Annotated in this window: 51 protein-coding genes and 3 pseudogenes (1 of these 54 running past the window's edge); 27 read left to right on the top strand and 27 right to left on the bottom strand. The window is 71.5% G+C overall.

Annotated features, from left to right (window positions below):
- Positions 1-203: 203 nt before the first annotated feature.
- The gene (locus ACZ4XD_RS14650) at positions 204-653 is read right to left on the bottom strand and encodes a guanyl-specific ribonuclease (RefSeq protein ID WP_468042013.1); all 450 of its coding nucleotides are present in this window, start codon (positions 651-653) and stop codon (positions 204-206) included.
- Between the two features lie 296 nt (positions 654-949).
- On the opposite strand from ACZ4XD_RS14650, the gene ACZ4XD_RS14655 reads away from it, so the two are divergent.
- From ACZ4XD_RS14655 to ACZ4XD_RS14670, 4 genes and pseudogenes are all read left to right on the top strand, one after another.
- Positions 950-1576: a helix-turn-helix domain-containing protein gene (locus ACZ4XD_RS14655; RefSeq protein WP_468042016.1), complete on the top strand. Its 627-nt coding sequence runs from the start codon at positions 950-952 to the stop codon at positions 1574-1576.
- Between the two features lie 37 nt (positions 1577-1613).
- Positions 1614-1802: a DUF6126 family protein gene (locus ACZ4XD_RS14660; RefSeq protein WP_468042018.1), complete on the top strand. Its 189-nt coding sequence runs from the start codon at positions 1614-1616 to the stop codon at positions 1800-1802.
- Positions 1803-1947: 145 nt separating this feature from the next.
- Positions 1948-4634 (top strand): annotated as a pseudogene (locus tag ACZ4XD_RS14665) (beta-N-acetylglucosaminidase domain-containing protein).
- A gap of 206 nt (positions 4635-4840) precedes the next feature.
- Positions 4841-5521, top strand: coding sequence for a thiaminase II/PqqC family protein (locus ACZ4XD_RS14670; protein ID WP_468042020.1), 681 nt, complete (start codon positions 4841-4843; stop codon positions 5519-5521).
- A gap of 26 nt (positions 5522-5547) precedes the next feature.
- Here the strand turns inward: ACZ4XD_RS14670 and ACZ4XD_RS14675 are convergent.
- The 4 genes and pseudogenes from ACZ4XD_RS14675 to ACZ4XD_RS14690 all read right to left on the bottom strand — a co-directional run.
- Positions 5548-6129 (bottom strand): annotated as a pseudogene (locus tag ACZ4XD_RS14675) (allantoicase); the annotation flags it as partial.
- Between the two features lie 11 nt (positions 6130-6140).
- Complete coding sequence (gene allB, locus ACZ4XD_RS14680; protein WP_468042023.1) at positions 6141-7484, bottom strand: allantoinase AllB; 1344 nt, start codon at positions 7482-7484, stop codon at positions 6141-6143.
- 158 nt (positions 7485-7642) lie between these two features.
- Positions 7643-9190, bottom strand: a complete 1548-nt coding sequence (locus ACZ4XD_RS14685) for an NCS1 family nucleobase:cation symporter-1 (protein WP_468042026.1) — start codon at positions 9188-9190, stop codon at positions 7643-7645.
- Between the two features lie 43 nt (positions 9191-9233).
- Entirely contained in the window at positions 9234-10022 is a 789-nt protein-coding gene (locus ACZ4XD_RS14690; RefSeq protein ID WP_468042028.1) for an aspartate/glutamate racemase family protein, read from the bottom strand.
- 267 nt (positions 10023-10289) lie between these two features.
- Here ACZ4XD_RS14690 and ACZ4XD_RS14695 point away from each other — a divergent pair, with 267 nt between their 5' ends.
- On the top strand, positions 10290-11090 hold the full coding sequence (locus ACZ4XD_RS14695; RefSeq protein ID WP_388188774.1) for an IclR family transcriptional regulator: 801 nt from the start codon (positions 10290-10292) through the stop codon (positions 11088-11090).
- 151 nt (positions 11091-11241) lie between these two features.
- Here the strand turns inward: ACZ4XD_RS14695 and ACZ4XD_RS14700 are convergent, their stop codons facing one another.
- Positions 11242-11532, bottom strand: coding sequence for a DUF5955 family protein (locus ACZ4XD_RS14700; RefSeq protein ID WP_467157624.1), 291 nt, complete (start codon positions 11530-11532; stop codon positions 11242-11244).
- Positions 11533-11863: 331 nt separating this feature from the next.
- Positions 11864-13735: a serine/threonine protein kinase gene (locus tag ACZ4XD_RS14705; protein ID WP_468042031.1), complete on the bottom strand. Its 1872-nt coding sequence runs from the start codon at positions 13733-13735 to the stop codon at positions 11864-11866.
- A 367-nt stretch (positions 13736-14102) separates the two neighbouring features.
- Between ACZ4XD_RS14705 and ACZ4XD_RS14710 the strand changes: the two genes are divergently transcribed.
- The 11 genes from ACZ4XD_RS14710 (at position 14103) to ACZ4XD_RS14760 (ending at position 26327) form a co-directional block, all read left to right on the top strand.
- Positions 14103-14327 carry a hypothetical protein gene (locus ACZ4XD_RS14710; protein ID WP_042159130.1) on the top strand — a complete coding sequence of 75 codons (225 nt, stop codon included), beginning with the start codon at positions 14103-14105 and terminating at the stop codon, positions 14325-14327.
- Positions 14328-14485: 158 nt separating this feature from the next.
- Positions 14486-15064, top strand: a complete 579-nt coding sequence (locus ACZ4XD_RS14715; protein ID WP_468042034.1) for a nucleotidyltransferase family protein — start codon at positions 14486-14488, stop codon at positions 15062-15064.
- A gap of 277 nt (positions 15065-15341) precedes the next feature.
- Complete coding sequence (gene aceB / locus ACZ4XD_RS14720; protein WP_468042036.1) at positions 15342-16970, top strand: malate synthase A; 1629 nt, start codon at positions 15342-15344, stop codon at positions 16968-16970.
- 142 nt (positions 16971-17112) lie between these two features.
- Positions 17113-18033 (top strand): MurR/RpiR family transcriptional regulator, encoded by a 921-nt coding sequence (locus tag ACZ4XD_RS14725; RefSeq protein ID WP_468042038.1) that lies wholly within the window; start codon positions 17113-17115, stop codon positions 18031-18033.
- A gap of 116 nt (positions 18034-18149) precedes the next feature.
- Positions 18150-19598, top strand: a complete 1449-nt coding sequence (locus tag ACZ4XD_RS14730; protein WP_468042040.1) for an APC family permease — start codon at positions 18150-18152, stop codon at positions 19596-19598.
- Positions 19595-20992 (top strand): glutamine synthetase family protein, encoded by a 1398-nt coding sequence (locus ACZ4XD_RS14735; RefSeq protein ID WP_468042043.1) that lies wholly within the window; start codon positions 19595-19597, stop codon positions 20990-20992. Before ACZ4XD_RS14730 ends, ACZ4XD_RS14735 begins: the two co-directional genes overlap by 4 nt.
- Positions 20982-22130 carry an amidohydrolase family protein gene (locus tag ACZ4XD_RS14740; protein WP_468042046.1) on the top strand — a complete coding sequence of 383 codons (1149 nt, stop codon included), beginning with the start codon at positions 20982-20984 and terminating at the stop codon, positions 22128-22130. The genes ACZ4XD_RS14735 and ACZ4XD_RS14740 overlap by 11 nt, the downstream gene beginning before the upstream one ends.
- Complete coding sequence (locus ACZ4XD_RS14745) at positions 22127-23302, top strand: M20 metallopeptidase family protein (protein WP_468042048.1); 1176 nt, start codon at positions 22127-22129, stop codon at positions 23300-23302. The genes ACZ4XD_RS14740 and ACZ4XD_RS14745 overlap by 4 nt, the downstream gene beginning before the upstream one ends.
- An 84-nt stretch (positions 23303-23386) precedes the next feature.
- A complete protein-coding gene (rocD, locus tag ACZ4XD_RS14750) occupies positions 23387-24652 on the top strand; it encodes an ornithine--oxo-acid transaminase (RefSeq protein ID WP_468042051.1) in 1266 nt (421 codons plus the stop codon).
- Between the two features lie 216 nt (positions 24653-24868).
- Entirely contained in the window at positions 24869-25423 is a 555-nt protein-coding gene (locus ACZ4XD_RS14755; protein ID WP_468042053.1) for a TetR/AcrR family transcriptional regulator, read from the top strand.
- Between the two features lie 31 nt (positions 25424-25454).
- Entirely contained in the window at positions 25455-26327 is an 873-nt protein-coding gene (locus tag ACZ4XD_RS14760) for a chitosanase (RefSeq protein ID WP_468042055.1), read from the top strand.
- Positions 26328-26450: 123 nt separating this feature from the next.
- On the opposite strand, the gene ACZ4XD_RS14765 is transcribed toward ACZ4XD_RS14760, so the two are convergent.
- From ACZ4XD_RS14765 to ACZ4XD_RS14800, 8 genes and pseudogenes are all read right to left on the bottom strand, one after another.
- Positions 26451-27917 carry a nucleobase:cation symporter-2 family protein gene (locus ACZ4XD_RS14765; RefSeq protein ID WP_468042225.1) on the bottom strand — a complete coding sequence of 489 codons (1467 nt, stop codon included), beginning with the start codon at positions 27915-27917 and terminating at the stop codon, positions 26451-26453.
- 303 nt (positions 27918-28220) lie between these two features.
- Positions 28221-29624, bottom strand: coding sequence for an 8-oxoguanine deaminase (locus tag ACZ4XD_RS14770; RefSeq protein ID WP_468042058.1), 1404 nt, complete (start codon positions 29622-29624; stop codon positions 28221-28223).
- Between the two features lie 45 nt (positions 29625-29669).
- A pseudogene (locus ACZ4XD_RS14775) lies at positions 29670-30206 on the bottom strand (solute carrier family 23 protein); the annotation flags it as partial.
- A 282-nt stretch (positions 30207-30488) separates the two neighbouring features.
- On the bottom strand, positions 30489-31436 hold the full coding sequence (gene pucL, locus ACZ4XD_RS14780) for a factor-independent urate hydroxylase (protein ID WP_468042061.1): 948 nt from the start codon (positions 31434-31436) through the stop codon (positions 30489-30491).
- A 7-nt stretch (positions 31437-31443) separates the two neighbouring features.
- A complete protein-coding gene (uraH, locus tag ACZ4XD_RS14785; RefSeq protein WP_468042063.1) occupies positions 31444-31887 on the bottom strand; it encodes a hydroxyisourate hydrolase in 444 nt (147 codons plus the stop codon).
- A complete protein-coding gene (uraD, locus tag ACZ4XD_RS14790; protein WP_468042227.1) occupies positions 31884-32396 on the bottom strand; it encodes a 2-oxo-4-hydroxy-4-carboxy-5-ureidoimidazoline decarboxylase in 513 nt (170 codons plus the stop codon). Before uraD ends, uraH begins: the two co-directional genes overlap by 4 nt.
- 210 nt (positions 32397-32606) lie before the next feature.
- Positions 32607-32987: a helix-turn-helix domain-containing protein gene (locus tag ACZ4XD_RS14795; RefSeq protein WP_387248383.1), complete on the bottom strand. Its 381-nt coding sequence runs from the start codon at positions 32985-32987 to the stop codon at positions 32607-32609.
- A complete protein-coding gene (locus ACZ4XD_RS14800) occupies positions 32984-33253 on the bottom strand; it encodes a YkoF family thiamine-binding protein (RefSeq protein ID WP_468042067.1) in 270 nt (89 codons plus the stop codon). Before ACZ4XD_RS14800 ends, ACZ4XD_RS14795 begins: the two co-directional genes overlap by 4 nt.
- A 134-nt stretch (positions 33254-33387) precedes the next feature.
- On the opposite strand from ACZ4XD_RS14800, the gene ACZ4XD_RS14805 reads away from it, so the two are divergent.
- From ACZ4XD_RS14805 to ACZ4XD_RS14825, 5 genes are all read left to right on the top strand, one after another.
- The gene (locus ACZ4XD_RS14805; protein ID WP_468042069.1) at positions 33388-34230 is read left to right on the top strand and encodes a TIM barrel protein; all 843 of its coding nucleotides are present in this window, start codon (positions 33388-33390) and stop codon (positions 34228-34230) included.
- Positions 34231-34260: 30 nt separating this feature from the next.
- Positions 34261-35157 (top strand): 2-hydroxy-3-oxopropionate reductase, encoded by an 897-nt coding sequence (locus ACZ4XD_RS14810; RefSeq protein WP_468042072.1) that lies wholly within the window; start codon positions 34261-34263, stop codon positions 35155-35157.
- Positions 35158-35470: 313 nt separating this feature from the next.
- A complete protein-coding gene (locus ACZ4XD_RS14815) occupies positions 35471-36928 on the top strand; it encodes a catalase (RefSeq protein ID WP_468042229.1) in 1458 nt (485 codons plus the stop codon).
- A 475-nt stretch (positions 36929-37403) separates the two neighbouring features.
- Positions 37404-38171: a hypothetical protein gene (locus ACZ4XD_RS14820; protein ID WP_468042074.1), complete on the top strand. Its 768-nt coding sequence runs from the start codon at positions 37404-37406 to the stop codon at positions 38169-38171.
- Between the two features lie 105 nt (positions 38172-38276).
- Positions 38277-38813: a GNAT family N-acetyltransferase gene (locus ACZ4XD_RS14825; protein WP_468042076.1), complete on the top strand. Its 537-nt coding sequence runs from the start codon at positions 38277-38279 to the stop codon at positions 38811-38813.
- 9 nt (positions 38814-38822) lie between these two features.
- Here the strand turns inward: ACZ4XD_RS14825 and ACZ4XD_RS14830 are convergent, their stop codons facing one another.
- From ACZ4XD_RS14830 to ACZ4XD_RS14840, 3 genes are all read right to left on the bottom strand, one after another.
- Positions 38823-39161 (bottom strand): sulfurtransferase TusA family protein, encoded by a 339-nt coding sequence (locus ACZ4XD_RS14830; RefSeq protein ID WP_468042078.1) that lies wholly within the window; start codon positions 39159-39161, stop codon positions 38823-38825.
- Entirely contained in the window at positions 39158-40033 is an 876-nt protein-coding gene (gene nadC, locus ACZ4XD_RS14835) for a carboxylating nicotinate-nucleotide diphosphorylase (RefSeq protein WP_468042080.1), read from the bottom strand. The genes ACZ4XD_RS14830 and nadC overlap by 4 nt, the downstream gene beginning before the upstream one ends.
- 452 nt (positions 40034-40485) lie before the next feature.
- On the bottom strand, positions 40486-40695 hold the full coding sequence (locus ACZ4XD_RS14840) for a hypothetical protein (RefSeq protein ID WP_468042082.1): 210 nt from the start codon (positions 40693-40695) through the stop codon (positions 40486-40488).
- 330 nt (positions 40696-41025) lie between these two features.
- Between ACZ4XD_RS14840 and ACZ4XD_RS14845 the strand changes: the two genes are divergently transcribed.
- The 4 genes from ACZ4XD_RS14845 (at position 41026) to ACZ4XD_RS14860 (ending at position 43739) form a co-directional block, all read left to right on the top strand.
- On the top strand, positions 41026-42027 hold the full coding sequence (locus tag ACZ4XD_RS14845; RefSeq protein WP_468042084.1) for an XRE family transcriptional regulator: 1002 nt from the start codon (positions 41026-41028) through the stop codon (positions 42025-42027).
- 14 nt (positions 42028-42041) lie between these two features.
- Entirely contained in the window at positions 42042-42620 is a 579-nt protein-coding gene (locus ACZ4XD_RS14850; protein WP_468042086.1) for an HD domain-containing protein, read from the top strand.
- A 103-nt stretch (positions 42621-42723) separates the two neighbouring features.
- The gene (locus ACZ4XD_RS14855; RefSeq protein WP_468042089.1) at positions 42724-43104 is read left to right on the top strand and encodes an MmcQ/YjbR family DNA-binding protein; all 381 of its coding nucleotides are present in this window, start codon (positions 42724-42726) and stop codon (positions 43102-43104) included.
- 125 nt (positions 43105-43229) lie between these two features.
- Positions 43230-43739 (top strand): NUDIX hydrolase, encoded by a 510-nt coding sequence (locus ACZ4XD_RS14860; protein WP_468042091.1) that lies wholly within the window; start codon positions 43230-43232, stop codon positions 43737-43739.
- Positions 43740-43769: 30 nt separating this feature from the next.
- On the opposite strand, the gene ACZ4XD_RS14865 is transcribed toward ACZ4XD_RS14860, so the two are convergent.
- Complete coding sequence (locus ACZ4XD_RS14865; protein ID WP_468042094.1) at positions 43770-45410, bottom strand: AMP-binding protein; 1641 nt, start codon at positions 45408-45410, stop codon at positions 43770-43772.
- Positions 45407-47110: an AMP-binding protein gene (locus tag ACZ4XD_RS14870; protein ID WP_468042096.1), complete on the bottom strand. Its 1704-nt coding sequence runs from the start codon at positions 47108-47110 to the stop codon at positions 45407-45409. Before ACZ4XD_RS14870 ends, ACZ4XD_RS14865 begins: the two co-directional genes overlap by 4 nt.
- A 92-nt stretch (positions 47111-47202) precedes the next feature.
- Here ACZ4XD_RS14870 and ACZ4XD_RS14875 point away from each other — a divergent pair, with 92 nt between their 5' ends.
- The gene (locus tag ACZ4XD_RS14875) at positions 47203-48078 is read left to right on the top strand and encodes a LuxR C-terminal-related transcriptional regulator (protein WP_468042098.1); all 876 of its coding nucleotides are present in this window, start codon (positions 47203-47205) and stop codon (positions 48076-48078) included.
- Between the two features lie 72 nt (positions 48079-48150).
- On the opposite strand, the gene dmpI is transcribed toward ACZ4XD_RS14875, so the two are convergent.
- The gene (dmpI, locus tag ACZ4XD_RS14880) at positions 48151-48333 is read right to left on the bottom strand and encodes a 4-oxalocrotonate tautomerase DmpI (protein ID WP_468042101.1); all 183 of its coding nucleotides are present in this window, start codon (positions 48331-48333) and stop codon (positions 48151-48153) included.
- Positions 48334-48506: 173 nt separating this feature from the next.
- The gene (locus ACZ4XD_RS14885) at positions 48507-49436 is read right to left on the bottom strand and encodes a LysR family transcriptional regulator (RefSeq protein WP_468042103.1); all 930 of its coding nucleotides are present in this window, start codon (positions 49434-49436) and stop codon (positions 48507-48509) included.
- A gap of 118 nt (positions 49437-49554) precedes the next feature.
- Here ACZ4XD_RS14885 and ACZ4XD_RS14890 point away from each other — a divergent pair, with 118 nt between their 5' ends.
- Positions 49555-50151: a GNAT family N-acetyltransferase gene (locus ACZ4XD_RS14890; protein ID WP_468042105.1), complete on the top strand. Its 597-nt coding sequence runs from the start codon at positions 49555-49557 to the stop codon at positions 50149-50151.
- Here the strand turns inward: ACZ4XD_RS14890 and ACZ4XD_RS14895 are convergent.
- The 5 genes from ACZ4XD_RS14895 to ACZ4XD_RS14915 form a co-directional block, all read right to left on the bottom strand.
- Positions 50132-51394, bottom strand: coding sequence for a GNAT family N-acetyltransferase (locus ACZ4XD_RS14895; RefSeq protein ID WP_468042108.1), 1263 nt, complete (start codon positions 51392-51394; stop codon positions 50132-50134). The genes ACZ4XD_RS14890 and ACZ4XD_RS14895 overlap by 20 nt on opposite strands.
- Before the next feature lie 74 nt (positions 51395-51468).
- A complete protein-coding gene (locus tag ACZ4XD_RS14900) occupies positions 51469-52710 on the bottom strand; it encodes an XdhC family protein (protein ID WP_468042110.1) in 1242 nt (413 codons plus the stop codon).
- Positions 52711-52748: 38 nt separating this feature from the next.
- The gene (locus tag ACZ4XD_RS14905) at positions 52749-54206 is read right to left on the bottom strand and encodes an NCS2 family permease (RefSeq protein WP_468042112.1); all 1458 of its coding nucleotides are present in this window, start codon (positions 54204-54206) and stop codon (positions 52749-52751) included.
- Between the two features lie 249 nt (positions 54207-54455).
- Positions 54456-56837: a xanthine dehydrogenase family protein molybdopterin-binding subunit gene (locus ACZ4XD_RS14910; protein WP_468042114.1), complete on the bottom strand. Its 2382-nt coding sequence runs from the start codon at positions 56835-56837 to the stop codon at positions 54456-54458.
- 2 nt (positions 56838-56839) lie between these two features.
- Positions 56840-57037: the 3' end of a (2Fe-2S)-binding protein gene (locus ACZ4XD_RS14915; RefSeq protein ID WP_362612121.1), read on the bottom strand. Its footprint extends 399 nt past the window's final position; the window shows 198 of its 597 coding nt (coding positions 400-597); its start codon lies off the right edge, out of view; its stop codon occupies positions 56840-56842.

The following is a 57037-nucleotide window of genomic DNA, read 5'->3' on the forward strand; positions in this document are numbered from 1 at the left end:
GGGGGAGGAGAAGAGAACCCAAAGCAGAGGGCAAACCAAACAAAAAAGACCCCCCCCCCCCCCCCCCCCCCCCCCCCCCCCCCCCCCCCCCCCCCCCCCGCCGCGGGTTCCGGGTCACGGGCTCAGCCGGCCCGCCACCCCTGGTGTTCTGTTGCCCTGTCGTCGTGAGCCGGCCGGCCGCTCGGCCCGCCGGTCCGCCGGCCTCAGCAGCCGCGGTCGACGAGATCGAACGTCTTGTAGTGGTCGGCGGTGTAGTAGTCCTCGTTCTTCTTCTCGCCGGCCACGATGCGCCGCGCACCGCGGTCGGGCGAGCCCGGAGTGACGACGGTGAACTCGTGGTAGTAGCCGGTGCTCTGGGACGGCAGGATGCCCTCCCGGTTGTCGAAGACCGTGCCGTCCTGCGGATACGGGTATGGCCCACCCTTCTCGATCAGGTCGAGGGTGTCGTGGGCCTGCGAAGGCAGCTTGGAGTGGCAGACCTTGCCGACGTCCTGGATGTGCACGGACGCGCTGTGCGCCGTTGTGGCGTACGAGGTGGCCGCGTGCGTCGTGGCGACGGCGGGGGTGGCGGTGACCGCGGTCCCGCCAATGAGAAGGGCCGAAGCGAGGGCGCCGACGGCGCCGAACCTGGTGATCCGTGGGGGGATTCTCATGCCCTCCAGAATGACGCGCGTAGACATGATCCTGTCAATGCCAACAGGCGGAAGTTTTCCGGGAGTTCACAACCCCGCCCCACCAACTCCCGTAAATTTCCGCATATCCCGGGCCGCGAGTGATCAAGTCCGGGTGTGCGGTGCGCGGGTGGCGTCGTAGCGGCGACGGTTGCCCTTGATCTCCTGCCTGTGCGCTCGCACCCTCGTCGCTGAGCATGTCGAAAAGCACCGCTGGACTCTTTTGCCTGTCAGGCAAAACTTTTGCCCGAGAGGTGAAAGGTCGCTATACCGGGGATATGACCGAGCTCCCCGACGAGCCCGCCGGCGCTTCGCCGGATGAGCTGTCCACCGTTGCGCCGCGCCTGCGTGACCTGCGGCGACGCAGTGGTCTCACGCTGGAGACCGCGGCCCGGCTGGTGGGGCTCTCGCCTGCGCATCTGTCGCGGCTGGAGACCAATCAGCGCCAGCCTTCGCTGCCGATGCTGCTGGCGCTGGCCCGTACCTATGGCACCACGGTATCCGACCTGCTCGGCGAGACCGCTCCGGAGCGGGACCCCATCGTGCGGGCCGGGCGGGCGGAGCCGTCGGAGGCCGGCGGCTGGACGTACTGGACCGCGGGCGGTGCCGGGCGGGCGATGCAGGCGCTGCGGGTGCTGGTGCCGCAGCGGGCGCAGGGCGACCTGGTGCGGGTCCATCCGGGCGAGGAGTGGCTGTACGTCCTCAAGGGGCGGCTGCGGCTGACGCTCGGTGCGGCCGTGCATGTGCTGGATCCGGGGGACGCGGCGCACTTCGACTCGCTGACGCCGCACCAGATCTCCGCCGCCTCCCCGGGCGGGGCGGAGCTGCTGTTCGTCCACACGCTCCTCCAGAGCGGGGCCGCCGAGCTGTGCCTCGGCGACGACACCAGGCGCCGCGGGCTGTGAGCCCCAGGCACCGTTTTTGAGGGAAGGACCCACCGTGGTGCCCGATCAGACCGTTCCTGCCACTCCCCCGTCGTCGGAAGCGCTCGCCGAGGCCGGGCGCGACCGGAAGTACGTCGAGAACAAGCCACCGCGCGGGCTGTATGTGCGGGTGTTCATCTATGTCATCGCGACGCATGTGCTGTTGGCGATGATGAGCCTTGTGGTGATCGCCGCGCAAAACCGGTAGGGGGCGCTCCGCGGGCGGTGGCAACGTCCATCCCTTCTGTCCGAAAGTCCATTGCCCCGGTGGGGTGGCCAGGTGAAGCCTGCTGGCGCGAAGAGGTCGCACGACTCCCGTCCCTGAACCTCGCCGCACCGAGGAGGACCGAAGGATGCACCGTACGCGCACCGCGGCGGCCACCGCGCTGGCCATGGCCCTGGCCCTGATCCCCCTGACGGGCATGGCGGGGCCGCCGGGCTCCGGCGGGAAGGCGGGGCGGGCCGGCGCCGGGAACCACCCCGGAGCCGCCGTGTCCCGGACCATCTCGCCCACGCCCCGGTCCGTCCGGAGCCGGTCCGACCGGGTCGCCATCACCCCGTCCGTGACCGTCGTCGCCGGGCCGCGCACCGATGCGGCGGCACTGGCCGTCGTCGAGAAGTCGCTGAAGGACGCCGGTGCGCAGCAGGTCGTGCGGGCCGAACGGGCGCCCGGCGGACGTCAGTTGTCGGTGTATGTGGACGGTGCGGCCGCGGCGCGGGCGCTGGCGGAGCTGGGCGCGAAGGGCGCCGACGGGCTCCCCGCCGAGGGGTATGCGCTCGCCGTCGGCGCGGGGCGGATCGCGCTGGCGGGCAAGGACGGCGCCGGGACCTACTACGCGGCGCAGTCCCTGCGGCAACTGCTGCCGCACGCGGAGCGGCCAGGGGCCCGGGTGTCGGGCACCGTCGTACGGGACTGGCCGGCCACCCCGCTGCGCGGCGTCATCGAGGGCTTCTACGGCACCCCGTGGTCGCACCGGGCCCGGCTCGACCAGCTCGACTTCTACGGTGCGCACAAGATGAACCTCTATGTGTACTCGCCGAAGGACGATGCCTATCTGCGCGAGAAGTGGCGGGATCCGTACCCCGCGGACCAGTTGGCGCAGATCGAGGAGCTGGTGGACCGGGCGCGGGCGCGGCATGTGGAGTTCACCTATGCGCTCTCCCCTGGGCTGTCCGTCTGCTACAGCTCCAATGCCGATCTCCGGGCGCTGACCGCCAAGTTCGAGACGTTGTGGGACATCGGGGTGCGGACCTTCGCGGTGCCGCTGGACGACATCAGTTACACGGACTGGAACTGCGCGGCGGACAAGGACCGGTTCGGGACCGGCGGCGGGGCGGCCGGAGCCGCGCAGGCGCATCTGCTCAACCGCGTCAACCAGGAGTTCATCGCCCGGCATCCGGGCGCCGAGCCGCTCCAGATGGTGCCGACCGAGTACTACGACGTAAAGCCGTCGCCGTACAAGAAGGCGCTGGCCACCCAGCTGGACAAGGATGTGCTGGTCGAGTGGACGGGGTGGGGGTGATCGCGCCGACGATGACCGTCGCCCAGGCCCGGCAGGCCCGGGAGGTCTTCGGGCACCCGATCCTGACCTGGGACAACTACCCGGTCAACGACTATGTGACCAACCGGCTGCTGCTCGGGCCGTTCAACGGCCGGGAGAAGGGGCTGCCGGCGCAGCTGGCGGGGATCACCGCGAACCCGATGATCCAGCCCGCGGCGTCCAAGCTCGCGCTGTACACGGTGGCGGACTACGCGTGGAACGACACGGCGTATGACGCCCGGACGTCCTGGGGCGGGGCGATCGAGGAGCTGGCCGGCGGTGACGCCCGTACGGCACGGGCGCTGCGGGCCTTCGCGGACGCGCATTACGCCTCGTCGCTCAATCCGCGGCAGGCACCCGAACTGGCCGCCGCCATCGAGCAGTTCGGCAAGGACGGTGAGGCGCGGCGGCTCGATGCGGTGCTGCAAAACCTTCAGGAGGCGCCGGCGGTGCTGCGGGACCGGCTCGCCGACCGGGGCTTCGTACAGGACAGCGCACCGTGGCTGGACGCGACCCGGGCCTGGGGCGTCGCGGCCCGTACGGCGCTGCGGCTGATCGAGGCGACCAAGGCGGACGAGGGCGCGCGGGCCTGGCAACTACGGCAGCAGATCCCGGAGTTGGTGCGGACCGCCAGGTCGTTCGTGTACGTGGACATGGCCGGGCTGCGGATTCCGGTGCTGGTGGCGGACGGGGTGCTGGACACCTTCGTCGAGGACGCGGTGGCCGCCCACGACCGGGCGCTGGGCGTCACCGGCCGCCCCCAGGGCTCGACGGATCTCTCCGTCTACCAGGACAACGCGGTCTCCCGTATGACCGACGGCGATGACGCCACGTACTTCTGGAGCGGCGCGGGGCCCAAGGACGGTTCCTTCGTGGCGCTGGATCTGCACGCCGAGCGTCCACTGGGCACGGTCACCCTGGCGATGGGCAAGAGCGGCAGCCCGGACGACTATCTGCGGCACGGCGTCCTGGAGTACTCGTCGGACCGGAAGAACTGGCAGCGGCTGGCCGCGTTCGACGGGAAGGCCGAGGTGCGTGTCGAGCCGCCAGCCGGTGTCCGGGCCCGGTACGTCCGCGCCCGGGCCACCCAGGCGCAGGACAACTGGCTGGTGGTGCGGGAGTTCGCGGTGGCCGGGGCCGACGCGGGCACGGTGGCCGGTGGCCCGCCCGCGGCGGAGGGCAGCGCGCTGCGGTCGGCGGCGGACGGCGATCCGGCGACCACCTATCGCGCGGCGCGGGCGGCGCAGCCCGGCGAGAACCTGGAGTTCACGCCGGACGCGCCCCGTACGGCGCGGTCCGTGGTCGTGCTGCGGCCGCAGGGCGCGCCAACCGGGGCAGCGAGGGTCGAGGCCCGTACGGGCGGCGCCTGGCGCCCCCTCGGCACGCTGTCCGGCGCCTATACGCGGCTGACGGTCGGTGACGGCGCGGTCGAGGGTGTCCGGTTGGTGTGGCGGGATGGGACCGCGGCGCCCGAGGTCAATGAGGTGGTGGTGCACTGAGGGAGGACTGAGGGGTACGGGCCGCGTGGTGCGCCCCGTACCGCCCGGTGCACGGCGGACGCGGCACGCCCGACGGTGTGCCGCGTTCCCCTTCCGCGACCGCCGGCGGTTCGCCCGTCGGCGTCGCGTCATCTCCCCCGCGGCAGATGTCCCGCACCCTAATCTGAGGTGCTGGCCACCGCCCTCGCCCCGGAGGAGACCGACTCATGGCCCGAACCGCTCCCGATGCCCCTCGTCCGACCGCGGCCGTCGTGCTGGACGACGCGGTCCGCGCGCTCGCCCCGGACTCCGCCGCCAACCGGCTGGTCTCGCAGATCGAGGCGGGTGCGGCACCGCGCTCCGTGTTCGCCACCTTCGCCCTCGAACAGCACCAGGTGATCGCCGCTGACCGGCTCAGCTTCCAGCATCTGGCGCGGCGGGCGGACGGTGACCCGCCCGTCGCCGACTTCTTCGATCTGCTCGCCCAGGGCGAGGCGCGGGCGCTGAAGCAGCTGGCCGGGCTGGCGGACGCCTGTGGGCTGACCGAGCGGGAGATCGCGGACTACCAGCCGCGGCCCGGCTGCCAGGCCTATCCGTCCTACGCGGCACGGCTCGCGCTGGGCGGCGAACCGGCCGATGTGGCGATCGCACTGACCGCCAACTTCGCTGCCTGGGGCGGCTATTGCGCGATCGTGGCGGCGGCGATGCGGGACCACTACGGCTTCCCCGAGGCGGCCCGTGGCTTCTTCGGCCTCTTCGCCGAGCCGGCCCCGGCCGTCGAGGAGAAGGCGCGCGCAGCGGTCCAGCACGGCCTCGACACCGGCCAGGCACAGCCGGCCACCGCACATCGCTACGGCCGTCTCCTCCAGGCGTACGAGCTCATGTTCTGGCACTCCGTCGCGGAGTGAACCGACCGGGCCCCGGCCCGGTCCGGTCAGCCGCTCAGCTCGTCGTGGCGCGCGACCAGACGGCGCATGCCGTCCGCGGTGAGGGAGCCGTGCAGCCGCAGCCGGGCTATGCCTCCGTCGGGGAAGATGGCGATCCGGACGTGGGTGACGGGCGGGGTGCCGGGCGGCAGGAAGCGGTGCACGGTATCGGGTTGCAGGCGGGTGCGGGGCAGCAGTTCGACCCGGTCGCCGCTTTCGCCGTCGCGGCCGGACAGGGCCGCCCAGCCGGCCGAGTTGCCCTTGAGGAAGCCGGTGTCGATCTCCACCGCGCGGATCACGGACCGCTCGGTGAGCCGGTAGCGGACCCAGTCGTTGCCGGTGCCGCGGCGGCGCCGGGTCTCCCAGCCGTCGTCCATCTTGCGGGAGCGGCCCGGCTGGATGGTGTGGGTGGGTGAGGAGTAGAAGCGGTCCGAGGCGTCCTCGACCCGGCCGCCGTTCTCCAGCGCGGCGACATCGAAGGTGCCCAGTGCGGCGAGCCAGCCAGGGTCCGGAACGACCTCGCCGTGGACCCGGAGGCGGGCGACCCCGCCGTCGGGATGCTGGTTGAGGCGCAGATGGGTGAAACGGCGGCCGGTGCCGGTCATGGGCGATGCGGCCGTTCGAGCAGCTCGCCGGTGGGGTCGGCGAGCGTGGTGCCGTCGTTGATCCGGCGGCCGCGCAGCCAGGTGGACCGTACGACGCCGTACAGGGTCTTTCCGGCGTAGGCGGTGATCTTGTTGCGGTGCTGGAGGGCCTGCGGGTCGACGGTGAAGGTCTCCTCGGGGGCGAGGACCGTGAAGTCCGCGTCCCGGCCGGGCTCGATGGCGCCCTTCCGGTCGAGGCCGACCAGCGCCGCCGGTGCGGTGGCCATCCAGCGCACCACGTCGTCGAGGGTGTGGCCGCGCTCGCGGGCCTCGGTCCAGATGGCGGGCAGCCCGAGCTGGAGGGAGGAGATGCCGCCCCAGGCCGCGCCGAAATCGGCGGTCTTGAGGTCGGCGGTGGACGGTGAGTGGTCGGAGACGATGCAGTCGATGGTGCCGTCGGCCAGGCCCTCCCACAGGGCGTCCTGGTTGGCGGCCTCGCGGATCGGCGGGCAGCACTTGAACTCCGTTGCGCCGTCCGGGATTTCCTCGGCGGTCAGGGTCAGGAAGTGCGGGCAGGACTCGACGGTGATCCGGACGCCCTCGCGCTTGGCGGCGGCGATCAGCGGCAGCGCGTCGCTGGAGGACAGATGCAGGACATGGACCCGTGCGTCGAGCCGCTGGGCGAGCACGATCAGTCCGGCGATGGCGTCGTTCTCGGAGATCCGCGGGCGGGAGGCGAGGAAGTCGGCGTACTTGGGGCCGTGTGGTTCGGGGGCGGCGTCCAGGTGGCCCGGGTCCTCGGCGTGCACGATCAGCAGGCCGTCGAAGCCCGCGATCTCGCCGAGGGCGGCGGCCAGTTGCTGCTGGTCGACCTCGGGGAACTCGTCCACGCCGGAGGGCGACAGAAAGCATTTGAAGCCGAAGACCCCGGCGTCGTGCAGCGGGCGCAGGTCCTTGACGTTGCCGGGGATCGCGCCGCCCCAGAAGCCGACGTCGATATGCGCCTTGCTGCGGGCGACCGCGCGCTTGGTGTCGAGGTGGGCGGCCGTGGTGGTGGGCGGGAGGCTGTTGAGCGGCATGTCCACGAGGGTGGTGATACCGCCGGCCGCGGCCGCGCGGGTAGCGGTCCAGAAGCCCTCCCACTCGGTGCGGCCGGGGTCGTTGACGTGGACGTGGGTGTCGACGAGGCCGGGCAGCAGGACGTCGTCACCGAAGTCCTCGATCCGCGCCCCGGCCGGAGCCCGGTCGTCATACGGCAGCACCGCGTCGATCCTGCCGTCCTTGACGACGACGGACGCGGCGCGCGTGCCCTCTGGGGTGACGACGCGCCGGGAGCGCAGCACCAGCTCTGTTTCGGACACCCGGTCCCCTCCTCGTAGCTGTTCTCATCGTGGCGTGCGGGCGGGTGGGGTGCACGGCCGACGGAGTGGCCGTGCCCTCCGGAACGTGCTCTGCACGCCCGAATGCCCCACCGATTCAACAATCTGTTGAACGAGTCTTCACTCCGGACCCCGGCCCGTCAAGACCCCTCGGCCGGCACCGGCACGATGACCGGCCCGGCCCCCTCGGGCGTCGCCGACGCCCCCACCACAGCCGCGCTGACCTGCGACGGGATGATCTCGTCCGGGATCGGGCCGGCGCTCACGGCCGCCCGGTCACGGCCCGGGAGCAGGGCGTAGAGCCCACCGGCGAGCCCCATTCCGAAGACCCAGGAGAACGGCGCGACCACGTCGAAGGCCGGGACCAGGGCGAGCGCGGCGGAGACCGTGGCGGCCGGCAGGAAGGCCGCCACGGCCCTCGGGTTGTAGCCCCGGCGGTAGAAGTACGCCCCTCGGGCATCGGCCGAGAACAGTGCATCGACATCGATACGGCCCCGGCGCAGCAGGTAGTAGTCGACGAGCAGAATCGCCACCAACGGCCCGAGGAAGGCGCCCAGCGCCCCCAGGAAGTACTGGATCACCAGCGCCGAGGAGTACAGCTTCCAGGGCATGACGACGACGGCCAGCACCGCGGTGATCATGCCGCCGCGCCGGAAGTTCAGATACTTCGGCGCGAGATTGGCGAAGTCATAGGCGGGCGAGACGAAGTTGGCGACGACATTGATGCCGATGGTGGCGACGATGAAGGCCAGCGCGCCGATGACGGTGACCACCGGGCTGTCGATCTTCTGGATCACCTTCACCGGGTCGTAGATCGCCTCCCCGAAGACCGAGATCGTGCCCGCGGTGACCAGCACGGCGACCACCGCGAAGGCGGTGAAGTTCACCGGCAGCCCGATCAGATTGCCGCGCCGGTAGGAGCGGTGGTCGGGCGTGAAGCGGGCGAAGTCCGCGTAATTGAGGACCAGGGTCAGAAAGGTGGCGACGGTCAGACTGACCGCGATGAGGCTCTGTTCGAGCTGCGCGGAGCCACTGAGCCCGGTGAGGCTGCGGGTCAGCGAGATGTCCCCGCCGGCCTTGACGACCAGATACACCGCGAGCGCGAGCACCACGAGCCAGACCACCGGGCCGGTCGCGAAGTCCTGCACCTTGCGGATGAACTCCATCCCGCGGGTCAGCAGCACGGCCTGCAGCCCCCACATCACCATGAACGCGATCCAGCCCAGGGTGGACAGCCCCAGCACGGAGTTGTGGTGATAGACCTCCAGGCCCGGCGCGAGCTGAAGGGTCAGCAGGACCACGGCGGTCGAGGCCAGCCAGGTCTGGATGCCGTACCAGGCCACGGCCATGACCGCACGCAGCAGCGCGGGGATATTGGCGCCGTAGACGCCCCAGCTCGCCCGGGCGAGCACCGGATAGGGCACGCCGGTGCGGTGTCCGGCGTGGCCCATGCGGTTCATCAGCCAGTAGACGATCGAGATGCCGGCCAGCAGCGCGACGAACACCTCCCAGGCCGGCAGACCCAGCACGAACAGGCTGGCGGCGAAGGCGTAATTGCTGATCGCGTGGGTGTCGGACATCCACAGCGCGAAGATGCTGTACGTGCCCCATTTGCGCTCGGGGGCCGGGGCGAGGTCCTCGTTGAAGAGGCGCGGGTCCGGCTGCGGGGGCTTCGGGGGTGTGGTCACGTGTCCTCCCAGGCGGGTTGGGTGGAGCTTAGGGGGTCAGTTGTCAGATGCCTGATGTCTGTGCCGAAAATTCAGTGTGCCGTGGGGAGCCCTGAGCGCGCCCCGGGGTCAGATGGGCGCTCAGCGGCCAGGAGCCGATGACTTTCGGGCGGGGCGGCGCGAAACTGCGTCCCGTACTGGTGGCCAGCCCGAGCCCGACGACCGCCTCCGCGAACTTCACGGCCGCGGCGACGCCGTCCACCACCGGCACGCCCAGCGCCGCGGCGACCCTCTCCTGGAGCCCGGCCATCCCGCCGCAGCCCAGACAGATCACCTCGGCGCCGTCCCGGACGGCCTCCCGGGCGGTCTCGATGATCACCTCGACGGTGCGCTCCGCGTCCTCCTCCAGCTCCAGGACGCCGAGCCCGGTGCCCCGCACGGCGGCACAGCGCTGGAGCAGTCCCGCCGTCAGCAGCCGGTCCCGGATCTGCGGTACGGCACGGTCGAGGGTGGTGACGATGCCGTAGGCGTGGCCGAGCATCATCGCCATCTGGGCGGCGCTCTCGGTGATGTCCAGGACGGGTACGTCCAGCAGTTCCTGGGCGCCCTCCCGGCCCGGTTCGCCGAAACCGGCCATGACCAGCGCGTCGAAGGACAGGTCGAGGGTGGCGAGCCGGTCCAGGACGGCCGCGGCACTGAGATAGCCCTCGAAGTGGCCCTCGATGGACTCCGGCCCCCAGAGGGGTTCGGTGGCGATGATCTCGGTGCCCGGGGCGGCGGCTGTGGTGGCGGTGGCGCGGATCGAAGCGGTCATGGAAGCCGTGGTGTTCGGGTTCATGACGAGAATGCGCATGACGCTCCAGCGATTTGGAGGATTCCACAGAATGGACAGTATGTTTCGCGCAGCAGAACGTAGCTATGGCCACTGGCACCGTCAAGGGATCGGGGCTAGGTCTGTGGTCGCCGGTGGCCTCCGCAGGACAAAGCGGGCCTGACCGGCGGGAACGGGTGTGCGAGAGTCCATGTGTCAACGTAAGGGGACCGGTAGGCTGCTCCGGTCGGGCCCGGCGCCCGCACGCCCCAGCCGAGACCGGTCTGACCCGCCCGAAAGGAACGCTCCGTGCCGCCGTCCAGCGCCAGCCCCTCCGCCGCCGAAGCCAAGCCAGGCGCCAGCGGCGGCGTCCAGTCCCTCGAGCGCGCCTTCGACCTGCTGGAGCGGATGGCCGACGCCGGCGGCGAGGTCGGCCTGAGCGAGCTCTCCACCAGCAGCGGGCTGCCGCTCCCCACCATCCACCGCCTGATGCGCACGCTCGTCGCCTGCGGCTACGTCCGCCAGCAGCCCAACCGCCGCTACGCACTGGGCCCCCGGCTGATCCGGCTCGGCGAGAGCGCCTCACGGCTGCTGGGCACCTGGGCCCGGCCGTTCCTGGCCCGTCTGGTCGAGGAGACCGGCGAGACCGCGAATATGGCGCTGCTCGACGGCGACGAGATCGTCTATGTCGCCCAGGTGCCGTCCCGGCACGCGGTACGGATGTTCACCGAGGTCGGCCGCCGGGTACTGCCGCACTCCACCGGCGTCGGCAAGGCGCTGCTCGCCCACCACCCCGCGGAGGAGGTCCGCGCACTGCTCGCCCGTACGGGCATGCCCGCCGCGACCGACAAGACGATCACCGACCCGGACCGCTTCCTCGAAGCGCTCGCCGACGTCCGCCGCCTCGGCTACGCGGTCGACGACAACGAGCAGGAGATCGGCGTCCGCTGCCTGGCGGTGCCGGTACCCAACTCCCCCACCTCGGCGGCGATCTCCATCTCCGGTCCGACCGGCCGGGTGACCGAGGCGTCGACGGACAAGATCGTGCCGGTGCTTCAGGATGTCGCGGCACAACTGTCGGTGGCGCTCGCGAATCAGACGCCGGCGTAGCGGTACCCGGCACATCCCTCGCGGGCCGGCAGGGCCGGCAGGTGGCGTACGGCGCCGGTCCGCGCACGGCTGCCGCGGCGCGCACTCCCCGTCCGCAAGCCCGTGCAGCACGCCGGCGCGCCGGACCGCGGACCGGGCTGCGCGGTGGTGGTCACCGGGCGCGCGGCAGCTCGCCGAAGCGGTCGATGCCCTCGCGCACCTCTGCCAGCGCGGGCGACAGCGCACTCACGGACCCGACGGCCCCGGCGATCAGCAGCAGCGAACGGCGCAGCCGGGGCACCTCGGGCAACCCGTGACTCACCATCGCGTCCAAGGCGGCCAGCTCATCATCGGCGGCCACCCGATCCGGTAACTCCCCCGGAAGTACGGCCAGTTGGCGACGCAGCCGGGCCACTGCCCCGCGCAGTTCCTGGACCCGTGGGTCGCCCTCGACCCCGGTCACTCGTCGGTCCTTCTGAAGCTGTTCCACAACGACGGCGTCCTCCAAAGCCGTTGCCCGTTCCGCGATGCCGGACAGTTAACGCCACTCTGCGCTGATCGCGCCATACGGAGAGCGAAATCGACTGGATCACTGGGGAATCCGGTGGGTGGGGACTGGGGCGGGGGCAGGGGCTGACGGGGTCTTGGCCCGACCTTGGCGTGACGCGTCCGTATTTTTTCCCCGCCGCCCACCCCCCTTCGGGGGGTGGGCGGGTGTAGTGACGAGGGTGCCCACCCCTGACGGGGTGGGGGCGCGCCCCTCCCTCACCCCGCCCTCGGCCCCGCCCTCTCCCTCAGGAGTCCTGCTCGGGCTCCACCGCGTTGCGCCAGACGCGGACGTCGATGGTCATGTAGCTGCTGGGGTCCGACTTCGGGGCGTAGCCCTTGAAGGTGATCAGTGCGACATGGCCGTACTTGGTGGTGAGGCACATCTGGGCGCCCTTGGAGAGCCTCTTGGTCAGGATGCTGTCGGTGAACCGGGTCTCGTTACGGCAGGTGGCGAGGGTGCCCTCCTGGCCGGCGTTGAGCAGCACCAGCTTGCCGGTCTCGGTGTCGACCTCGTCGTCGGTGTAGGTGTTGTCCGTGTACGAGAAGTCGATGTCCGTGTCGTTGTCGGAGTCGCTCGGATGGACCGGCTCGTCGGCCAGTGAAATGTGGTAGTCGTCGGGCAGGTTGATGGTCTTGTAGTCGACCGGGGCCGGGTCCTGCGCCGGGGCGTCGTCCTCGCCGTCACCGGGGCCCGTGGTCGGGTCCTCGGCGGGCGTCGGCGAGGAGCCCTTGTTCGCCGTCTTGCTGTCGCCGGCGGCCTGGTTGCCCTTCTTCTGGCCGTCGGCCTTCATGACCGTGTAGACGGCGGCGCCGCCGGCGCCCGCGAACGCCAGCAGACAGACCACCACCAGGGCCGCGATCAGCCCCTTGCGCTTCTTCTTCGGCGGCTGGGCGGCCGGCACGGCGGCGGTCGGGACGGTCATCGCCGGGCCGGTGGCGGTGGGGCCGGTGGACGTCGGATTCATGGCCGTCGGACTCATGGCCGTCGGCGCATCGGCCCCGGCGGCGGTCGGTGCGTAGGCCGCCGGGCCGAACCCGGGCGGCGGGGTCTGCGGGTGGTTCAGGGCGGTCGGCACCGGCGCGACCGGCGCCGCGGGCCGGGTCGGCGGCTGGGCCGGCGGAACCGGCGACTGGGCGGGCGGGGCCGGCGGCTGGGCGGGCGGCTGGGCCGGGGCACCCGCGGTGGGCGCCTCCAGCGGGGGCGGCGGCGTCTGTGCGGGTGCGGGCGCGGCGGCACGGGTGGTGATGTCGGCGGCGACGGCGGTGGGCAGCCATTCCTCGGGGCGGCGCAGCTGCGTCTGCCCGGAGGCCGCGCCGCACAGCTCGATCACCTCGGCGACGGACGGCCGGTCCGATGCCTCCTTGGACAGACAGCGGGTCACCAACTCCCGCAGTTCGTCGGGGAGTCCGGCCAGATCCGGCTCTTCGTGGACGATGCGGTAGAGCACTCCGTGCGAGGTGCCCTCGCCGAACGCGGGGGTGCCGATGGCCGCGTAGGCGGCGACCTGGCCGAGCGCGAAGACATCGGTGGCGGGGCTGACGGTGCTGCCCGCGGCCTGCTCGGGCGCCATGAAGGTGGGGGTACCGACGGTGACGCCGCTGCTGGTCAGGGACGTGGCGTCGGCGGCGCGGGCGATACCGAAGTCGATGACGCGCGGCCCGTCGGCGGCCAGCAGCACATTGGACGGCTTCAGATCGCGGTGCACGATGCCCGCGCCGTGGATGACCTGAAGGGCCTCGGCGATCCCGGCGACCAGCAGCAGTACGGTCGGCACCGGCAGCTTGCCGTGCTCGGCGACCGCCGCGGCGAGCGAGGGGCCGGGGACGTACGCGGTGGCGAGCCAGGGGCTGCGGCCTCCGGCGTCGCTGTCGATGACCGGCGCGGTGTACAGGCCCTGGACGCGCTGCGCGGACTGCACCTCCTGCTTGAAGCGGCGGCGGAACTCCGCGTCCTCGCTGAACTCGGGGCGGATCACCTTGATGGCCACCGGCCGCCCGCCGGGCGTGTAGGAGAGATAGACCTTGCCCATACCGCCGGAGCCGAGCCGTGCCGAGAGGCGATAGCCCGCGATCGCTCGTGGATCGTCACCTTCCAGCGGCTGAAAGATTCCGGACACGCCTGAACTGTTCACCACTACTACCGTCCCCCGGCTCAGAAAAACGCCCGCCACTTCGGCACGACGACCACAACATTCGCAACGGGGAAGAACCCTATCCGGCCAGGCGCCGCATCCTCACATCGCCGGTCGGCGCACGGGCGCCTTGTCCGAAGGGCCGGTTTCGCGAAGGGTTTTGACGGCCGAGGCGACCCGGAAACGGCCCTGGCGCGCGTTGCCCGAAATTGGCCTGATGATGCGTCGGCACATACGTTCCCCAGGACCCCCTTTGGTGTGGGCACGCACCATCCGATGCGTATGGCGCGGCACGATGGAGCATTCTCCCTTTCAAGGAAATATCCGGCATATCACTGGATCGGAGATTGCCATGGAGCCCCACTCCGGCCCCGACACCGGCTCGAATCCCCGTCGTGTCAGCGTCGTCCAACTCATCTGCCGCGCGTACGGCCTGTCGGACGCCTCGGAAATCACGATGGAGCACATAGACCGCTATGTCGCCGAACGCCGGCAAGCGGAGGAACGGACGCACCATCTGCGCGACCGGCTCCGACCACACATCCCCCGGCCACGGGCCGCCGGTGACGCGGCCTGACCCGGTCGGCCGCACCCCAACGGGCCGCGGAGCGAGGTGCCATGGGGTAAGCAGTCCCCATGGCACCGACAGCACCGAAAGACCCGCGAGAGCAGCCGCACCGGACCCGGCCCCACGCCCCTGAGGGGACGCGGAGCGCCGGGCGGCCCGAGGGGAGGGTGGCCGGTTTGCTGCTCGCCGCGGGCGGCGGACGGCGGCTGGGGGGACGGCCCAAGGCGCTGCTCGACCACCGGGGACGGCCACTGGTCGAGCACGCCGCACGGGCCCTGCGGGACGGCGGCTGCCACCCGGTGCACATCGTGCTGGGGGCGGCCGCCGCTTCCGTGCGTGAACGGGCCGAGCTCGCGGCGTACGGCCTCTCGGAGAACCCGGACTGGGCCCGGGGGATGGGCACTTCGCTGCGGGTGGGACTGGCCGCGCTGGCGGAATCCGGGGCGGATGCGGTGGTGGTGTCCCTGGTGGACCAGCCGGGCATCGGCGCCGCGGCGGTGGCGCGGGTGGTGGCGGCGTACGGCGGGCGCGGCTCGCTCGTCTCCGCGGCGTACGGCGGCCGTCGGGGGCACCCGGTGCTCTTCGGCGCCGACCGCTGGGCGGACATCGCGGCGACCGCGGAGGGCGACCGCGGCGCGCGTGCCTATCTCCAGCGGCATGCGGACGCGCTCACCCTCGTCGAGTGCTCCGATATCGCGGAGCCGTACGACATCGACACGCCGGAGGATCTTCACCGTCTGGAGTGAGAGCGGGCGTCGGCGGGCACGCGGCGAGCCGAGGGCGGGAGTAATGGAGAGTGACCGGTGTGGCACCGAGAGCCATTCGATCACTACTTCTGTCGAGCCTGAGAATCTCGACATCAACAAACCATTGAAGTTCCGCGATAAGGAAACTAGTCTCCACTGGTCAGAAGCGCCCTGAACCCAGTCGGCGCCCGCGACCGTATCCGGGAGCCCGCGGCACCCCGTGCCGCCCGGCGTTCCGGCGGCCGCCGGGCACCGCCGCTGAATGGAGTGACAGCTCATGTCCGCACCAGCGCCGTCCCCGCTGGCCATCGTCGAAGTCGATCCCGCGCACACCCCCGAACGCCAGGGAGAGGTCCTCACCGAGGCCGCGCTCACCTTCGTCGCCGAGCTTCACCGCCGGTTCACCCCGCGCCGCGATGAGCTGCTGGCCCGCCGCGCCGAGCGCCGCGCCGAGATCGCCCGGACCAGCTCGCTGGACTTCCTCCCGGAGACCGCGGCCATCCGCGCCGACGACAGCTGGAAGGTCGCCGAGGCCCCGGCCGCGCTCAATGACCGCCGGGTGGAGATCACCGGCCCCACCGACCGCAAGATGACCATCAATGCGCTCAACTCGGGCGCCAAGGTCTGGCTCGCCGACTTCGAGGACGCCTCCGCGCCGACCTGGGAAAACGTCATCGGCGGCCAGGTCAACCTCATCGACGCCTACGAGCGCTGCATCGACTTCACCGACGCCGCGTCCGGCAAGTCGTACGCCCTCAAGCCCGCCGAGGAGCTCGCCACCGTCGTGATGCGGCCGCGCGGCTGGCACCTCGACGAGCGTCACCTCCAGTTCGAGGGGCGGCCGGTGCCCGGCGCCCTGGTGGACTTCGGGCTGTACTTCTTCCACAACGCCAAGCGGCTGCTGGACCTCGGCAAGGGCCCGTACTTCTACCTGCCGAAGACCGAGTCGTACCTGGAGGCCCGCCTCTGGAACGAGATCTTCGTCTTCGCCCAGGACTATGTCGGCATCCCCCAGGGCACGGTGCGCGCCACCGTCCTGATCGAGACCATCACGGCCGCGTACGAGATGGAGGAGATCCTCTACGAGCTGCGCGACCACGCCTCGGGCCTGAACGCGGGCCGCTGGGACTACCTCTTCTCCATCGTCAAGAACTTCCGTGACGGCGGCGCCAAGTTCGTCCTCCCGGACCGCAACGCGGTCACGATGACGGCGCCGTTCATGCGCGCCTACACCGAACTCCTCGTCCGCACCTGCCACAAGCGCGGGGCGCACGCCATCGGCGGTATGGCGGCCTTCATCCCCAACCGCCGCGACCCGGAGGCCAACGAGAAGGCCCTCGCCAAGGTCAGGAACGACAAGGACCGGGAGGCCGGCGACGGCTTCGACGGCTCCTGGGTCGCCCACCCCGACCTGGTCCCGGTCGCCCGTGCCTCCTTCGACGCGGTGCTCGGCGACCGGCCCAACCAGAAGGACCGCCTGCGTGAGGACGTCTCGGTCTCGGCCGCCGACCTCATCGCCATCGACTCCCTCGACGCCAAGCCCACCTACCAGGGCCTGATCGACGCCGTCCAGGTCGGCACCCGTTACATCGAGGCCTGGCTGCGCGGCCTGGGTGCCGTCGCCATCTTCGGCCTCATGGAGGACGCCGCGACCGCCGAGATCTCCCGCTCCCAGATCTGGCAGTGGGTCGACGCCGGGGTCGTCTTCGAGAACGGCGAGAAGGCCACGGCGGATCTGGTGCGCACGATCGCCGCGGAGCAACTGGCCGCCATCCGCGCCGAGGTCGGCGAGGAAGCCTTCACCTCGGGCAAGTGGCAGCAGGCCCATGACCTGCTGCTGAAGGTCGCGCTGGACGCGGACTACGCGGAGTTCCTGACGCTGCCCGCGTACGAGCTGCTGGTCTGAGCCGGCCCGGCGCGCGTCCCCGCTGTGCCGCGGTTCCCTTCCGGAACCGCGGCACAGCCGTGTTTCCGCCGCCGCCCCGCGGCGCCGCGGGTGGCCCGGCCCGGTGTGGTGTCATGTGATCACCAAGTGGAGAGGCAGTCGGATGGATGGTCGGCCAGGAGAGCACGGCGAGCCGTCGGCCGCGCGCGGGGACGCGGGCGCGGGCCAGGAGTTGGGGACGACGGTGGCCGAGCGGCTGCGGCGGGTCCAGGGCTCCCTGTCGCCCGCGGAGCTCAAGATCGCCCGGGCGCTGATGGCGCACTACCCCGCGGCGGGCCTGGAGTCGACGTCCGGGCTGGCCGGACGGGCGGGGGTGAGCCCGCCGACCGTCGTCCGCTTCGTCGCCCGGCTCGGCTTCGACGGCTACCGGCAGTTCCAGCAGTCGCTGCGGGACGAGGTGCAGGCGCGCCGTGCCTCACCGCTGACCCTGCGGCCGGTGGTCAGCGAGAGCTCGCCGACCTCGGACCTGATCGAGGCGGCGGAGGAGGTCGGCCGGGCGGCATTGAGCCACACCTTCGCCGCGCTGCCGGAGCAGGAGTTCGACCGGGCGGTCGAGCTGATCTGTGACCCGGCGAAGCGGATCGTGAGCTTCGGCGGGCGGTTCTCCCGTCTGCTGGCCGAGTACCTGGATCTGCATCTGCGCCTCCTGCGGCCGGGCACCCAGGTGCACATACCGGCCCCAGGCCAGGACGGCGGCTTCCGGGTGGATCTCGGGCGGCGGGAGGTGTGTGTGGTCTTCGACTTCCGGCGCTATCAGCGCGACACGGTGGAGCTCGCCCGCTTCGCGCACGAGCGCGGCGCGCGGGTGGTGCTGTTCACCGATCCGTGGCTGTCCCCCGTGGCCGAGTTCGCGGATGTGGTGCTGCCGGTGCGGGTCGAGGCGCCCAGTCCGTTCGACAGCATCGTGGCGCCGATGGCCGTGGTGGAGACGCTGGTGGCCGCGGTGCATGTACGCCTGGGGACGGCGGCGGAGGAGCGGATGAGGGCCGCGGAGGAGGCGTCGGGCGACCGGACCATGGAATGACAGCCATGAAATGAATATTTCAACGCTGCCCTATTGACGCGCTACGTGGAACGTATGTTTCATGACGGGACTCGGGCTGCTGCGGACGCAGCCCCGTCTCCTCCTCGGAGCGCCCTGTGTCGAATCCCCCTCGAACACGCAAGCTGCGCTTGTGGGAAGCGCTGACCCTCTCCGTCGGTCTCATGGGACCCACGCTCGCCATGGGCCTCAACGGGGCCGGAGTGGCTGCCACGGTCGGCAAGGCCGTTCCCCTCGTCTTCCTGCTCGGCCTGCTCGGTGTCGGCCTGGTCGCCTATGGCTTCTGGCGGCTGACCCAGCACTTCCACCAGGCCGGTTCCGTCTATGCCCTGGCCGGGGCCACCATCGGCCCGCGCGCCGGATTCTTCGGCGGCTTCGCCCTGCTGGGCACCTATCTCGCCTTCCTCGTCTGCACCCTCGCCGCGACCGGTGTCTTCGCCCAGGCATTCCTGCACGCGATGGGCATCCGCTCCGCCGGGCCCTGGGTGGCCGTCGCGCTCCTCGCGGCCGTCGGGGTCACCGCGCTCAACTCCCGGGACGGTCGCACCACCGCCCGCACCCTGCTGATCGTGGAGGGCGTCGGCATCCTCGCCATGCTGGTGCTCGCCGCCGTCATCATGGGGCGGGCCGCCACGGGCTCGGCGCCCCGGCACCAGAGCCTCGATCTCTCGGTGTTCACCGCCGGCGGCACCACGTACGGCGCGGTCATGACGGCCACCGTCTTCGCCTTCCTGTCCTGGGCCGGGTTCGAGGCGTGCGCGTCGCTGGGTGAGGAGACCGACGACCCCAAGCGCAACATCCCCCGCGCACTGGCCGGCAGTGTGCTGCTGACCGGCGGTCTCTACGTCCTGATGATGTTCGCCCAGACGATCGGCTTCGGCACCGACGCCCAGGGGGTGCGGGCGTTCGGCGCGGCGGAGTCGGCGCTGTCGTCGCTCTCCGGGCAGTACATCGGCACCTGGTTCGCGCTCGTCATCGCCTTCACCGCGGTCGCCTCCGCCTTCGCCGCGGCGCTGTCGTCCTCGGCGGCGGCCGCCCGTATGGTCCAGGCGCTGGCCCGGGACGGCTTCGGGCCGCGTGCCCTCGCCCGTACGCACCCCGTCACCGGCGCCCCGACCACCGCGTTGCGGGTGTGCGGCGCCGTCGCGGCGGCGCTGGCCGCCGTGATGTACGGGACCGGGGCCGGCGCCTTCGACACGTACTACTGGTTCGCCACCCTCGGTGTGCTGTGCGTCCTGGTGGTGTACGCGGTCGCCGGGGTCGGGGTGATCGTCTTCACGCTCTCCGGCCGGGGCCGCATCCCCCGCTGGGAGCTGGTGGTGCCGGTCGCCGGGCTGGGCTATCTGGGCTTCGTCTTCCTCCAGCAGTCGACCGGCCAGCGCGCGCCCTACACCTACTTCCCCTGGATCGCCGCAGCCTGGTGCCTGGCCGGTGTCGCGGTCGTCCTGTTCGCCCCCTCCCTCACCCGGCGCATCGGCGCCCGGCTGGCCGGTGCGCTGGTCGCCGACGCACAGCTGCCCGACCCGAACCGAAAGGTCCCCTCATGACGCTGGTGCACACGAAGGGGACGGGGCCGGGACTCCTCGGTCCCGGCACCGTCCCCGGCCCCTCCCCGACCCTCCGCGCCGCCCCCGAGGACCCCCCGATGACCGACGCCGCCACCGTCTTCGTCGCCACCTGCGATCTGGCCGGGCAGGTGCGGGGGCGTGCCGTGCCCGCCGCGGACCAGGCTTCCGCGCTGCGCTCCGGCACCGGTTGGGTCCCGGCCGATCTCGCGATCTCCTCATTCGGCCCGATCGCGCCGGACAACGTCTTCGGTTCGCGCGGCGACCTGCGGCTGATCCCGGACCCGGCCACCGGCGTCGACATCCCGGCGGACGGGGACGCTCCCGCGCTCCGGCTCTACCTCGCCGACCAGACCCTGCCCGACGGGGAACCCTGGCCCTGCTGTCCGCGCACCTTCCTCCGCGACGCGGTCGAGGAGTTGCGGGAGCGCACCGGGCTGGAGGTGGTCGCCGCGATCGAGCACGAATTCGTGCTCGGCGGACTGCCGACCAGCCCGCCGTTCTCGCTCCAGCGCTTCCGCCAGGCGGAGCCCTTCGGCTCGGATCTCGTACGGCTCCTGGAGCAGGCCGGGCTCCAGCCGGAGAACTGGCTCCCGGAGTACGGGGACGGGCAGTTCGAGATCACCCTGCGCCCCGGTACCGCGATGGCCGCCGCCGACCGCGCCGTCCTCCTCAAGGAGCTGGTGCGCGACCTCGCCCGCCGTCGTGGCCTGCCAGTGAGCTTCGCGCCCCTCCTCGCGCCCGACGGGGTGGGCAACGGGGTCCACCTCCATCTGAGTCTGCGGGACGCCGAGGGCAGTCCGGTCCTCTTCGACGCCGCGCGGCCGGGCCGCCTCTCGGCGCTCGGCGCCCGGTTCTCCGCCGGCATCCTGCGCCACACCCCGGCGCTGACCGCCTGGACCGCGCCCAGCCCGGTCTCCTTCCTCCGGCTCACCCCGCACCGCTGGAGCGCCGGCGGGATCTTCCTGGCCGAGCACAACCGTGAGTCGCTGCTGCGGATCTGTCCCACGACCCAGCTCGCCGGGTCCGATCCCGCCGCCCAGTTCAACCTGGAGTACCGCGCGGCCGACGCCACCGCCAACCCCTGGCTCGCCCTGGGGGTCCTGCTCCGCGCCGGGCTGGAAGGTCTGGTGCGCGACTACGACGAGCCCACGGTGTGGCCGGAGGACACCGACGCCGCGGTGCTCGACGGGGTCCCCGCCCTCCCCGCCACCCTCGAAGAGGCCCTGCACGCACTCGAATCGGACGAGGTCGTGCGGTCCTGGTTCGACCCGCGGCTGCTCGCCACCCATCTGTCGGTCAAGCGGTCCGAGCTCACGCAGCTGGCCGGGCTGGACGACGCCGCACGTATCCGGAAGGTTGCCGATGTCCACTGACGCCCTGGCGGCGGCGCTCGCGGAACTGCCCCTCGTGGACCACCATGTCCACGGCGCGCTCCGCGACGACGTCGACCGCGCCGGACTGGAGCTGATGCTCACCGAGTCCGACCGTCCGGTCCCGCCGTGGATGACCCAGTTCGACTCGCAGATCGGGTTCGCGGTGCGCCGCTGGTGCGCCCCGGTCCTCGGCCTCCCCGCGCACGCCACGCCGGAGACCTATCTCGCCCGGCGCCGCGAACTGGGCGCGGCCGAGGTCACCCGCAGACTGCTCGCGGCCTCGGGCATCGACCACTACCTGCTGGAGACCGGGTACGGCGGCGCGGAGATCCTCGGCACCGGCGAGATGGCCCGGGCCTCCGGACGCCCCGTCGACGAGATCGTACGGCTGGAGTCGGTGCTGGAGGACGTGGCCCGCAGCGGTGTGGACGCGGCCGGCCTGGCCGAGCGGTTCCGCGAGACCCTCGCCGCACGGACCGTGGACGCGGTCGGCCTCAAGAGCATCGTCGCCTACCGGTTCGGCTTCGACTTCGCCCCCGGGCGGCCGGGGGACGACGAGGTCACCGCCGCGGCCGGAAGATGGCTGGCCGAGTGCGAGCGCACCGGAACCGTACGGGTCAGCGACCCGGTGCTGCTGCGCTTCGTGCTGTGGTCCGGCGTCGACCGGGGGCTGCCCATCCAACTGCACGCCGGATACGGCGATCCGGACGTGGAGCTGCACCGCTGCGACCCGCTGCTGCTCACCCGGTTCATCAGGAGCGTGCAGCCGCACGGCGTCGACCTGTTGCTGCTGCACTGCTACCCCTTCCACCGCAACGCCGGCTATCTGGCGCAGGTCTTCCCGCACGTCTTCTTCGATGTCGGACTCGGGGTGAACTACACGGGGGTGCGCTCCGACGCCGTGGTCGCCGAATCCCTGGAGCTGGCTCCGTTCGCCAAGATCCTCTTCTCCAGCGATGCCTGGGGACCGCCCGAACTGCACCATCTGGGCGCGCTGTTGTGGCGGCGCGGCATGCTGCGGGCGATGGCGCCATGGGTCGGCAGCGGCGAATGGGACCTCGATGAGGCGGTCCGGGTGGCCCGCATGATCGGACACGACAACGCCCGCCGAGTCTACGGTCTGGAGGGCGGCGCATGAGCAGCGAGGCCACCCTCACCGCGCTCGCGGCGCAGCTCGAACGGGAGCTGGCCGGCGCCGTCGAGCTGCGCCATCAGCTCCATGCCCGGCCCGCGCTGTCCGGCGACGAGGCCGCCACCCGCGAGCTGGTGCTCGCCGCGCTGCCCGGCCGGCACTCCGCTACGGAAGTCGCCGGCACCGGAGCCGTGGTCCGGGTGGGCGGCGGCGGTCCGGCCATCGCCGTGCGCGGGGAACTCGACGCCCTGGCGGTGCACGAGGAGACCGGGGTGCCCTGGGCGTCCCGGCACCCGGGGGTGATGCATGCCTGCGGTCATGATGTGCACCTGGCCGCGCTGGTCGCCCTCGCGCGGGCGGTGGACCGGGCCGGCGGACCGGCCCCGCTGCTCGCCGTGTTGCAGCCCCGCGAGGAGACCTATCCGTCCGGCGCGCAGGACGTCACCGAGGACGGGATCCTCGACCGGGAGCAGTGCCGGGCGGCCGTCGGGGCGCATGTCCAGCCGCTGCTCGAAGCGGGCACCGTCGCCTGCACCCCGGGTGGCGTCAACGCCTCGGCGGACGAATTCACCGTGACCGTCCGGGGCCGCGGCGGCCACGCGGCCTACCCGCACCTCACCCGCGACCCGGTCGTCACCCTCGCCCATGTCGTGGTCGCGCTCCAGAGCCTGGTGAGCCGCGAAACCGACCCGATGTCCTCCGTGGTGCTGAGCGTCACCACGCTCGCCGCCGGAACCGCGGCGAATGTCGTCCCCGGCTCCGCGGAGGCGCGCGGCACCCTGCGCGCGATGCGGACGGCCGACCGCGAGTTCCTCCATCAACGGCTGGTGGAGACCGCCGAGTCGGTGGCCCAGGCGTACGGGTGCACCGCGGACGTCCGGATCACCCGGGGTGAGCCGGTGCTCGACAACGACGCGACCCTGACCGCCGCGACCCAGCCGCTGCTCGCCTCCCTCGGGCTGAAGGTCGCCACCGACCTGCGGTCCGCGGGCGCGGACGACTTCGCGTACTTCTCCGCGCGGATGCCCGCGCTGATGCTGTTCGTGGGAACGCACGGCGGCACCGAGCAGCTGCACTCCCCGACGTTCCTGCCGCCCGACGAGCGGGTGCGGGACGTCGCCCACGCCCTGCTCGCCGGCTATCTGGCCGCCGCGGAGCAGTTCGTCCCCCGGCTCTGACGCCCGCTACGCCCGTGGTGCCGCCCGCACCTTCCCCCTCCCGCACCCGCATCACCCGCGCCACCCAGGAACGAGGAACCACCCATGACCACCGCCGACACCACCGACACCACCGACACCACCGGCGGCTTCCCGCTCGCCCCCGAGGCCCGGCAGCACCTCCACCTCGCCGATACCGCCACCGCCCGCAACTACAGCCCGCTGCCGGTGGTCCTCACGTCCGGCCAGGGCGCGTGGGTGACCGACGTCGGCGGCCGCCGCTATCTGGACTGCCTGGCCGGCTATTCGGCGCTCAACTTCGGCCACGGCCACCCCCGGCTGCTGGCCGCGGCCCGGGACCAGCTCGAACGGCTCACCCTGACCAGCCGCGCCTTCCACAACGACCGGCTCGGCCCGTTCTGCCGGGATCTCGCCGAACTCGCCGGGATGGACCTGGTCCTGCCGATGAACACCGGCGCCGAGGCCGTCGAGACCGCGCTGAAGGTGGCCCGGAAGTGGGGCTACGAGGTCAAGGGCGTGCCCGCGGACCGGGCCAACATCATCGTCGCCGACGGCAACTTCCACGGGCGTACCACCACGATCGTGAGCTTCTCGTCGGACCCGGTCGCGCGGGACGGCTTCGGCCCGTTCACGCCCGGCTTCCGCTCCGTGCCCTACGGGGATGCCGCCGCGCTGGCGGCCGCGGTCGACGAGGACACCGTGGCGGTGCTGCTCGAACCGATCCAGGGCGAGGCGGGCGTGGTGATCCCGCCGCAGGGGTACCTGCCGGACGTGCGCGAGCTGTGCAGCCGGGAGAACGTGCTGTTCGTGGCCGACGAGATCCAGTCCGGTCTCGGCCGCACCGGCACCACCTTCGCCTGCGACGCGGAGGGCGTCACCCCTGACCTGTACATCCTGGGCAAGGCCCTCGGCGGCGGCATCGTGCCGCTCTCCGCCGTGGTCGGCCCCCGCTCGGTCCTCGACGTCATCCGGCCCGGCAGCCACGGTTCGACCTTCGGCGGCAATCCGCTGGCCGCCGCCGTCGGGCACGCCGTCGTCGAGCTGTTGCGGACCGGCGAGTACCAGGCGCGGGCCGCCCGGCTCGGCGAGCAGCACCGCAAGCGGCTCGAAGGGCTCATAGGCCAGGGCGTCCGCGCCGTCCGCAGCCGCGGGCTGTGGAGCGGAATCGACATCGACCCGGAGCTCATGTCGGGGCGCGAGGTCTGCGAACGGCTCCTGGCCAGGGGCATCCTCGCCAAGGACACCCATGGCTCCACGATCCGTCTCGCCCCGCCCCTGGTCGTCGCGGCCGACGAACTCGACTGGATGGCCGGACAGCTCGCCGAGGTGCTCGCCGCGCCGCGCGCCTGAGCGGGCCACAGTCCCAGGGCGGTGCCGGACGCGGGGAGGCGGCCGGCGCGTGCGAAGACCTCGGTCGGCCAGCAGCTCCTGCGGAGAGCGAGGGCGGTGGCGAGCCCGCCGGCGACCGCCGCGTTGCGCGGTGTCCGAGCCATGGCGGCACGGTACTATGTCCGTAGTAGATCCGCACTACAAACATAGTAAAGAGACACGGAGAAGGGCGCTCGGGTGGCACGACGACGGGATCAGGTGCTGGACGCGGCGGTCCAGGTACTGGGCAGCGAGGGAGCACGGCGGCTGACGTACCAGGCCGTCGATGCCGCGGCAGGCGTCCCGTCCGGCACCACCTCCAACTACTTCCGCAACCGGGCGGCACTGATCGACGGGATAGTCGACCACCTCCAGGCACTGGAGCGCCGCGACTGGGAGAACTTCGCCACGGCCGCCGGCCCGGCCGACGCCGGGGAACTCGCCGACGCCGTCGCCCGGTTCCTCCGGTACGCGACCGGACCCGAGCGGGCCAGGACCGGCGCCCGCTTCGCGCTCTACCTGGAGGCCACCGCCCGGCCCGAACTCCGCCCGACGCTCACCCGCGGCCGCGAGACCGTCATCGGGTGGGGAGCGGAGTGGCTCCAGCGCTTCGGCTCGCCGGACCCGCGCCGGCACTGCGAGATCCTCTTCGACTACATGGACGGCGTCGCCTTCCATCAACTCGCCTTCCCTGCCGAGGACTTCGACCCGGGGCCGGGCATCCGCGAGCTGCTGCGCGGGCTGCTGGGCTGACGCACCACCACCCGCTCCGACAGGAGATTCCATGCGCACCCGAGCGAACGGCCGGGCCGTGCCCGGAACCACCACCGGCCTCACCCTGGGCCTGGTGCTGCTCGCCGTGGCCACCGCCGGCGCCTGCACGGTCGCGCCGGGTGCCCCGCCCCGTACGGCCCCGGGCCACCACGCCCGGCACACGGCGCGCGCGGCGGCGGACCTGGACGACCCGGCGAAGAAGGAGATCGCCATGCAGCTGGTCTCCAGTGCGGAGAACTCCTCCCTGGACTGGCGGGCCCAGTACGGGTACATCGAGGACATCGGTGACGGCCGGGGATACACCGGCGGCATCATCGGCTTCACGTCCGGGACGCACGACATGCTCGAACTCGTCGAGCTCTACACCCGTCGCAAGCCCGGCAACGTCCTGGCCAAGTACCTCCCCGCGCTGCGCGAGGTGGACGGCGGCGACTCGCACGACGGCCTGGACCCCGGCTTCCCCGGGGCATGGAAGAAGGCCGCCCGGGATCCCGCGTTCCGGAAGGCCCAGAACGATGAGCGGGACCGGCTGTACTTCCGCCCGGCGGTCGAGCGGGGCAAGGCCGACGGCATCGGGGCGCTGGGCCAGTTCGCGTACTACGACGCACTCGTGATGCACGGCGACGGCGACGACCGGACCGGTTTCCCCGCGATCCGCCAGCGGGCCCTGGCCAAGGCCGAACCGCCCTCCCGGGGCGGCGATGAGAAGACCTACCTCAACGCCTTTCTCGACGCCCGGGTGTGGGCGATGCGGCAGGAGGAGGCGCACCGCGACACCAGCCGGATCGACACCGCGCAGCGGGTGTTCCTGAAGGACGGCAACCTCGCTCTGCACACCCCGCTGAACTGGAAGGTCTACGGGGAGCGTTACCACCTCGGCTGACCTCCCGGGCCGCGCCCGGACCGCCACCCGGAACACCACCGGGACCGCCGCCCGCACCGTGCCCGACGGCCCGTGGGGAAGCGCCGGATGCCGCTCCCCTACGGGCCGTCGGGCCGCCCGGTGTCAGTGGGCGGGCGCCGCCGCGGGCTCCCCGGCTCCGTCCGCGGGGACGGCGGCGGGCGGCGCTGCGGGCTCCGGACCGCCGTGCCCCGCCGCGGCCGGAGCGTCCGCCGGGTGCCCGTCCGCGGCGTCCCCGTCCGCCGTCTTCCCGCCGAAGTGGTTGAAGGCGAGGTTGAGGACGATGGCGACCAGACAGCCGGTGCTGATGCCGGAGTCCAGGACGACCAGCAGGTCCTTGGGGAGGTGGTGGTAGAAGTCCGGGGCGGCGATCGGGATCAGGCCGATGCCGACGGCCGCCGCGACGATCAGGGCGTTGTCCCCCTTCTCCATCGCGGCGGAGGCCAGCGTCTGGATGCCGCTGGCGGCCACCGAGCCGAAGAGCACGATGCCGGCGCCGCCGAGGACCGGCAGCGGGACCAGCGAGATGACCGAGGCGGCCACCGGGCACAGGCCGAGCACGATCAGGATCAGACCGCCGGTCGCGACGACGAAACGGCTGCGCACCTTGGTCATCGCGACCAAGCCGATGTTCTGCGCGAACGCGCTGTTGGCGAAGCCGTTGAACAGCGGGCTGAGCGCGGTGCCGAGGGTGTCGGCGCGCAGTCCGCCCTCGATGGTGCGCTCGTCCGCCGGGCGGCCGACGATCCGGCCGAGGGCGAGCATGTCGGCCGTCGACTCGGTCATACAGACCAGCATCACGATGCACATGCTGACGATCGCGGCGATGTCGAACTGCGGGGCGCCGAAGTGGAACGGCGTCGGGAAGCCGACCGGCGACGCCTCCGAGATCGCCGAGAAGTTGGTGATGCCCACGGGTATCGCGATCAGGGTGCCGGCGATCAGCCCGAGCAGGATGGCGATCTGCTGGAGGAAGCCGCGCAGCACCCGGCGCAGCACCAGCACGATCAGGAACGTCAGCGCGGCCATGCCGATGTTCGTCAGCGAACCGTAGTCCGGGGCCCGGTCGTTGCCGCCCTGGGACCAGTTGAACGCCACCGGCAGCAGCGAGACGCCGATCAGGGTGATGACGGTGCCGGTGACCACGGGCGGGAAGAACCGTACGAGCTTGGAGAAGTAGGGCGCGACGAGGAATCCCAGCACCCCGGCGACGATCACCGCGCCGAAGATGACCGGGAGGGCGTCGCCGGGTCCCTGGGCCTTGCCGATGGCGACCATCGGCGTGACACCGGCGAACGAGACACCGTTGACGAACGGGAGCCTGGCGCCGACCTTCCAGAAGCCCAGGGTCTGGAGGAGGGTGGCGATACCCGCGGTGAAGAGGCTGGCGCCCATCAGGAAGGCGGTCTCGGTGGCGCTCAGCCCGCAGGCCGGGCCCACGATCATCGGCGGGGCCACCACACCCGCGTACATCGCGGCCACATGCTGGAGGCCGCTGGTGAACATCTTGAAGGGCGGGAGGGTCTCATCGACCGGATGTTTCCGGTCCCCCTCCGACTGTTGCCCGGTCATTGCGGCCACTGCGGGCCTCCTTCGTTTTCTGCGTCGCCGGGGGCCGGCGAGGCGAGGCTGTCACGGAGGGCGTGCGATGTGGTGCGTACTGCGGGGAGTCGCCTGGTGAGCGTGGTGGGGCCGGGCGCGCTTGTGGCGCGTGGACGGGGGTGGCCGGGCCAACCGGCCCCGGAGATACGGGAGTTCCCATACCTCCGGGGTCCGGCGCTTGTGGACCCCGCTCGGATCCACAAGCCCGGCCGGGAGCCGTCCCTCCCGGCCGAGTCAGGGGGTTGCGCCGGTCGCGTGACCGCGCCGTGGGGGTCAGCCCTCGGCGGCGATACGGGCCAGACGCCGGGCCTCCGCCCGCGCGGTGCGGGCGATGGCGTCCTCATCGACGTTGCTGAGGTGGTTGTCCTCGACGACCGGCCGGCCGCCGACGAGGGAGAGGGTGACCGGCGCGGCGGCGCCGAAGACCAGCGCGGTGACCGGGTCGGCGATGGAGGAGTGCCCGAGGCCGTCCAGCTTCCACAGCACCAGGTCGGCGAGCTTGCCGGCCTCCAGCGAGCCGATCTCGGCGGTCCGGCCGAGGACCTGCGCACCGCCGTAGGTGCCCAGCCGCAGCGCCTTGCGGGCGTTGAGGGCGGCCTCCTTGTGGGCGCCGAGACGGTTGATGAGCAGCGCGTTGCGCAGCTCGGTGTGGAGTTCGCCGGACTCGTTGGAGGCGGTGCCGTCGACGCCGAGGCCGACCGGGACCCCGGCCGCGAGCAGGTCGGGGACGCGGGCGATACCGGCCGCGAGGCGGGCGTTGGAGGACGGGCAGTGCGCGACGCCGGTGCCGGTGCGGGCGAAGGCGGCGATGTCGGAGTCGTTCATGTGGACGCAGTGCGCCATCCACACATCGTCACCGAGCCAGCCGGTGGACTCGAAGTAGTCGGTCGGGCCCATGCCGAACAGCTCGTGGCAGAACTTCTCCTCCTCCACGGTCTCCGAGCCGTGGGTGTGCATCCGTACGCCCTTACGGCGGGCCAACTCGGCACCCTGCCGCATGAGTTCGGTGGAGACGGAGAACGGCGAACAGGGCGCGGCGGCGATCTGCACCATCGAGCCGAAGGAGGCGTCGTGGTGGGTGTCGATGGCCTCCTCGGTCGCCAGCAGGGCGCCCTCGGTGGTCTCCACGGCGAAGTCCGGGGGCAGCCCGCCGTCCTTCTCGCTGCGGTCCATGGAGCCGCGGGCCAGCGTGATCCGGGCGCCGATCTCCGCGGCGGCGGCGAGCTCCGCGCCGACCAGGTCGCCGGAGCCCCGGGGGAAGACGTAGTGGTGGTCGGAGGCGGTGGTGACGCCGCCCCTGACCATCATGCCGAGCGAGCCCTGGGTGGCCGCGGCGAGCATCGGGGCGTCGATCCGGGCCCAGGTCGGGTAGAGCGCGACCAGCCAGTTGAACAGGTTGTGGTCGGTGGCCAGGCCCCGGGTGAGCCACTGGTAGAAGTGGTGATGGGTGTTGATCAGGCCGGGGGTGACCAGATGTCCGGTGCCGTCGATCCGGCGGACCACGTTCGACAGCCCCTCGGGGGCCTTGCCCGCGCCCAGCGACTCGATGACCTGGTCCGCGACGACCACGTAGCCGGTGGCGTACTCGGTGTCGTGGGCGTCGACGGTCGCGATGGCGCAGTTCTCGATGACGAGGCGCTGCGTCACCGCGCTGTCAGGGGATGCCGGTGCAGCCATGGTGCGGTTCCTTCTTTCGGTACTGGCGGTGGGCACGGCATGGCCCTAGGGGATTTGAGTGCCGGAGCCGGACGAGGCGGCTGACAGGACCGCTGCCCGTGGGCTGCTCCGGGTGCCGAGATGGTGGAAGAACAGATTGAGCACGACCGCGGTCAGGGCTCCGGCGCTGATCCCGGAGCCGAGCACGGTCCGTGCCCAGGCGGGGAAGTCGGCGTAGAAGGCCGGCGCGGCGAGCGGGATGATGCCCGCGCCGAGTGAGACGGCCACCAGGATGATGGGGGAGCTGTCGTCGAGACCGGCCTCGGAGAGCGTACGGATACCGCTGACCGCGATCGATCCGAACAGGACGATACCCGCGCCGCCGAGCACCGGCATCGGCACCAGGGAGACCACCGCGCCCAGCACCGGGAACGCGCCCAGCACCAGCAGCGTGGCACCGGCCAGCGCGACGACATAGCGGCTGCGCACGCGGGGCAGCGAGACCACCCCGACGTTCTGGGCGAAGGCGCTGGTCGGGAAGCCGCCGAAGACGGGGCCGAGCAGGGTGGCGAGGCCGTCGGTGCGCAGTCCGCGGGTGAGGGTGGCGGCGGTCAGTCGGGTCCGGCCCGCGGTGTCCAGGCCGACGGCCTGGCCGATGATGAGCGGAGGGGTGACGACACCGGCGTACATGGCCGCGATGTGCTGGAGCGCGGCCGGGACGAGCCTTCTGCCCGCCGGCTTCTCGTCCACCGGATGGACCGGGGACGCGGGGTGGTGCGGGTCGTGCGGGTGCTGTGCCATGGGTCGTTCCCCTCAGGTTGTGCGTTCCCCTCCCCGCTGCGGGGTGGGGAGGGGAACGCACGGCACGGCGTTGCGTCGGAGCGCTCAGAGGTTCGTCAGATCCACCGGGATCCTGGGCTCGACACCGTCGCGCAGAACAGTGGCTTCGATCAGGCCGTACGGGCGGTCGGCCGCGTAGTAGACCTCGTTGTCGTTCTTGAGCCCGAACGGCTCCAGGTCCACCAGGAAGTGATGCTTGTTCGGGAGCGAGAAGCGGATCTCGTCGATCTCGGAGCGGTGATTGATGACGCGCGACCCCATTTGGTACAGGGTCTGCTGGAGCGAGAGGCTGTAGGTCTCCGCGAAGGCCTCCAGCATGTGCTTCTTGACCTGCTCGTACGAACGCTCCCAGTTCGGCATCCGCTGCTCGTCGTCGGTCCAGTTGAACCGCCAGCGGCCGGACACCTCGGTGGCGAGGATGCGGTCGTAGGCCTCCTTGAGGGTCGTGTACTTGTCCTTGATGTAGCCCCAGAACTCCGAGTTGGTGGAGTTCATCACCACGAGGTCCTTCAGCCCGGAGATGACCTGCCACTGCTCACCGTCGTAGGTGATCTCGGTCAGGCGGGTCTCCTGGCCCTTGCGGACGAAGGAGTGCCGGACCTCGTCGGCGCCGATGAAGCGGGAGTTGGCGTCGGAGGTGGCGATCCGCTCCCAGGCGTACTCCTCGATCCGGATGCGGGCCCGGTGGATCGGCTCCTGGCTGCTGACGAAGTGCCGGGCCAGGTGGATGCCGAACTGCTCGGCCGACTCGATCCCGTACTCCTTGGCGAAGGCGTACACGGTGTTCTTGGTCGTGTCCGTCGGCAGGCAGTGGGCGTTGGAGCCGGAGAGGTGGACCTCTTCCAGGTCGCCGGAGAGCGACACGGAGACGTTCAGGTCCTTGATGTGGTGCGTGTCGCCGTCGCGGGTGATCTTGACGACGCGGTTTTCCGCTTTGCCGTACTGGTTCTGGCCGAGCATCACCGGGCGGGCCGGGCGGGAATGGGCAGTCATGTCGGTGCTAGCTCCCTCGGTATACGGAGTAGCCGAACGGGTTGAGCAGCAGCGGTACGTGATAGTGCTCGCCCGGCTGGACGGCAAAGGTGATTGCCACCTCCGGGAAGAACGCTCCGCTGTCCCTTACGCGGGGGGCGTCCTGCTGTTCCTCGGCTTGCTGGTGTGCTGTGCGGTGTTCGCCGTGCTGGTGTGAACTGCCGTGCTTGCTTGAAACGAAGTACTCCTCGACGGCGAAGTCGAGGCGCACATGGGTGGTGCCGGCCGGCAGGTCCGGCAGGTCCTTGCAGCGTCCGTCCGCGTCGGTGGTGGACGCGCCGTGGGCGGTCCAGGCGCCGTCGCTGCCGGAGCGCACCGAGAGCGTGAGGGCGACGCCCTCCGCGGGGCGGCCCACGCTGGTGTCCAGGATGTGGGTGGACACCGACGTCGGTGCGGCCGTCTCGCTGCTCATGCTGCGTCTCCTTCTGCGTGCTCCGCGATACGGGTCAGACGAATGCGGTTGATCTTGCCGAGTTCCGCGCGGACGATCTCTCGTTCCTGGTCCGGCGTGTTGCCGATCCGGTGCCGGACCGCGTCCCGCATCTGCTCTCCGGTCCGGCCGGAGGCGCAGATCAGGAAGACATGCCCGAACTTCTCCTGGTAGGCCAGGTTGAGTTCGAGCAGCTCCGCCTTGAGCGCGTCGGAGGCGCCCGCCATACCGCTCTGCTCACGGTGCGAGGTCGGGTCGCCCGGCTTCGGCCGGCCGATGGGCGGATGCCCGGCCATCGCCTCGGCCAGATCCGCCGCGGTCAGGCCGGCCATGGCGGCGTCGTTCGCGGCGAACAGGGCGTCGGTGGTGGCGTAGGGACGCCGGGCGAGTATCCGCTCGCCCCATGTCCGGCTGGCGCACACCTCGTGCAGTGCGGCGCGTGCCGTGGCGTCGTCCGCGGTGTTGAACCGGGTGAGCCCCGCCGGGGGCACGGGGGTGTCCCCCGTCGAGCGTGATGAACTCGAAGACACGGGAAGCCTCCGTGGCCTGGTGGTGCTGGACAGCTCTGCTTGGCTGGAAACAGCTAAGACCCCCGGCAACAACACGTCAACACTTTGTTGAAAACTCGGCGGCACAAAAGCCGCCGTCCGGTGCTGCGGGACGGCGGCCGAGGCAGCCGGGTGGGGCCGCGACCGGCTGCCTCAGTCGGCACCCTTCGCGGCATTCTCCCTGTTCAGGTAGTTGTACACGGTGAAGCGACTCACCCCGAGCGCACTGGCGACCGTCTCCACGCCATGCCGGACCGAGAAGGCGCCGCGGGACTCCAGAATCCGCACGACCGACTGCTTGGTCTTACGGTCCAGCTCGGCCAGCGGCACCCCGTGCCGGCGCTGGAGCTCGGCGAGGATGTGGTCGAGCGAGTCCGACAGATGCGGGAGCCGTACGGCCACCCGGTCCTGGCCCTCCCAGGTCAGGACGACATCGTCACCTTCGGCCAGGTCCGGCGCGATCATCTGGCCACCCATCGCGTCGACCAGCGGCTTGACCGCCTGGACGAAGGGGTGGTCGGCGGGATCCGTCATGTCGCGTCCCCCTCGCCCGGCCCGGCCTCGCCGATGACATTGACCTGAAGCGAGACCCGGGTGGCACCCGCTTGCAGGGATTCGCGCAGCAGCGCGGCCACCGCACCGAGCACCTGGTCGGCGTCCCCTTCGGCCGTATTGCCGAACGGACCGACATCCACGGCGTCCAGCTCGGCGCCCGTGACGATGTCCCGCGCCACCACCGCATGCGCCGGCGCCTCGTCCAGGTCGAACGGCTCCGTTGTGAACTCCACTCTCAATCGCACGCCGCTCAACCTACGCGCGGTTCGGCCCGGCCACCAGAAATTGCCCCGGGGCCCCCTTGACAGCCTCCGAGCCCGCCAGGCACTGTTCCATTAAGCAGAAAAACAGTTCCACTATCCGGAAGGGCGCCGCCGTTATGGGTTTCCCGGACACGCGCTTCAACGTCAATCTGTCGATCCTGTTCACCGAGCTTCCGCTGCTGGAGCGGCCGGCCGCCGCACGGGCCGCGGGCTTCACCGCCGTGGAGCTGTGGTGGCCGTGGGTGGATGCCCCGGTGCCGGAGCAGGCGGAGCTGGACGCACTGCGCGACGCGCTCAACGACGCGGGGACCCGGCTGGTGGGGCTGAACTTCTACGCCGGGCAGCTGCCGGGCCCGGACCGTGGCGCGCTGTCCGTGCCCGGCGAGGAGTCGGCGAAGTTCCGGGCGAATGTGCCGGTGGCGGTGGAGTTCGCCCGCTCGCTGGGCTGCACGGCGTTCAACGCGCTGTACGGCAACCGGGTCGAGGGGGTGGACGCGGCCGAGCAGGACCGGCTGGCACTGGAGAACCTCACGTACGCCGCGCGGGCCGTGGCGGAGGTGAACGGGACGCTGCTGATCGAGGCGCTCAACGCACCCGAGTCGCCGAACTGCCCGATCGTCTCGGCACCGAAGGCGATCGAGGTCGTGGACGCGGTGAACGCGGCGACGGGCCTGGACAACGCCCGCTTCCTGATGGACCTCTACCACCTGTCGATGAACGGTGAGGACCTGGACGAGGTCATCGACCGCTACACCGGCCGGACCGCGCATGTGCAGATCGCCGACAACCCCGGCCGGGGCGCGCCCGGCACCGGTGACCTCGACCTCGCCGGCCTGCTCGACCGCCTCGTCAAGGCCGGTTACGACGGCTGGGTCGGCCTGGAGTACAAGCCCGGCGACGGCACCAGCGCCGCGGCCTTCGGCTGGCTCCCGGCCGACCGCCGCGCGGCGCACTCCTGACACCTCGTAAGCGCTTCGAAAGAGACACTCATGAGCAATCTTCCCAAGGTCGCGTGGATCGGTCTGGGCATCATGGGCTCACCCATGGCCGAGAACCTGATCAAGGCCGGCTACCCGGTGACCGGCTACACCCTGGAGGCCGACAAACTGGAGCGGCTGGCCAGGAACGGCGGGAGCGTGGCCGGCTCGATCGCCGAAGCGGTCGCCGACGCCGACGTCATCATCACCATGGTCCCCGCCTCCCCCCAGGTCGAGGCCATCGCCTACGGCCCCGACGGCATCCTGGCCCACGCCCGCCGCGGCGCCCTGCTGATCGACATGTCCTCGATCACCCCGCAGACCTCCATCGACCTGGCCCACGCCGCCGCCGACAAGGGCATCCGGGTCCTGGACGCCCCCGTCTCCGGCGGCGAAGCCGGCGCCATCGAAGCGGTCCTGTCCATCATGATCGGCGGCGACCAGGCCGACTTCGACGCCGCCCGCCCCCTGCTGGAAGCCCTCGGCAAGACCATCGTGCGCTGCGGCTCGCACGGCTCCGGCCAGACCGTCAAGGCCGCCAACCAGCTCATCGTCGCCGTCAACATCCAGGCCTGCGCCGAAGCCGTCGTCTTCCTGGAGAAGTCCGGCGTCGACCTCACCGCCGCCCTCGACGTCCTCGGCGGCGGACTGGCCGGCTCCACCGTCCTGGCCCGCAAGAAGGACAACTTCACCACCCGCGACTTCCGCCCCGGCTTCCGCATCGACCTCCATCACAAGGACATGGGCATCGTCACCGACGCCGCCCGCGCGGTCGGCGCCGCCCTCCCCGTCGGCAGCGTCGTCGCCCAACTCGTCGCCTCCCTGCGCGCCCAGGGCGACGGCGGCCTCGACCACTCCGCCCTCCTGCGCGGCGTCGAACGCCTCTCCGGACACCCCACCGAAGGCTGAGTCCACGGCGGCACAGCGGGCCCCGCCTCGGGGCCCCTGTCCGCCGCCCCATGAGGAAGCCGCCCCCACGCGGCGACCCGGCCCCTTTGGAGGCCCGGGTTCCGCTGACGCTTCCCCTCCGCTTCCGGGCGGCGGCCGCGCCGACACTTGTCCTGTCGCGCCCAGGCACGGCCGCCGCCCGGAACACCACCGGATACCTCTCAGCTTTGTTTCAACAAACTGTTGACGTTTGGTCGTAGCGCTTCTTACGCTCCGACACGCGGAAGCCAACTTCCGCGCTCTCGTACGGAAGGTCACCATGTCGAAGCCCTCGCTGACGGCGCGCTTTCTCACTACGGAGGCTGGCGCCCCCGTCGCCGACAACCAGAACTCCGCCACCGCCGGCGTCGGCGGCCCGCTCGTCCTCCAGGACCAGCACCTGCTGGAGAAGCTCGCGCGCTTCAACCGCGAGCGCATCCCGGAGCGTGTGGTGCACGCCCGTGGCTCCGGAGCGTACGGCTACTTCGAGGTGACCGACGACGTCACCGCCTTCACCCACGCCGGCTTCCTCGACACCGTGGGCAAACGGACCGAGACGTTCATCCGCTTCTCGACCGTCGCCGACAGCCTCGGCGGCCCGGACGCGGCCCGTGACCCGCGTGGCTTCGCCCTGAAGTTCTACACCGAGGAGGGCAACTACGACCTCGTCGGCAACAACACCCCGGTGTTCTTCATCAAGGACCCGATCAAGTTCCCCGACTTCATCCACTCGCAGAAGCGCGACCCCTTCACCGGCAAGCAGGAGCCGGACAACGTCTGGGACTTCTGGGCCCACTCCCCCGAGGCCACCCACCAGATCACCTGGCTGATGGGCGACCGCGGCATCCCGGCCTCCTACCGCCACATGAACGGCTACGGCTCGCACACCTACCAGTGGACGAACGCCGAGGGCGCGGCCTTCTTCGTCAAGTACCACTTCAAGACCAACCAGGGCATCCGCTGCCTGGACGCCGAGCAGGGCGCCGCGCTCTCCGGCTCGGACCCGAACAGCCACCAGACCGATCTGCTCCAGTCCATCGAGCGGGGCGTGTACCCCTCCTGGACGCTGTATGTGCAGATCATGCCGGCGGCCGAGGCGGCCGACTACCGCTTCAACCCGTTCGACCTGACGAAGGTGTGGCCGCACAGCGACTACCCGCTGCAGCGCGTGGGCCGCCTGGTGCTGGACCGCAACCCCGACAACGTCTTCGCCGAGGTCGAGCAGTCCGCGTTCTCCCCGAACAACTTCGTGCCGGGCATCGGCCCGTCCCCGGACAAGATGCTCCAGGGCCGGCTGTTCGCCTACGCGGACGCCCACCGCTACCGCCTGGGCGTCAACCACACCCAGCTGCCGGTGAACGCCCCCAAGGCGACCGAGGCCGCCAACTACGGCCGCGATGGCCTGATGGCGACCAACGGCTACGACCGGTACGCCAAGAACTACGAGCCCAACTCCTACAGCGGCCCGGTGCAGACCGGCCGGGCGCTCTCGGCGCCGCTCGCCGTCTCCGGCCACGTCGGCACCCATGAGGCGCCCGCGCACACCAAGGACGACGACTTCTTCCAGGCCGGTGAGCTCTACCGGCTGATGTCGGAGGACGAGAAGAAGCGTCTGGTGAACAACATCGCCGGCGGCCTCTCCCAGGTCAGCCGCGACGATGTGATCGAGAAGAACCTGGCCCACTTCCACGCCGCCGACCCGGACTACGGCAAGCGCGTCGAGGCCAGGGTCCGCGAGCTGCACGAGGACTGACGGGAGGTCAGTTCCTCGTGCGTCCGTACCGGCGGCCCGTTGAGGGGTGGCTGTCGGTACGGAGAAGGGGTGCGAGCTCCGCGGCATACGGGAGCACGCAGTGCGGTGGCAGCGCTCGCCCGACAGGAAGGGCGAGCCCGCTCCCCCGCCGCGGAGCCCGCCTCCTCCATCCCAGACTCCGTCCGGCGGTGCGATGTCCCGTCGCGCCCGATAGCCCGCGCTGCCGGACGGACACCACTACAGGGCCCGGCCTCCGTACGGTCACGGACGCCGGGCCCTGTCACGGGCGCCGGGCCCTGTCGCACCACGGCGAGGTGCGCACCGCGCTGCGCACCCTCCGTCCGCCCCGACTCCCCTGCGTTCTTCCTCACTCGCACTCACCGCCGCAATTCGGCCCCCGGCACCCGACTTTGGAGGGACCATGGGGGCAGCAGCAGATCCGACTGTCTGCCGCCCGACCTGCCAGGAGCCGACCATGGCCGACAGCGTGCCGGTGCGGTGCCCCACGTGCCGCCGCGAGAACGCCTTCACCCCGCCCACCTTCCCGTGCGCCTGCGGGGCCCCGCTCACCATGCCCGTACTGCGCGGCGGGGTCCCCGTCGAGATACTCCACCGCACCTGGCAGGCCTCCTGGGTGGAGGTGCGCTGCGAGGTCTGCGGCCGGCAGGACGAGTGGCCGGCCCCGGAGTCCGGCTGCGCCTGCGGCACCGTCGTCCGGGTCCCCGTCGCCCCGGCGCCCGCCCTGCCGCCCCCGGACTTCCCGTCCTCCGGCCCCACCGCGCCGAAGCCCGCGTCAAAGCCCGCACCGAGGCCCGCCCCACCACCGGCCGCCGACCCCGCGCGCGCCCTCCTGCGGCCCGCCTTCCGCCCGGTCACGATCCGTACGGCCCGCGACTGCGTCACGGCCGCCGCACAGTATCTGAAGTGGCTGGGCTACGCGGATGTCGCCCGCACCCAGGAGCGCACCGCCTCCGGCGTGGACCTGCGCGGCACGGGCGTGGTCGCCCAGGTCGACCCGACCACCCGCGCCACCGAGCTGCGCGAGATCGAATGCCTCTGGCTCAACGGCCTCAACGACTCCGCCATAGCCGTCTTCTTCTCCCTCGCCGGCTACGCCCGGGACGCCCGCACCCGCGCCGACGACCTCCACCTCCCCCTCTTCGTCATGGACCTCACCGGCACCCCACAACCGGTCAACGACCCGGCCGACGAACTGATCAGGTATGGGGCGGCGGAGCGGTGAGAGCCCGGCCGAGGGGGATACGCCGGCACCGGCCGGGCCGGTCGTAGCCCCCACCGGCCACAAAACCCGCTCGCCCGCCCCCTCGGAAGCGGCGACACTGGTCGCGTGATCATCCAGGTGCCCGCCCTCGACGAACTGCCCGCGCTGCGCGCCATCGAGCGAGCGGCCGGGGAGCCGTTCCGTGGACTCGGGATGGCGGCGGTCGCCGACGACGAGCCGCCGTCGATCGAGCAGTTGACGGAGTTCCAGCGGGCGGGGCGGGCGCTGGCCGCGTACGAGGAAGCGGGGCCGGGCGGCGGGCGCCGCCGCCCGGTCGGCTATCTGCTCTGGGAGCCGGTCGACGGCTGCACCCATATCGAGCAGGTCTCGGTCCACCCGGACCGGGCCCGCCGTGGCATCGGCCGGGCGCTCATCGACCGGGCCATGGGGGACGGCGGCCGGGTCGCGCTGACCCTGACCACTTTCACCGAGGTGCCGTGGAACGCGCCGTATTACGCCCGGATCGGATTCCGGGCGCTCCCCGAGGCCGAACTCACCCCGGGGCTACGGGCGATCCGCGCCCACGAGGCGGCGTTGGGGCTGGATCGCTGGCCGCGGGTGGCGATGCGCCGGGAGCCCGGCTGGACGCGTGGGGAGGGCTGAGACCGCTGGTCAGAGCTCCGTCTCCGCGCTCGGCCGGTCTGTGCGCCACGGTGCGTCGGAGCGCGTGCGGCGGGCGTCGGCGGAGAGGCGGAGGGCGTAGACCGTGCCGTCCGGCTCGTCGCTCGGTACCGGTCCGAGATAGTGATGGCCGGTCATATGGCACCAGGCCGGCAGATCGAGCGGAGCTGCCGGATCGGTCGCGATGACCTGCACGACCGTGCCCGGCTCGGCTTCGGCGATCTCGGCCCGCAGCCGCAGCAGGAGGGCCACGCAGAGCAGGCCGGTGCCGTCGACGGTGAGGTCCGCTGCCGGTACGGGGCCGGGGGACATCGGCCGCGTGGCCGTCATGCGCGGGGTGTCCCGGTCAGCAGCATGCTGAGGTCCAGCGCCGGGGCGCTGTGGGTCAGCGCGCCGATGGAGACCATGTCCACCCCGGCCTCGGCGATCGGCCGCAGTCGTTCCGGAGTGACTCCGCCGGAGGCTTCCAGGACGACGCCGGCGCCGGGGGCGATCTCCGCCCGGGCCCGTACGACCTGCCTGATCTCGTCGATCGTCATGTCGTCGAGCATGATCCAGGGCACCCGCGCACGCAGTGCTTCCTCCGCTTCCGCGACGGTCTCCACCTCGATGTCGATGAGCGTCTCCCGGCCCTCGGCCGCCATACCGGCGCGGACCGCGTCGATCGCCGCGGTGACACCGCCGGCAGCTGCCAGGTGGTTCTCCTTGAGCAGCACCATGGCCGAGAGGTCGAGCCGGTGGCTGGTGCCGCCCCCGGACGTCACGGCGTACTTGTCCAGGGCCCGCAGCCCGGGGGCCGTCTTGCGGGTGTCGAGGACCTTGACGTCCAGGTCGGCGACCAGGTCCGCGTACTGCTTCGTCAGCGTGGCGATACCGCACATGCGCTGGAGGAAATTCAGCGCGGTGCGTTCCCCGGTGATCAGGCTGCGTCCCTCGCCGGTGAGGCGGACCAGCGTCCGGCCCGATGAGACGAGCGTCCCCTCCGCCACCAGCACCTCCACCGTCACGTCGGGGTCGAGCTGGCGGAACACCTCGGAGACGGCGGGCAGCCCGCTGATCACTCCCGGCTGCTTCGCGATGATCTCGGCCTGCGCACGCAGCCCCGCGGGCACGCTCCAGCGGGTGGTGACATCGTCACGGCAGCCGTCCTCGGCAAGCGCGCGGGCGACGGCGTCGCGTACCGCTAACGCAGGGAAATCCATGGCTCCTCGTTTCTGTGTGGCGCAGACTCGGGTGCTCGTTACGGGAGTTGAGGGCATACCGCTGCTCGCCGTTCCCGTTCCGGACCACCGACTCTGCTTCGATTTCAGAAACAGTACTCCGCCTTCGGTGATTTGAGAATCGAAACGGAGGAGGGGTGCCGGGCGATGGGTAGGACAGACGGCCTGGTGTCATCCGCAGCCGCGCGCCGTGAGCTGGTCGACTTGGTCACCCGGCTCATCGCAGGTCACCGTCCGCGATCCGCTGATCCCGCGTCCGGGTCACCCGCAACTCGTGGAGATTCCGCACCGGCCACTCCCGGCACCCAGAAATCCGGAGATAGAGAACGCCTTCCTGATGTCGGTGACAACAGCACATCGATCGGGCGCGTACTCCATCTCATCGCCGACAGCCGGCACGCGACGCTCGGCCGGCCCGGGCCATGCGAAGTCATTCACCGGGCCGCCCCTTCCTGCGCGGCTTTCCGCTTCGCAATGGCCCGTTCCAGCTGGATGGCGTACAGCTCTACCTGCCCCGGGTCCATGACCAGGAGGGAAGGCTCTGTGTGACCTTCGCGGTGATGAATGGTCACGGGCAGCGCAGCCTGCTGGGCGCGCGGGTCGTAGGTAAGGTCCCGCCGATCGATCGTGATGTGTGAGATCACTGCATTCCTCCTCGTCAAAAGCCAAATGGAGAGTCCCGCTCACCCTGTCGGGTGAAGATTCATACGGAGCCCAGGGGCGCCTGTGCGGACTGGGGCCCGGCCGACAGATGGCAACTACCGGACATGGGCCGGGCCTTGAAGTTGCCCATCCCGAACGTAGAGTCGCGACCGGTGCGATAGGACTGACCGGGGGTACGTGTTAGGCAGTGGATCGCATTCGGGGGCTTCATGGCAGCCAGACAATCCGCGAGAAATCACGGGACCACGGGCCTGATCGCGGGATTTGTGCTGCGCTTGACCAGGGAATCCATCCCGCTCACACAAGCGGGAATGGCTGAAGCCCTCGGCGTAGACCTCGGAACCGTCCAGGGGAGGGAGTCCGGGCGCCGGCCCCTGGTCAACATGAAGGCGGGGGCGCTCCTTGATCTGCGCCGCCGGTTATTGGCCCTCGGCGCTGACCAGGCGGCTCTTGGCCTGCTGGATGCCGCCATGGATGCCGACCGAATCATCGGCGCGGCGCTTGATCCACCGGAACAGCCCGAACTCCACCCGCTCGCCGGATGGGTACACACCCGCGATACAGCCCACATGATCGCCTGGGCCGTGAACGGGACCCCGCCACCGGCACTGCAACGGCCTTCTCCCACCAGGCGCGGCCCAGTAGCCACGGCCCCCCTCATGGGCACACAGGAACGGAGTGCATTCTTCTCGCACTTGAGGAGCGCCGTCGAAAGGGCCGAGAAGGCAGGCGACGGCCGCGCGCTCCTCCACCGGCAGGCGCTCTATCTCACCAGCTACGACGGCAGTTCGGAGGCCAACTCCTGGACTGCGCACGCCCTCCACGCCCGGCGGGGCCTCATCACCGTACAGGGAGGGTCGCCGCGCTGGGCAGGAGCCCGCTCCACCGCTACCGCACTCGCCCGCCGTGGCGACCCCGTGCCGCTGCTGGACTTCATCGACCGGTCGATTGCCGACGACGACGCGGCAGAGACGGCGAACCTGAATTACTGGGCTTACTGGCTGGGGGTGCTCAGGGAGCCGCAGCCCAGCGACGCGTTCATGATCGACCGCGGTCTGACCGGCTGGGACCCAGTGACCCTTCTTCGGGGGCTGGCCCAGGGATTTCACGAATCACCAGGTTATGCCGACCTGTACGCCCACTCCCTTTGGGCCCTGCTGACGGCTCACAGGTGGTTACCGCAGGCATCGCCCGCGCTCACCCGCACCCTCGCCGGACGCGTCTCGCGGATACTCGAAACGGGCTCGATCTCCCTGCGCTCCCGGCGCGAACTGGGCGCCGTGCATTACGTTCTACGCGATCAGGAACCATGACACCGGAGGGCACCATGGCCGACGAGAACATCAGCGCACGGGGCACGGCGGGGTACCTCCTGGAGTTGGGGATGCTCAAGCGGGCCAAGCGGTCCGGCTGGTGGATCGCCGGAGTCAAAGACCCCGAGAGCATCGCCGAGCATTCCTTCCGTGTGGGCATCATCGGCGCGGTGCTGGCCATGATGGAAGGGGCCGACCCGGCGAAGGTCGCCCTGATGTGCCTGTTCCACGACACCCAGGAAACCCGCGTGGGCGACATCCCGCACATCGGTCGGCGCTACCTGGAAGCGGCTTCGAATGAGAAGGTCACCGCCGACCAGGTTTCCGCTGCGCACCCCGCCGTCGCCTCCGGAGTCCAGCGCGTCGTCGAAGAGTATGAGAACGGCGACTCGCTTGAGGTCGTTGTCGCCCATGATGCCGACAAACTCGAATGCCTCGTACAGGCCGTCGAATACCGCGAGCAGGGCTGCAGCATCGTTCAGAACTGGATCGACACCAGCTTGGCAAGTCTCAAGACCGCGTCGGCGCAGGCTCTCGCGGAGGCCGCGCTGAGCATGTCGTCGATCGAGTGGCAGCAGACGTACCTGCGCTGACGGGTGCTTCCGTCGTCCCGGCCCGCACCCAGGACGCGGCCGGGACAGAACACAGCGGTGCGGCCGACGAGGGAGCCGACCCCCGGCCGGGGAGAATGTGCGGATGATCGACGCGAATGCCCTGCGGGCCGTCTGCCTGGACTTCAACGGTGCGACCGAGGAATTCCCCTTCCCGCGGCACCCTGATGTGTCCACCTTCAAGGTCGGCGGCAAGATCTTCGCGCTGACGACGCTGACGGATACGCCGCTCACCGTGAGCCTCAAGTGCGAGCCCGAGCTGGCGGAGCGGCTGCGGGCGGCGCACCCCGAAGTGGTGCCGGGCTACCACCTCAACAAGCGGCACTGGAACACCGTTTCTCTGGACGGTGACCTTCCCGACCGGCTCGTACTGGACATGATCGAGGACTCGTACGACCTCGTGGTCGCCTCGCTGCCCAAGGCGCAGCGCCTGCTGCTGGACTGGCCGGGAGAGCGGCGGTCCTGAACACCGCCGCCGGTCCGGTCCCTGCGGCCCACCGAGGCATGTACCGGCCTGGCGGTCGGCGCGGCGTGTGCGACGGCGTGCCGGGCCCCAGCGGCCGCCACCGCCCGGCGGCGTAGGCTGGCGCGATGCGAACTCCCCGCCAGGCGGCCCGGGTTGCCGTGCTCGACCCCGACGGTGCGCTCTTCCTCTTCCGGTACGACAACGAAGAGGTGGGGGTGCACTGGGCGATGCCCGGCGGCGGGCTGGACCCCGGCGAGGCGCCGCGCGCGGGGGCTCGGCGCGAGCTGCGCGAGGAGACCGGCTGGACCGATCTGGAGCCGGGGCCGCTGCTGGGCACCTGGGAGCACGATTTCACCCGGGCCGGCGTCCCCGTACGCCAGCACGAGCATCTCTATCTGGCCCACGGGCCGCGCCGGGAGCCGGCCGAGGGGGTGGCGGCCGCCCATGTGGATGACAAGATCCTGGGCTGGCGCTGGTGGAGCCCGGCCGAGCTGGCCGCCTCCGCCGACCCGCTCTGGCCGCCCCGCCTGTCCGCGCTGCTCGCACCGTGGCGGGGCGCGGTCGGCCACGCCACAGCAGCACCCGGGCCGGTCGACCTGGGGTACGTCCCGCAGGAAGCGGCGCGGCCACGCTGAACACCCCGCGCCCGGCACCCCGGGCCGGGATCACCGCGGCACCCGCCCCACCTCCTTCGCCAGCCGCTCGCGCAGCTCGATCTTGCGGACCTTGCCGCTGACGGTCATCGGGAAGGCGTCGAGGATCTCCAGGTGGCGCGGCACCTTGTAGTGGGCGAGGTGGGCGCGGCAGTAGGCGGCCAACTCCTTGTGGGTGAGCGGGTCTTCGGGGTCGCGGAGGATGACGCAGGCGGCGATCTCCTCGCCGTACTTCTCGTCGGGGACGCCGACGACCTGGACATCGGCGATCTTGGGGTGGGAGTAGAGGAACTCCTCGATCTCGCGCGGGTAGACGTTCTCACCGCCCCTGATGATCATGTCCTTGATGCGGCCGACGATCCGGACGTAGCCGTCGTCGTTCATCACCGCGAGATCACCGGTGTGCATCCACCGGGCCGGGTCGATGACCTCGGCGGTGCGCTCGGGTTCCGCCCAGTAGCCGAGCATCACGCTGTAGCCGCGGGTGCGCAGTTCGCCGGGGGTGCCGCGGGGCACGGTCACCCCGCTCGCCGGATCGGCGACCTTCACCTCGATGTACGGCAGCACCCGGCCGACGGTCGCGGTGCGGTGGGCGAGGTCGTCGTCGCGGCGGGTCTGGGTGGAGACCGGTGAGGTCTCGGTCATGCCGTAGCAGATGGAGACCTCGGTCATGTGCATCTCGGCGACCACCCGCTTCATCACCTCCTCGGGGCACGGCGAGCCCGCCATGATGCCGGTGCGCAGCGAGGAGAGGTCGTAGGAGGCGAAGTCGGGGTGGTTGAGCTCAGCGATGAACATGGTGGGGACGCCGTAGAGGGAGGTGCAGCGTTCGTCCTGGACGGCCTGGAGGGTGGCGGCGGGTTCGAAGGCGGGGCCCGGGATGACGATGCAGGCGCCGTGCGAGGTGGCGCCGAGGTTGCCCATGACCATGCCGAAGCAGTGGTAGAAGGGCACCGGCAGACACACTCGGTCCTGTTCGGTGTAGGCGAGGGTCTCGCCGACCCAGTAGCCGTTGTTGAGGATGTTGTGGTGGGAGAGGGTGGCGCCCTTGGGGAAGCCGGTGGTGCCCGAGGTGTACTGGATGTTGACCGGGTCGTCGGCGGTCAGCTCCTGTTCGCAGGCGGGGAGTTGTTCCCGCGGGACGATGGCACCGGCGGCCAGCAGTGCGCTCCAGGTGTCGTCGCCGAGGTAGATCACCTCGCGCAGCGCCGGGCTCTCGGGGCGTACCTGCTCGATCATCCCGCGGTAGTCACTGGTCCTGTGGTGGGTCGCGGACACCAGGACGCTGATGCCGGCCTGCCGCAGGACGTACCCCAGCTCATGGGCGCGGTAGGCGGGGTTGACGTTGACGAGGATCGCCCCGATCCGGGCGGTGGCGTACTGGACGAGGACCCACTCGGCGCAGTTGGGCGCCCAGATGCCGACCCGGTCGCCCTTGACGACGCCCTTGGCGAGCAGGCCGAGGGCCACCTCGTCGACCGCGCGGCCCAGTGCGGCGTAGGTCCAGCGGCGGCCGCTCGCCACTTCGACCAGCGCCTCACGCTCGCCGAACCGTTCGATGGTGCGGGTCAGATCGGCGCCGATGGTGTGGCCGAGCAGCGGCCGCCCGGCGGTCCCGCAGGCGTACGACAGCTCCGGTTGCTGCTGGCTCATCGGTGGTTCTCCTCCCAGTACTCGGCACCGCCGTCGCCCTGCGCGGTGCGCTCGCGCAGCTCGATACGGCGGATCTTGCCGGAGACGGTCTTCGGCAGCTCGGCGAACTCCAGCCGCCGGATGCGCTTGTAGGGGGCCAGCACCTCACGGGAGTGCTCGAAGATCAGCCTCGCGGTCTCCGGGCCGGGCGACCACCCGGCCGCCAGCACCACATACGCCTTGGGGACGGCCAGCCGCAGCGGATCGGGGGCCGGCACCACGGCGGCCTCGGCGACCGCCTCGTGCTCCAGCAGGGCGCTCTCCAGCTCGAACGGGGAGATCTTGTAGTCGGACGCCTTGAAGACATCGTCGGCGCGTCCGATATAGGTGATCCAGCCGTCGCGGTCGCGGCTGCCGATGTCGCCGGTGCGGTAGTAGCCGTCGGCCATCGCCTCCGCGGTGCGTGCCGGATCCCCGTGGTAGCCGGTCATCAGGCCGACCGGCCGGGTGGAGAGGTCGAGGGCGATCTCCCCCTCGTCGCCCGGTGAGCCGCTGACCGGGTCGAGGAGGACGACGTCGAAGCCCGGGGTGGGACGGCCCATGGAGCCCGGCTTGACGGTCTGACCAGGGGTGTTGGCCACCTGGACGGCGGTCTCGGTCTGTCCGAAGCCGTCCCGGATGGTGACGCCCCAGGACTGCCGCACCTGCTCGATGATCTCCGGGTTGAGCGGTTCACCAGCCGCGACGATCTCCCGCGGCGGCCGGCGGAGCGCGGACAGATCGGCCTGGATGAGCATCCGCCAGACGGTCGGCGGGGCGCAGAAGCTGGTGACGTGGGCCCGGTCCATCTCCGCCATCAGCCGGGCCGCGTCGAAGCGGGTGTAGTTGTGGATGAAGACGGTGGCCTCGGCGTTCCAGGGCGCGAAGAGATTGGACCAGGCGTGCTTGGCCCATCCGGGCGAGGAGATGTTCAGATGCACATCGCCGGGCCGCAGACCGATCCAGTACATCGTCGCGAGATGCCCGATGGGGTACGAGGCGTGGGTGTGCTCGACGAGCTTGGGGCGGGCGGTGGTGCCGGAGGTGAAGTAGAGCATCAGGGCGTCGTCCGCCCGGGTGGGCCCGCCCGGCTCGAAGGTCTCGGGGCCGTCGTACGCGTCCTCGTACGCCAGCCAGCCGTCCGGCGCACCGCCGACCGCGATCCGGGTGTAGTCGCCCGCCACGCCGTCGAACTTTCCGGTGTCGGCGGCGCGCACGATGACGTGCCGGGCATGACCGCGGTCGATCCGGTCGGCGAGGTCGGCGCGGCCGAGCAGCGGGGTCGCGGGGATGACGACGGCCCGCAGCTTCATGGCGGCCAGTGCGGTCTCCCACAGCTCCGCCTGGTTGCCGAGCATCATCACGATGCGGTCCCCGGCGCGCACGCCCTGGGCGGACAGCCAGTTCGCGGCCTGGTCGGAGCGTCGGCGCATGGCGTCGAAGCTCAGCCGGGTCTCGCTGCCGTCCTCCTCGACGATGTGCAGCGCGGTGCGGTCATTGCCCCGGGCGAGGGTGTCGAACCAGTCCAGTGCCCAGTTGAAGTGCTCCGGGCGGGGCCACTGGAAGGCCGCGCGGGCCGCGGCATAGTCCTCCCGGTGCCGCAGCAGCAGATCCCGCGCCGCCCGGAACTCCTCGGTGGCGGCCGGTGCGCGACCCGTCGCACCGGATTCCGTGTCCGTCATATGTCCTCCTCATTGCCGCACCGCTGGCTGCCATCGTGTAATCAGTGGCCCAGGTCTCACCACCCCCGAATGGGGGGAAGCGGAGGTTCGGCGTGCGGCTCGACCCGGATGCCCACGAGACGGCGGACGTACGGGCGGCGCTGTCGCGGCTGCGGCGGGACAGCGGGCTGCCGGTGGCATTCGGCGGTCTGCGGGCCGGTGCGGGCCACTACCGCATCAACGAGCTGGCCGGTACGGAGACCGCGGTGCTGCGCGGCCTGGACATCGTGCGGGGCAACGGACTGGGCGGGAAGGCCGTGGCGCTGTCCCGCCCGCTCGCGGTCACCGACTACAGCGCCTCCTCGGTGATCAGCCATGAGTACGACGCGGCGGTGGCCGCCGAGGGGCTGCGCTCGGTGCTCGCCGTACCGGTGATCGTCCGGCGCCGGGTGCGCGGTGTGCTGTACGGGGCGCTGCGCCGCCCGGTACGGCTCGGTGACCGCCCGCTCTCGGCGGCCATGGAGGTGGCACGGGAACTGGAGCAGGCACTGCTGCTCCAGGACGAGGCGGCGCGGCTGCTATCGGTGCCACTCCCCCGGGCTCTTGATGAGCAGGGCGGACCTCCCTCCACCGCCGGCGACCCGGCCCGGTGGGAAGAGGTCCGCGAGGCACACGGCGAGCTGCGCGACCTGGCCCAGCGGGTCGGCGACCCCCTGCTGCGACAGCAGCTCCTGGCGGCGTGCGGACGCCTCGCGACGGCATCGTCCCGTCGCCCCGGCACGGACGGCGCGGCCCCCGCCCTCGCCCCACGCGAACTGGACGTGCTGTCCTGCGTCGCGTCCGGCGCCACCAACGCGGAGGTGGCGGAGCGCCTGGGCCTGCGCCCGGAAACCGTCAAGAGCTACCTCCGCTCCGCCATGCGGAAGCTGGGCGCCCACACCCGCCTCCAGGCAGTGACCGCGGCCCGCCGGGCGGGGGTGCTGCCGTAGGACGGGGGGGTTGCGTGGTGGGCGATCCGGCCCTCCCCCGTGAAGGCCGGACCGCCCGTCCCCGTCCGACGACTACTTGTCGGCAGTCAGAGTGCCCGCCGCGCCCCAGCTGTCGGTGGGGACTTCCTGGATCCAGACCGTCACGGTCTCGGCGGGGATGCGGTATGCGTCCACGAACGCATCGGTGATCTGCTTGGCCAGCTCCCGCTTCAGCTCGACGCTGCGCGGGCCCTGCTGAACGGTGACGGTGGGCATGGTGGAACTCCCTTGCGGAGAGGGGCCGTTGGGCCACCGGGAACGCGGAGGTTCCCGGGGTCACCCGGCCTGGGGATCCCGGGTTTTCCCCGGGTTTCCGGTGGTTGACCGGCGTGCCCTCAGTCCATCGCGAACCGCCCGTGCGACCAAGAAGCGGATCGTGCACACAGCGATCACCGATCGAGATCGAGCGCCTCGCTCCCGTCCGGTGCCGCACAGGCCCGCAGCAGCGGATCCACCCCGGCGGGCGGGTCGTTCCGGCGCACCGCGAGTGAGGTGGTCAGCTCCATGCCCGGGTCGCGGAACGGGAGGAAGGCGACCCGGGGAGTGCTCAGCCGGCGGGCGTGCGAGGCGTAGACGACGGTCCACAGTCCGTCCGCCGGGCCGCGGGCCCCGATCGCGGTCAGGGTGTCGTCCAACGAGCCATAGGCGGGGCCCGGTACGGGGACGAAGCCGGCGTCGTGGCAGGCGTGGACGACCAGGTCGACCAGGGCCCGGTTGTTGCGGCGCGCGGTCAGCACCAGCGGGACGGGCCCGAGGTCGGCGAGCGCGACCGGGCCAGGTGCGGCGGCCAGGAGGTGCCGGGCCGGGACGACCGCCACCAGCGGGTCCTGCCACAGCGGGACGAAGCGCAGCCCGTCCCGGCCGGCGTCATCCGGGTCGCCGCGGAGGAAGGCGGCGTCCAGCTCGCCGGACGCCACCCGGTCGAGCCGGTCCCGGGCCCGTACGGCCACCAGCTCCACCCGGGTCTCCGGGGCAAGACGGGCCAGTGTGTCGAGCACCCGGTCGAGGTGGGCGCCCAGGCCCGTGCTCGTGCCCAGGCGCAGGGTGGCACCCCGTCCGCCGGTCAGCTCGGCGACGGCGGCGCGGGCCCGTTCCTCGGCGGCGAGCAGCGCCCGCGCCTCCGGCAGGAACCGCTCGCCGACGGCCGTCAGCCGCACCTGGCGGGCCGAACGGTCGAACAGCTCGGTCTTCAACTCCCGCTCCAGCCGCCGGACCTGCTGGCTCACCGCCGACTGGACGATATGCAGCCTCTCGGCCGCCCGCCCGAAATGCAGCTCCTGCGCCACCGTGACGAAGTACCGCACCTGCCGCAGCTCCACGCCTCTCCCCTCCCGGCCGGCCCGCTCCCCCGTGCCCGGCCGCTCCCTCGCTCCGGGCGGCGCACCCCGGCCGGGCAATTGCCTTGCCGCGCTACCGCCGCCCGGACATCATCCCCCCATGATCGACGCCACCGCACTCGCCGAGAAGCCGGTGCTCACCGGCCCCCGGGTCCGTCTCGTCCCGCTGTCCCTACGGCATGCGGCCGCCTTCCACACCGCCTGCCAGGACCCGGAGACGCGCCGGCTGACCGGCACCCACCATGACTTCGCGCTGGAGGAGTTGCAGACGTGGTGCGCCGGGAGCGCCGACCGCGCGGACCGGCTGGACCTCGCCATCGAGGACCGGGAAACCGGTGGCTTCCTCGGCGAACTCGCCCTGAGCCGGATCGATCCGCCGAACGCCCACGGCAGCTTCCGGATCGCCCTCGTCCCGGACGCCACCGGCCGCGGCATCGGCAGCGAGGCGACCCGCCTGCTGCTCGACCACGCCTTCGACCGGGTGGGCCTGCACCGGGTACAGCTGGAGGTCTACGACTACAACCCGCGCGCCCGGCGGGCGTACGAGAAGTGCGGCTTCGAGGTGGAGGGCCGGCTGCGCGAGTCCCTCTTCTGGGACGGCACATGGCACGACGTGCTGGTGATGGCGGCGCTGCGGTCCCGGCGGGCGGGGGCGGGGGCGGGGAACAACGAAGAGCTCAGTAGTTCTCCCCGGTGAACGGCAGCCACTCGGTCGCCAGCGCGGCGTCCAGGCGGCGGGCCGCGCCCGGCGTGTGTTCGGTGACCAGTCCGGCGTGGACGAAGTGGCGCAGGGGGGTGGCGCCGAGGTAGCAGGATGCCAACTCCCGTACGTCCAGGGAGAGATCGGGGTCCTCGGTGGTCGGGTCCCAGGTGGCGCCGTCGGGGCCGGCGGTCAGGCGGAAGCGGCCCGCGTTGGCCGGGAGGGCGGGATCGCGCAGGTCGAGGACCACGTCGACGGGGGCCGCCCAGGAGCGGGTGGTCAGTGCGGCGCGGACGTCCACGAGCCGGAGCCACAGGGAGGGTTCCTGGCCGGTGACGCGCACCTGGTCGCGGTCGGCGACGAGATGCAGGAGCGGGTCGTCGGCGGGGCGGGCCGGGATCCGTACCGTCGAGGTGAGGTCGATCGAGGCGAGGTAGGACCAGAGGGCGGCGGCGACCGGGGCGGACTCCGCTTCCAGTTCGTCGACGAGCACCGCTCCCGGGCGGTCCTCGCCCGGGCCGCGGGTGCGGTAGACCGCATAGCCGGCGGGTATCTCGCCGGGGTCGCCCAGCGCCACCACCCGCGCCGCGCCGAAGCCGTCCCGGTCGTCGCCGCCGCGCGACCCGTCGAGGTCCAGCACATGCTCGCGCCACCAGGCCGCGTCGCGCAGGAAGCGGCCGGCCCGCTTCGGCAGGGTCGCGTCGTAGCGCGGGGCGAGCACGGTGGGCGCGTCGGCCGGGTCGATCAGCCGCAGCGGGCGGCGGTCGGGGGTAACGCGCAGCGCGAGCGGGCGGGAGGAGTCGATCTCGATGCGGTACGACTCGGTGGCGGCGCCGTAGCCGAAGCGGCCGTAGATGGCGCTCTCGGACGCCCAGAGGCAGGACACCGGCCGCTCCTCGGCGGCGCAGCGGCGCCAGAGTTCGTCCAGCATCGCGGTGAGGATTCCGCGGCGCCGGTGGGTGGGCGCTACGGAGACGAAGTCCAGTGCGGCGCAGGGGAGTTGACCACCCGGCACGGTGAGGGTGAGGCGGTGTGCGCCGGCCACCCCGCTCAGCCGTCCGTCGTCGTAGGCACCGATACGGGTGCAGGCGCGCAGCATCCTGCGGTGGTATGCGCGGGTCTTGTCGGCGGGCTTGAGGTGGAAGGCGAGGTGGACCAGGTCCAGGGCCTGGTCGAGGTCGGCCTCGGGGATGTCCCGGAGGGCCGTGGTCGCGCGCGCGTGGTCGTCGTCACTGGTCACCCCGGGACGCTAACCCGGCGCCCCGGGAGCTTCACCCTGTTTTTGCGGGGGGGGGACCCCACGGCCGGCCCCCCTCAAGCCACCGACCCGATCCGCCCCAGCGTCATGCCCGTGTCGTGATGGATCGGCGTATGCGCACCGGTCAGCGGGATGCCGGTGCCGCCGCGGCGGTTGGCGACGATCTCGGCGGCGATGGAGAGGGCGGTCTCCTCCGGCGTGCGGGCGCCGAGGTCGAGGCCGATGGGTGAGCGCAGCCGGTTCAGTTCGAGTTCGGTCAGGCCGACGTCCCGCAGCCGTTGCTGGCGGTCCAGATGGGTGCGGCGCGAGCCCATCGCGCCGACGTAGGCGACCGGGAGCTTGAGTGCCCGTTCCAGCAGCGGTACGTCGAACTTGGCGTCGTGGGTCAGCACGCACAGCACCGTGCGGGAGTCGAGCTGCTGGGAGTCCAGGTAGCGGTGCGGCCAGTCGACGACGATCTCGTCGGCGTCCGGGAAGCGGGCCCTGGTGGCGAAGACGGGGCGGGCGTCGCAGACCGTGACGTGGTAGTTGAGGAACTTGCCGACCCTGACCAGCGCGGCGGCGAAGTCGATGGCACCGAAGACGATCATGCGCGGCGGAGGGACGGCCGACTCGACCAGCAGGACGACGGGCTGGCCGCAACGCGATCCGCTGCGCTGCGCGCCCTCGTCGCTCTCCGCTTCCTCCCCGGGCGCGAAGCCCGTGCCGATCTCCAGGCTGGTGGTGCGCCCGGCGTCCAGCAGGGCGCGGGTCTCCTCGACCGCGGTGCGGTCGAGGGCGGGGTGGCCGCCGAGGGTGCCGGTGTGGCTGCCGTCGGCGCGCACCAGCAGGGCGCGGCCGAGGAGTCCGGCGGGGCCCTGGACGACCCGGGCGAGCGCCGCCGCCTCGCCGGACGCGGCGGCGGCCAGCCCGGCGGCGAGCGTGCCGGCGGTGCGGTCCGCCCGCTCCCCCGCGAAGCCGCCGTCGCCGGTGGTCGCGGGGGCGCTCGTCCGTATCGGCTGGACGAGGATGTCGATGATGCCGCCGCAGGTCAGGCCCACGGCGAAGGCGTCCTCGTCGCTGTAGCCGAAGCGCTCCAGAACCGGCTCACCGGTCTCCAGCGCCTGTTGGCACAGTTCGTACACCGCCCCCTCCACACATCCGCCGGAGACCGACCCGATCGCCGTGCCGTCACTGTCGACGGCCAGCGCGGCCCCGGGCTGGCGGGGCGCGCTGCCGTTGGTGTCCACCACGGTGGCCACCGCGAACGCACGGCCCTGCTCGACCCACCGGTGCAGCTCTTCGGCGATGTCCAGCATGTCGGTCTCCTAACGGACGGGGGGCAGAGGACGGGCGGTTACTTGACGCCCAGCCACTGCTCGATCGGATGGAGCGAGAAGTAGACGACGAAGACGGCGGTCAGCACCCACATGAAGCCGCCGACCTCCCGCCACTTGCCCTGTGCCGCCTTGATGGCGGCGTAGGCGATGACACCGGCGCCGACGCCCGCGGTGATGCTGTAGGTGAACGGCATCAGGGCCACGGTCAGGAAGACCGGGATGGACACCGAGCGGTCGCGCCAGTCCACCTGGCCGGCGGCGCTCATCATCATCGAGCCGATGACGACGAGGGCGGCCGAGGCCACCTGCGCCGGGACGAGCTGGGTGAGCGGCGTGAAGAACAGACAGGCCGCGAAGAACAAGCCGGTGATGACGGACGACAGTCCGGTCCGCGCCCCCTCGCCGACACCGCTCGCCGACTCGATGAACACGGTCTGACCGGACGAGCCGGTGATGCCGCCGATGGCACCGCCCGCGCCGTCCACGAACAGTGCCTTGGACAGGCCCGGCATCCGGCCCTTGTCGTCGGCGAGCTTGGCCTCGGTGCCGACGCCGATGATGGTGGCCATCGCGTCGAAGAAGCCGGCCAGCACCAGGGTGAAGACGATCATGCCGACGCTGAGTGCGCCGATGGAGCCCCAGCCGCCGAACTCCACATGACCGAAGAGCCCGAAGTCGGGCATCGCGACGGCGCTGCCGGTCAGCTCCGGGGGCGTGCCGCCCCAGTCCTTGGCCGTCAGTCCGCCGATCCTGGTGGCGGCGATGGACAGCACGCTGCCGACGACGATGCCGATGAGGATGGCGCCGGGCACCTTGCGGGCCTGGAGCATGAAGATCAGCAGCAGCGTCACACAGAAGAACAGGACGGGCCAGCCGGCCAGTTGCCCGGTGAGGCCGAGGGTGACCGGGCCGCCCTCACCCTTGCCCACGAAACCGGCCTTCACCAGCCCCAGCAGCGCGACGAACATCCCGATGCCCATGGTGATCGCGTGCTTGAGCGCGAGCGGGATGGCGTTCATGATCATCTCGCGCAGCCCGGTCACCACCAGCAGGCAGATGACCACGCCGTACACCACACACATCCCCATGGCCTGCGGCCAGGTCATGTTCGGCACGACCTGGGCGGTCAGCGCGGCGGAGACGTTCAGACCGGCCGCGAGCGCCAGCGGCACCTTGCCGATGAAGCCCATCAGCAGCGTGGAGACCGCCGCGGCGAGCGCGGTCGCGGTGACCACGCCGGCATGCGCGAGGGTGTGCTTCTCCACGTCCGGTGTCGAGAGGATCAGCGGGTTGAGCAGGAGGATGTAGCACATCGCCATGAAGGTGGTGATGCCGCCGCGCACCTCTTGCGCGACCGTCGATCCTCTGTCGGAGATGTGGAAGTACCGGTCGAGCCAGGAGCGGCCGGCGGGCTGACGTGAGCCGGCGCCCGCGTCTTCCGCCGTCGTCCTCGGCTCGGTGGACTGCTGGGTCATGGTGCCTTACTCCCAAGGTTCACAGGGGCACTCGCACCAGGTGCGAGATTTGGGATGGATCTTCGGCTGCACGACCCGGGGGACGGCCCGAGACGAACGGGGGTACTGGCTCCGGCGGACCGGAGCAGCGACTGCGTACTGCGACTGCGGGGTTCGGTCTCCGGGCGGTACGCGGAGGAGGACGGACAGGGACACCCCTGACACGCACCGCCCGGAGGCCGGTGTCCGGGGTCGCCCCCGGACGGCTCTCTATGTGCCGGTGAGGTGCTCGGGGCGCACCGGCGTCTTGTTGAGCTCCAGCCCGGTCGCGTTCCGGATCGCCGCGAGGACGGCCGGGGTGGACGACAGGGTGGGGGCCTCGCCGATACCGCGCAGCCCGTAGGGGGCGTGCTCGTCGGCGAGTTCGAGCACATCGACCGGGATGGTCGGCGTGTCGAGAATCGTGGGGATGAGGTAGTCCGTGAAGGAGGGGTTGCGCACCTTCGCGGTCTTGGGGTCGACGAGGATCTCCTCCATGACGGCCACGCCCAGGCCCTGGGTGGTACCGCCCTGGATCTGGCCGACGACGGACAGCGGGTTGAGCGCCTTGCCGACGTCCTGGGCGCAGGCCAGCTCGATGACCTTGACCAGGCCGAGTTCGGTGTCCACCTCGACGACCGCGCGGTGGGCGGCGAAGGAGTACTGGACATGGCCGTGGCCCTGGCCGGTGACCAGGTCGAAGGCCTCGGTCGGCCGGTGCCGCCACTCGGCCTCGATCTCGACGGCCTCGCCTTCGAGGACGTCCACCAGGTCGGCGAGGACCTCACCGCCGTCGGTGACGACCTTGCCGCCCTCCAGCAGGAGTTCGGCGGTGGCCCACGCCGGGTGGTACGTGCCCATCTTGCGGCGGCCGAGTGCCAGGACCTTCTCGCGGACGAGCTCGCAGGAGTGCTTGACCGCGCCGCCGGTGACGTACGTCTGACGGGAGGCGGAGGTCGAACCGGCGCTGCCCACCTGGGTGTCGGCCGGGTGGATCGTCACCTGGGTGACCCCGAGCTCGGTGCGGGCGATCTGCGCATGGACGGTGACCCCGCCCTGGCCGACCTCCGCCATCGCGGTGTGGACCGTGGCGACCGGCTCGCCACCGATGACCTCCATCCGCACCTTGGCGGTGGAGTAGTCGTCGAAGCCCTCGGAGAAGCCGACGTTCTTGATGCCGACCGCGTAGCCGACACCGCGGACGACGCCCTCGCCGTGGGTGGTGTTGGACAGCCCGCCGGGCAGCTGACGGACGTCGGCGCCCTCGCTGGACTCCCACTGGCGCTCCGGCGGCAGCGGGCGGGACTTGACGCGGCGCAGGATCTCGGCGACCGGGGCCGGCGAGTCGACCGGCTGCCCGGTCGGCATGATCGTGCCCTGCTCCATGGCGTTGCGCTGACGCAGCTCGACCGGGTCCAGGCCCAGCTCGGCCGCCAGCTTGTCCATCTGCGCCTCGTACGCGAAGCACGCCTGGACCGCACCGAAGCCGCGCATGGCGCCGCAGGGCGGGTTGTTGGTGTAGAGCGCGACGGCCTCGATGTCGACGTCGTCGATCACGTACGGACCCACCGCCAGCGAGGCCGCGTTGCCGACCACGGCCGGGGACGCGGAGGCGTAGGCACCGCCGTCCAGCACGATCCGGCACTTCATGTGCGTGATCTTGCCGTCCCTGGTGGCGCCGTGCTCGTACCAGAGCTTCGCCGGGTGCCGGTGGACGTGGCCGAAGAAGGACTCGAACCGGTTGTAGACGATCTTGACCGGCTTGTTCGTGCGCAGCGCCAGCAGGCAGGCGTGGATCTGCATCGACAGGTCCTCGCGGCCGCCGAACGCGCCGCCGACGCCGGAGAGCGTCATCCGGACCTTCTCCTCGGGCAGGCCGAGGACCGGGGCGATCTGGCGGAGGTCGGAGTGCAGCCACTGGGTGGCGATGTAGAGGTCCACCCCGCCGTCCTCGGCGGGCACCGCCAGGCCGGACTCCGGGCCGAGGAAGGCCTGGTCCTGCATGCCGAAGACGTACTCGCCGGAGACGATGACATCGGCCCTCTTGGCGGCCGCGCCGGCATCGCCGCGGACGATCGGCTGACGGTGGACGATGTTGAGGTGCGCGACGTGCCCGGCGTGGTGGTCGTTGCGGCCTTCGTGGAGCAGCGGCGCGTCGGCGGCGGTCGCCGATGCCTCGTCGGTGACGACGGGCAGTTCCCTGTACTCGATCTTGATCTTGGCGGCCGCGCGGCGCGCCGTCTCCGGGTGGTCGGCGGCGACCAGGGCCACCGGCTCGCCGTGGTGGCGGACCTTGCCGTGCGCGAGAACCGGGGTGTCCTGGATCTCCAGGCCGTAGTTCTTGATCGACGTGGGCAGGTCGTCGTAGGTCAGCACGGCGTAGACGCCGGACTGCGCGAGCGCCTCGGAGGTGTCGATGGAGACGATCTCGGCGTGCGCGACGGTGGAGCGGAGCGTGAAGCCCCACAGCATGTCCTCGTGCCACATGTCCGAGGAGTACGCGAACTCGCCGGTGACCTTCAGCGTCCCGTCGGGACGCAGGGTGGACTCGCCGATGCCGCCCTTGGTCTGCGAACCCTGGGTGATCTTGGTGGGGGTGCCGGTGGTTCCCATGGTCAGACCACCTCTTCCTGGCCCTGACGGGCGGCCGCGAGCCGTACCGCGTCCAGGATCTTCTCGTAGCCGGTGCAGCGGCAGAGGTTGCCGGAGAGCGCCTCGCGGATGTCCGCATCGGTCGGCTGCGGGTTGTGCTCCAGCATCTCGTCGGCGGCGACCAGGAGGCCGGGCGTGCAGAAGCCGCACTGGACGGCGCC

This window comes from Streptomyces sp. NPDC029466, assembly GCF_055574515.1.

What these genes read in the sequence shown, in the direction of transcription:
- ACZ4XD_RS14650 (WP_468042013.1), bottom strand. Translation starts at nt 653, where the DNA reads ATGAGAATCCCCCCACGGATCACCAGGTTCGGCGCCGTCGGCGCCCTC.
- ACZ4XD_RS14655 (WP_468042016.1), top strand. Translation starts at nt 950, where the DNA reads ATGACCGAGCTCCCCGACGAGCCCGCCGGCGCTTCGCCGGATGAGCTG.
- ACZ4XD_RS14670 (WP_468042020.1), top strand. Translation starts at nt 4,841, where the DNA reads ATGGCCCGAACCGCTCCCGATGCCCCTCGTCCGACCGCGGCCGTCGTG.
- ACZ4XD_RS14690 (WP_468042028.1), bottom strand. Translation starts at nt 10,022, where the DNA reads ATGCGCATTCTCGTCATGAACCCGAACACCACGGCTTCCATGACCGCT.
- ACZ4XD_RS14710 (WP_042159130.1), top strand. Translation starts at nt 14,103, where the DNA reads ATGGAGCCCCACTCCGGCCCCGACACCGGCTCGAATCCCCGTCGTGTC.
- aceB (WP_468042036.1), top strand. Translation starts at nt 15,342, where the DNA reads ATGTCCGCACCAGCGCCGTCCCCGCTGGCCATCGTCGAAGTCGATCCC.
- ACZ4XD_RS14725 (WP_468042038.1), top strand. Translation starts at nt 17,113, where the DNA reads ATGGATGGTCGGCCAGGAGAGCACGGCGAGCCGTCGGCCGCGCGCGGG.
- ACZ4XD_RS14735 (WP_468042043.1), top strand. Translation starts at nt 19,595, where the DNA reads ATGACGCTGGTGCACACGAAGGGGACGGGGCCGGGACTCCTCGGTCCC.
- ACZ4XD_RS14740 (WP_468042046.1), top strand. Translation starts at nt 20,982, where the DNA reads ATGTCCACTGACGCCCTGGCGGCGGCGCTCGCGGAACTGCCCCTCGTG.
- ACZ4XD_RS14745 (WP_468042048.1), top strand. Translation starts at nt 22,127, where the DNA reads ATGAGCAGCGAGGCCACCCTCACCGCGCTCGCGGCGCAGCTCGAACGG.
- rocD (WP_468042051.1), top strand. Translation starts at nt 23,387, where the DNA reads ATGACCACCGCCGACACCACCGACACCACCGACACCACCGGCGGCTTC.
- ACZ4XD_RS14760 (WP_468042055.1), top strand. Translation starts at nt 25,455, where the DNA reads ATGCGCACCCGAGCGAACGGCCGGGCCGTGCCCGGAACCACCACCGGC.
- ACZ4XD_RS14765 (WP_468042225.1), bottom strand. Translation starts at nt 27,917, where the DNA reads ATGACCGGGCAACAGTCGGAGGGGGACCGGAAACATCCGGTCGATGAG.
- ACZ4XD_RS14770 (WP_468042058.1), bottom strand. Translation starts at nt 29,624, where the DNA reads ATGGCTGCACCGGCATCCCCTGACAGCGCGGTGACGCAGCGCCTCGTC.
- pucL (WP_468042061.1), bottom strand. Translation starts at nt 31,436, where the DNA reads ATGACTGCCCATTCCCGCCCGGCCCGCCCGGTGATGCTCGGCCAGAAC.
- uraH (WP_468042063.1), bottom strand. Translation starts at nt 31,887, where the DNA reads ATGAGCAGCGAGACGGCCGCACCGACGTCGGTGTCCACCCACATCCTG.
- ACZ4XD_RS14795 (WP_387248383.1), bottom strand. Translation starts at nt 32,987, where the DNA reads ATGACGGATCCCGCCGACCACCCCTTCGTCCAGGCGGTCAAGCCGCTG.
- ACZ4XD_RS14805 (WP_468042069.1), top strand. Translation starts at nt 33,388, where the DNA reads ATGGGTTTCCCGGACACGCGCTTCAACGTCAATCTGTCGATCCTGTTC.
- ACZ4XD_RS14810 (WP_468042072.1), top strand. Translation starts at nt 34,261, where the DNA reads ATGAGCAATCTTCCCAAGGTCGCGTGGATCGGTCTGGGCATCATGGGC.
- ACZ4XD_RS14820 (WP_468042074.1), top strand. Translation starts at nt 37,404, where the DNA reads ATGGCCGACAGCGTGCCGGTGCGGTGCCCCACGTGCCGCCGCGAGAAC.
- ACZ4XD_RS14830 (WP_468042078.1), bottom strand. Translation starts at nt 39,161, where the DNA reads ATGACGGCCACGCGGCCGATGTCCCCCGGCCCCGTACCGGCAGCGGAC.
- nadC (WP_468042080.1), bottom strand. Translation starts at nt 40,033, where the DNA reads ATGGATTTCCCTGCGTTAGCGGTACGCGACGCCGTCGCCCGCGCGCTT.
- ACZ4XD_RS14845 (WP_468042084.1), top strand. Translation starts at nt 41,026, where the DNA reads ATGGCTGAAGCCCTCGGCGTAGACCTCGGAACCGTCCAGGGGAGGGAG.
- ACZ4XD_RS14850 (WP_468042086.1), top strand. Translation starts at nt 42,042, where the DNA reads ATGGCCGACGAGAACATCAGCGCACGGGGCACGGCGGGGTACCTCCTG.
- ACZ4XD_RS14855 (WP_468042089.1), top strand. Translation starts at nt 42,724, where the DNA reads ATGATCGACGCGAATGCCCTGCGGGCCGTCTGCCTGGACTTCAACGGT.
- ACZ4XD_RS14860 (WP_468042091.1), top strand. Translation starts at nt 43,230, where the DNA reads ATGCGAACTCCCCGCCAGGCGGCCCGGGTTGCCGTGCTCGACCCCGAC.
- ACZ4XD_RS14865 (WP_468042094.1), bottom strand. Translation starts at nt 45,410, where the DNA reads ATGAGCCAGCAGCAACCGGAGCTGTCGTACGCCTGCGGGACCGCCGGG.
- ACZ4XD_RS14870 (WP_468042096.1), bottom strand. Translation starts at nt 47,110, where the DNA reads ATGACGGACACGGAATCCGGTGCGACGGGTCGCGCACCGGCCGCCACC.
- dmpI (WP_468042101.1), bottom strand. Translation starts at nt 48,333, where the DNA reads ATGCCCACCGTCACCGTTCAGCAGGGCCCGCGCAGCGTCGAGCTGAAG.
- ACZ4XD_RS14890 (WP_468042105.1), top strand. Translation starts at nt 49,555, where the DNA reads ATGATCGACGCCACCGCACTCGCCGAGAAGCCGGTGCTCACCGGCCCC.
- ACZ4XD_RS14900 (WP_468042110.1), bottom strand. Translation starts at nt 52,710, where the DNA reads ATGCTGGACATCGCCGAAGAGCTGCACCGGTGGGTCGAGCAGGGCCGT.
- ACZ4XD_RS14905 (WP_468042112.1), bottom strand. Translation starts at nt 54,206, where the DNA reads ATGACCCAGCAGTCCACCGAGCCGAGGACGACGGCGGAAGACGCGGGC.
- ACZ4XD_RS14910 (WP_468042114.1), bottom strand. Translation starts at nt 56,837, where the DNA reads ATGGGAACCACCGGCACCCCCACCAAGATCACCCAGGGTTCGCAGACC.